This window comes from Iodidimonas nitroreducens (assembly GCA_000710935.1).
Taxonomy (GTDB): Bacteria; Pseudomonadota; Alphaproteobacteria; order Sphingomonadales; family Rhodothalassiaceae; genus Iodidimonas; species Iodidimonas nitroreducens.
In genome coordinates, this window is record BAYV01000006.1 from 57672 (window position 1) to 102777 (window position 45106).

Here is a 45106-nt window from a genome sequence, read left to right on the forward strand (position 1 = left end):
CTCCGCCACACCCATTATGTGCCGGGCAATGCCTATAGCCGTGGCCAACCCGAACATGGGGTTGAACTGGCCGATGATCTGGAACGCCTGTGCGCGCTGCATGATCCCTCCACCATCGCTGCGGTGATCGTGGAACCCGTTGCCGGATCGGCAGGGGTGATCATGCCCCCCAAAGGTTATCTGCAACGCCTGCGCGAGATATGTACGAAACACGGCATTTTGCTGATTTTCGATGAGGTGATCACCGGATTTGGGCGCCTTGGCGCGCCCTTTGCCGTGGATTATTTCGGGGTAGAGCCCGATCTGGTGACCACCGCCAAGGGGTTGACCAATGGCGTGGTGCCGATGGGCGCGGTTTTTGCCAGCAGACAGATATACAACGCCTTCATGACCGGCCCTGAAAATATGATCGAGCTGTTTCACGGTTATACCTATTCCGCCAATCCCATGGCCTGCGCCACCGCGCTTGCCACCCTTGATACCTATGAGGAAGAGGGTCTGTTCACACGGGCCGCGGAATTGGACACTTATTGGGCCGATGCGGTACATTCCCTTAAAGGCGCGCCCTATGTGACCGATCTGCGCAATATGGGGCTGATCGCGGCGATCGAGCTTGAAGGCATCAAGGATGCCCCCACCAAGCGCGCCTTCAATGCCTTTTTGAAAGCTTATGATAAAGGGCTTTTGATCCGCACCACAGGGGATATCATCGCTTTGTCGCCGCCCCTGATCATTGAAAAATCGCAGATCGATTTCGCCTTCGATACCCTGCGCACAGTTCTGAAAGAAATCGAATGACCGATATGAACGCACTCATCCCCCATCTGATCGATGGCGCGCCCTATGGGGCGAAAAGCCCGCGCACCCAGGGCGTAACCAATCCCGCAACGGGCGAGATCACACGTCATGTGGCCATGGCCACGGCTGATGATGTTGATCTGGCGGTGAAAGCAGCGCAAAAAGCCTTTATCGGCTGGTCGGAAACCCCGCCTTCGCGCCGGGCGCAGGTGCTGTTTGCTTTGCGCGATGGCATGATGAAGCGCCGCGACGAGATCGCCCGCACCATCAGCCTTGAACATGGCAAAACCCATGATGATGCGCTGGGCGAAGTGGCCCGCGCTTTGGAGGTGGTAGAATTTGCCTGCGGGATTCCGCATCTTTTGAAGGGCGATTTCAGCCGCCATGTCGCCCGCGATCTGGATGCCAGCTCGGAACGCCAGCCCCTGGGCGTGGTGGCCGGGATCACCCCGTTCAATTTCCCCGCCATGGTGCCCTTGTGGATGATCCCCATGGCGCTTGCCTGCGGCAACAGCTTTATCCTGAAGCCATCGGAACGCGATCCTTCAAGCGCCAATCTGATCCATGAATTGCTCGAAAACGCCGGTTTGCCGCCGGGGGTTTTCAATGTGGTGCATGGCGATAAGGAAGCGGTGGATGCGATCCTTGATCATCCCGGCATTTCGGCCATCAGCTTTGTGGGCTCCACCCCCATTGCCCACTATATCTACAGCCGTGGTTGCAACAATGGAAAGCGGGTGCAGGCATTGGGCGGCGCCAAGAATCACATGGTCATCATGCCCGATGCCGATCTCGATCAGGCTGCCGATGCCCTGATGGGGGCGGGTTTTGGCTCGGCGGGGGAACGCTGTATGGCCATTTCGGTGGCCGTGCCGGTGGGCCGGGGAACTGCCGATCGCCTGGTGGAAAAGCTGGTGCCCCGGGTACAGGCTCTCAAGATCGGCCCCAGCACCGACAAGGACGCGGAAATGGGGCCGCTGATCACCAAAGCCCATCGCGACAAGGTGGCCGATCTCATTGCGAAAGGGGCAGCGGAAGGGGCGAAACTGGTGGTGGATGGCCGGGGATACAGCCTGCAGGGCTATGAAGGCGGCTTCTGGATGGGTGGCACCCTGATGGATCATGTCACCCCGCAAATGACCGTTTATCGCGAAGAAATTTTCGGCCCGGTTCTGAGCGTGGTGCGCGCCGATCATTATGATCAGGCCGTGGCCATGATCAATGCTCATCCATATGGCAATGGCACCGCGATTTTCACCCGCGATGGCGATGCCGCTCGCGATTTCGCCCGCCGCATCGAGGTGGGCATGGTCGGGGTGAATGTCCCCATCCCGGTGCCGGTGGGCTATCACAGCTTCGGCGGCTGGAAACAATCGATCTTTGGCGCCCATGGCATTTATGGCCCGGAAGCGATCCATTTCTACACCCGGCTCAAAACGATTTCGGCACGCTGGCCCACGGGCATTCGGGCGGGTGCGGAATTCACCTTTCCCAGCAATGGCTGATCATTCATCTCATTAAAGGAGCAGGCTTCATGACCACAGTGCGCGGCGGATTGATCCAGATGGGGCTGAAAGCCTCGACCGATAAAGACCCCGAAACCATTCGCAAAGCCATGATCGAAGCGCATATCCCGCTGATCGAGGAAGCGGGCGAAAAGGGCGTGCAGGTTTTGTGCTTTCAGGAAGTATTCACCCAGCCCTATTTCTGCCCGAGCCAGGACAGCAAATGGTATGATGCCGCCGAAGCCATCCCCGATGGCCCCACCACGAAGCTGATGCAGGATTATGCCAAAAAATATCAGATGGTGATCGTGGTCCCGATCTACGAAGCCGATGATGTAACCGGGGTTTATTACAATACGGCGGCCGTGATCGATGCCGATGGCAGCTATCTGGGCAAATATCGCAAAACCCATATTCCGCAGGTGCAGGGCTTTTGGGAAAAATTCTTCTTCAAACCCGGCGCATCGGATTGGCCGGTGTTCCAGACCCGCTATTGCAAGTTGGGCGTTTATATCTGCTATGATCGCCATTTCCCCGAAGGCTGGCGGGCACTGGCGCTGAATGGGGCGGAATATATCGTCAATCCTTCCGCCACCGTGGCCGGATTGTCGGAATATCTGTGGAAGCTGGAACAGCCCGCCTCTGCCGCTGCCAATGGCTGCTATATCGGCGCGATCAATCGCGTGGGCACGGAAGCACCGTGGAATATCGGGGAATTTTACGGCCAAAGCTATTTCGTCAATCCGCGCGGCCAAATCGAAGCCATCGCCAGCCGTGACAAGGATGAACTGATCATCCACGATATGGATATGGACAAGGTGAAAGAGGTGCGCAATCTGTGGCAGTTCTTCCGTGACCGTCGCCCGGAAACCTATTATCCCTTGGTCGCTGAAGAATGAAAACTGACCTTTGAATAAAGCCGGGGGCATGACGCATGCATGATACATCAAAGGCGCCGCATCCACAGGATGGAATACAATCCGGTGATGCCGCCCATAGTCATGATCAGGCCAATGATCAGGGCCATGATCAGGCTTTATGGAATGCCGATCTTGCCCCCACGCCCCTGTCCGAACGCACCTGGGATTGGAAAGCCTTTGCCTCTTTATGGGTGGCGATGGTGGTGTGCGTGCCGGCCTATCTTTTGTCGGGCAGTCTGGTCAGCGAAGGGATGAACTGGTGGCAGGCGGTTCTCACCGTCTTCTTGGGCAATCTGATCGTTTTGATCCCCATGATGCTGGTGGGTCATGCCGGGGCGAAACATGGGGTGCCCTTCCCGGTTTTGCTGCGCTCATCTTTTGGCACCGTGGGGGCGCGGCTGCCTGCCCTGCTGCGCGGGCTTGTGGCCTGCGGCTGGTTTGGGATCAATACATGGGTGGGCGGATCGGCCATTTATGTCATTCTCAATACCCTGAGCGGACAGGCGCTGGTGGGCGCGCCTTTGCCCTTTTTGGGGATCGATCCGGCGCAAAGCCTGTCGTTTCTCGCCTTCTGGGCCTTGCATGTATGGTTTGTTCGCCATGGCACGGAATCGATCCGCTGGCTTGAAATGCTGGCCGCGCCTTTTTTGATCCTCACCTCATTTTCATTATTGATCTGGGCCTGGGTCGAGGTGGGCAGCCTTGGGGCCATGCTGTCCAATGACTCGCAATTTGCCCCCGGCGGCGCGCGCGAGGGGCAATTCTGGCCGGTCTTTTTTGCCAGCCTCACGGCGATGGTGGGCTTCTGGTCAACCATGGCCCTCAATATCCCCGATTTCACCCGTTTTGCCAAAAGCCAGCGCCATCAGATCATCGGTCAGGCTTTGGGCCTGCCCATTCCCATGGCCCTGTTCGCCTTCATTTCGGTGGCCGTCACCTCGGCCACTCTGGTCATTTATGGCGAAGCTATCTGGGATCCGGTGAAGCTGGCAGGGCGCATGGGCGGTTTGGGGGTTGTGGTGGCATTGGGGGCGCTGGTGATCGCCACACTCACCACCAATCTCGCCGCCAATGTGGTGGCCCCTGCCTATGGATTTTCCAATCTGGCACCGGGGCGGATTTCCTTTCGGATGGGGGGCTATATCACCGCCGGGATCGGCATTGCCATGTTCCCATGGAAGCTGATGGAAAGCGCGGGCACCTATCTGTTTACCTGGCTGGTGGGCTATTCGGCCCTGCTCGGCCCCATTGTGGGTATCTTGATCGTTGATTATTTTCTGATCCGCCGCACCGATCTGGTGGTGGATGATCTCTTTTTAAAAAATGGCCGCTATAGCCGTAATGGCGGCTGGAACAAGATTGCCCTTTTGGCGCTGATTTTGGGCGCCCTGCCCTCTTTGCCGGGTTTTCTGCACGCCACCCGCATCCTTAACTCTGTCCCCCCGATTTTTGACAGCATCTACAGCTATGCCTGGTTTGTGGGTGTGGGCGTTGCGGGGGGTGTTTACTGGATTTTTTCGCGAAAAAGCAAAGGAGAAGCATCATGTCGGTCCTGATCAAAGGTGGAACCATCGTCACCGCCGAACACAGCACCAAGGCCGATATTTATTGCGAAGACGGGGTGATCAAGGCCGTCGGCCAAAATATCGAAGCACCATCGGGGGCCACCATTATCGATGCAGGCGGCCAATATGTGATGCCCGGCGGGATTGATCCCCATACCCATATGCAGCTTCCTTTCATGGGCACTGTAGCCTCCGAAGATTTTTACACCGGCACCGCCGCAGGGCTTGCGGGCGGCACCACAATGATCATCGATTTTGTGATCCCCAATCCGCAGCAATCTCTGATGGAAGCCTATCAGCAATGGCGCGGCTGGGCGGAAAAAGCCTGTGCCGATTACAGCTTCCATGTTGCCGTTACATGGTGGGATGAAAGCGTTTCTCGGGATATGGGCCAATTGGTGGAGCAGGAAGGGATCAACAGCTTCAAGCATTTCATGGCCTATAAAAACGCCATCATGGCCACCGATGATATTTTATATCCAAGCTTTTCCCGCGCTTTGGAACTGGGGGCTATCACCACGGTTCACGCTGAAAATGGTGAAATGGTTTATCAACTGCAACAAAAGCTGCTGGCCATGGGCATCACCGGGCCGGAAGGGCATCCCCTCTCCCGCCCGCCCGAGGTGGAGGGCGAAGCGGCGGCGCGGGCCATTCGCTTTGCCAAGGTGGTGGGGGTGCCGCTTTATGTGGTGCATGTCTCGGCCTCTGATGCCCTGGAAGAAATCAGCCGGGCACGGGCTGCGGGCCAGCGGGTTTATGGCGAGGTGCTGGCCGGGCATCTTATGATCGATGACAGTGTTTACCGGCTGAAGGATTGGAACAGCGCCGCCGCCCATGTGATGAGCCCGCCTTTCCGCAGCAAAGAGCATCAAGATGCCCTGTGGCGCGGCCTGCAATCGGGCAATCTGCAAACCACCGCCACCGATCATTGCTGTTTTTGCGCCGACCAGAAAGCCATGGGCCGGGATGACTTCTCGAAAATCCCCAATGGCACGGCCGGGATCGAAGATCGCATGGCCGTTTTATGGACCCATGGCGTGAACAAGGGTCGGCTGACGATGGAGGAATTTGTCGCCGTGACCTCGACCAATGCGGCGAAAATCTTCAATATCTATCCGCGCAAGGGCAGCCTGCAGGTGGGTGCCGATGCCGATATCGTGGTGTGGGACCCCGAAGCCACCAAAACCATTTCCGCCAAAACCCATCATCAGAATATCGATTATAATATCTTCGAAGGGATGGAGGTTAAGGGTCTTCCATCCCACACCATTGCCAATGGCAAGCTGGTGTGGAGCGAGGGCGAATTGCGCACTGAAAAAGGCGCTGGCCGCTATATCAAGCGCCCGTCTCATGCGTCGGTTTTCAAAGCCCTTGATAAGGCATCGGCCCGCGCTACTCCCACCGCTGTCAAGCGCTGAGCCATAACACAAAGAAAAGGTTTGAACATGACCAAAGAAAATGCCTTGTGGACAGCCGCCAAAGCCGCCCGCCATCATGCTCACGCTCCTTATTCTCACTATCATGTGGGGGCGGCTGTTTTAGATGAGGCCGGTGATATTCATGCCGGCTGCAATGTTGAAAATGCCGCCTATCCCGAAGGCATCTGCGCCGAGGCCAATGCCATTGGTTCGATGATCACGGCAGGGCGGAAACAGATCAAAATCATCGCCATCGTGGGCGGCCATGCGGGCGATAGCCTTGAAGACTGCACGCCCTGCGGCGGCTGTCGGCAAAAAATTCTGGAATTTGCCGATGCCGAAACCCAAATCCTGCTGGAAGGGGCCGGGGGCAAGATCAGCCGTTACAAGATGGCCGATCTTTTGCCCCACTCTTTTAGTTTTTAGGGCTGGCCCTCTCCATCCTGGCCTTCTTGTGCGGGTGATGGTGCAGGCTCGCCATTTTGAGACTCATCCGCCCCCGGCAACCGGAAAAGCTGGCCGGGATAAATCAGGTCCGGATCGATGATCTGCTCGGAATTTTCCTGAAAGATCATCGTGAAGCGGGTGCCCCGGCCATAAAGCTTGCGGGCAATGGTCCATAAGGTATTGCCCGGCTGAACCACGACCCGCGATTGCGCCTGTGATGGATCAAGGGCCATGCCTGCTTTGAAGGGCTGCTCCACCCGCAATTGCACTTCGCCTTCGGTTAGCACCTGATCCACCCGGATCACATGATCGCCATCGGCAATGGGCTGGGTTTGGCTTGCCATCCACCGTCCCTCATCACCGGCGCGCACTTCTTCGATCAATTCATTATCGATATAAACCCGCACGGTGCTGCGCGGCAGGGCCCGGCCCGACAAGATCGTTTGCCCTTCGGCACCAAAATCCACCGTATCCACGGCAAGGCTATCCCCCACCTCGCCGGGGGCGGCAAGCCCGGGCTTTTGCATCACCCGGCTTGGGCCATCGCCGGTTTTCGGTGTCAGAACCGCGACCACTCCTTCGCCTTCCCGATCAACAAAGCGCTCAGGCTGGATCGGCTCAGGGATCGATACCACCACCACATCATCCGATGTTCTTACCTCGCCCGTCTCATCAATGGCGCGCAGGGATAATTCAACGGTTCCAGCCGCCAGTGGTTCTTCAAGGATCAAAACCCATTCGCCATTGCGATCCGCCCGCACTTCGGCAATCACCTGATCATCAAGACGCAATTCAACCCGGCTTTCCGGGGCCGCCCGACCCGCCAGAACACCCGTGCCGCCGCGCGAAATGCGCACCACATCAAATGACGGATTGATGGGCGCATCGGCCAAAACATCCGCATTGGATTGGGCCGAAATATCTGAGCCCACGGCCGACGTCTCGGTTTGATCGGACCCCGAAAAATTGAAATAGGCAAGCCCGATGATCGCCGCAAAGGCAAGCACCATCAAGCCCGCCGATAGCCATGGTCGGCTCAGACGGGGATTGTCTTCAGACCAATCATCTGATTTGGGAGATTTGCTCAAAACGTCACTCTTTCAGGATCGTTGATCCATCCTGTTCAATCCGGGAAATCATACTACGGCAAGACGCCTTCTGTCACATCAATGTGCCTTGCTTAAAGACGCAGTTCACCAAAAATCAAAAACAATATTGGTAAAATCATCGCTATGATGTTTTTTTATCCTCAAAAGGAGTGCTTATGGCCAAGATAAAATCGGTCTGTGTCTATTGCGGTTCCCGGGCGGGCGTTCATCAAGATTATGCCCAGCTTGCTGAAGATACAGGGAAAATACTGGCAGAAGCCGGCATCACCCTGGTTTATGGCGGCGGACAGGTGGGCTTGATGGGCCTGATGGCCCGTGCCGCGATGAAAGAGGGCGGATCCGTGGTGGGGATCATCCCCGAACATCTTGATCAGGCCGAAATTGCCCAAACCGGATTGAGCGAACTGCATATCGTAACGGATATGCACAGCCGCAAACGCATGATGTTCGATCGCTCGGATGCGTTCATCGTTTTACCCGGCGGCATGGGAACGCTGGATGAGTTTATCGAAGTGCTCACCTGGTCGCAGCTTGATCTGCACGACAAGCCGATTTTCCTGCTCAATCACAAAGGCTATTGGGAGCCATTGCTGGCTTTGCTGCGCCATGTCACGGCCGAAGGCTTTGCCAATCCATCCAATCTCGATTTATTTATCACCGCGCCCGATCTTGATTATATCCTTGAAGTAATGAAGGAAATGGACGAACCGAGAACCCCTGCCAAGGCCGATCTTTTCTGATTGGCCCCAGCGATCGGGCCCTGATCATCAATCTCCTTTTCTGGTTGGCGAACACCTGCTAGGGTGCGCCCGATTTTCCGGGGAGGGTGTGGGCGCGTGTTTCCAACCATGGTTTATGGGCTGCATGTTCTGCGCCCGAAACTGCCCTCCTGAATAGACCTGAATAAAACAGATCGATAGCAACAAAAGACGAGGACTGAGAATGGCCAAGATTAAAGTCAAAAATCCTATCATCGAGCTCGATGGCGACGAAATGACCCGGATTATCTGGAAATGGATCCGCGAACGGCTCATTCTGCCTTATCTGGATGTTGATCTGCATTATTATGATCTGTCTGTGCAAAAGCGCGATGAAACCGATGATCAGATCACGGTGGATGCCGCCAATGCCATCAAGAAATACGGCGTTGGTGTGAAATGCGCCACCATCACCCCCGATGAAGCCCGGGTCGAAGAATTTGACCTCAAGAAAATGTGGCGCTCGCCCAATGGCACCATCCGCAATATTCTGGGGGGCACCGTTTTCCGTGAGCCGATCATCATCCAGAATGTGCCGCGCCTTGTTCCGGGCTGGACCCAACCGATGGTGATTGGCCGCCATGCCTTTGGCGATCAGTATCGCGCCACCGATTTCCGGGTGCCCGGCCCCGGTCGGCTGACCATGACCTACACCCCCGCCGATGGCGGCGAGCCGGTGGAATATGAAGTGTTTGAATTCCCCTCGGCCGGTGTGGCCATGGGCATGTATAATCTTGATGATTCGATCCGTGATTTCGCCCGGGCCTCGTTCAACTATGGCCTGCAACGCGGTTTCCCGGTCTATCTCAGCACCAAAAACACCATCCTGAAAGCCTATGATGGCCGGTTCAAGGATCTGTTTCAGGAGATCTTTGATGCTGAATTCAAGAGCCAGTTCGATGCCAAGGGCCTGACCTATGAACATCGTTTGATCGATGACATGGTGGCCGCCGCCATGAAATGGTCGGGCGGTTTTGTCTGGGCCTGCAAAAACTATGATGGCGATGTGCAATCCGATACCGTGGCCCAGGGCTTTGGCTCATTGGGGCTGATGACATCGGTGCTGCTCACCCCCGATGGCAATACCGTGGAAGCCGAAGCCGCCCATGGCACCGTTACCCGCCATTATCGCCAGCATCAGGCGGGCAAGGCCACCTCGACCAATCCCATTGCCTCGATCTTTGCCTGGTCGCGGGGCTTGAGCTATCGCGGGAAGATGGATGACACGCCAGCCGTTGAAGACTTTGCCACAGCTCTGGAAGAGATCTGCGTGGAAATCGTGGAACAGGGCTATATGACCAAGGATCTGGCCCTGCTCATCGGCCCCGATCAAAGCTGGCTGACCACCGAGCAATTCTTCGAGAAGATCGACGAAGGCCTGAAATCCAAACTCGCCTGAGGTCGTCTCCACGTCCTTCGGCGTTGCCCCGGCCTCTCTTGACTTTGGTCACCCCGGCCGGACCCCTTTTTTCGTCATCCCGGGCGCAGACCCGGGATCCACCTCGTGAAGGGCTCGCGCGGAAGCAAACAAAGAGTGGACCCCGGCTCGGAGGCCGGGGTGACGATTGTGGAGGTCTGCGCACGGGGTGACGAAAGAAAAACAGCCCGGCTTGACGAAAAAGAAAGCCGGAGTAACCAAAAAAGGCCGCCCCGATAAGGGACGGCCCATTTTTTTGCGATAGACGTAAAATCAGCGCTTGGAGAACTGGAAGCTGCGGCGTGCCTTGGCCCGACCGTATTTCTTGCGTTCCACCATGCGCGCATCCCGGGTCAGGAAACCGGCGGCCTTCAAAGCACCGCGCAATTCCGGCTCATAGCGTTGCAAAGCCTGGGCAATGCCATGCTTCACCGCACCGGCCTGCCCCGAAAGGCCACCGCCTTTAACGGTTGCCACCACATCGAACTGGTTTTTCCGGCCCGAAACATCGAAGGGCTGATTGACCACGAGACGCAGAGTGGGGCGCGCAAAATATTGCGCCTGATCGCGGCCATTCACCGTGATCTTGCCCGAACCCGGCTTCACCCATACGCGGGCAACCGAATCCTTGCGCCGACCGGTGGCATAGGCCCGGCCCTGCGCATCGATTTCCTGCTTGCGTTCAACAACAACATCTGAAGCCGACACATCATCAGTGACAGCGGCCCGGGTCATTTCCTTAAGATCCTGAAGGCTTTGTTTTTCAGTGGCCATGCCCGTTACCTCGCGTTCTTGGGATTCATGCTGGCGAGATCGATCACTTCAGGCTGTTGGGCCTGATGAGGATGATCGGTGCCGGCATAGACTTTGAGATTGCGCATCTGCTGACGGCCCAGCGGACCGCGCGGAATCATGCGTTCAACTGCTTTTTCAACAACCCGCTCGGGAAAGCGCCCTTCCAGAATCTGGCGGGCGGTAGCCTGCTTGATCCCACCGGGATGACCGGTATGGCGATAATAAATCTTCTGATCGCGCTTATTGCCGGTCAGCTTGATCTTATCGGCATTGATGATGATGACATTATCACCACAATCGATATGCGGGGTATAAAGTGGCTTGTGCTTACCGCGGAGGCGCATGGCAACCAAAGATGCAAGACGGCCGAGGACGACCCCTTCCGCATCGATGATCAGCCATTTTTTCTCAACCTCACTCGGCTTGGCCGAATAGGTTTTCATATCCGGTGATCCTTTGTGCTTGGATTGAAATTAAAAAGAAATGCCCCAAAACCCCATGATAAAATTCATGGACATCCGATCCTGAAACACCTCATTCCCTGCGCCATCTATAGCGGCAATCAAAGAAGGTCAAGAAAAAAACGCTTTATTTGGCAGCAGTTTATAATTGTGGTATTTCTATACCGCAATTAAGGCCCATCGCTTTTTCGCACGCTATGCAGATAGCCCACAGCCAATGCCAGAACCACCAGCGCCCCCCCCTGATGGGCAGCCCCCAAAGCCACCGGCACATGATGAAGCAAGGTGAAAATCCCCAGCGCGATCTGCGCACATAAAGCCGCAAATATAAGCCCCGCCAGCATTTTCAGGCGCACGGGCACCCGCCGCCGATAAGTTTTCACCAGCAGGATGATCCCAAAGATAAACAGGGCATAAGCCCCCATGCGATGATCAAATTGCACGGTGGCGCTATTATCGAACAGATTGACCCAAAAGGGGGCCATATCCACCAATTGAGCGGGAACGAATCGGCCATCCATCAAGGGCCAGCTATTGAAAATATAGCCCGCCTTCAATCCCGCCACCAGGCCACCCATGATGATCTGCAAAAAGACAAGGGCGAGCAGCCATTTCGCCAGAGTGCGCAAATGCCCATCGCGATAAGGCCGCCCCCGCGACAACAGATCGAGCGCTGTCCATAAAAGGGCGGAGAAGATCACAAAAGCCAAGGTGAGATGCGCGGTCAGCCGATAATGGCTGACTTCAGGATGATCGATCAGGCCCGATTTCACCATGAACCAGCCAAGAAATCCCTGCGCCCCGCCCAACAGCAAAAGAAACAGCAGCCGCCCCTTATAAGCGCCGGGGACACGGCCCCGGAGCCAGAAAATGGCCAAAGGCAGGGCATAGACCAAGCCGATCAGCCGCCCCAATAAGCGATGGCCATATTCCCACCAGAAAATGCCTTTGAACTGCGCAAGGCTCATTCCGCGATTATTGATCCGATATTCCGGCGAGGCTTTATACTGATCGAAAGCCGCCTGCCATTCCTGTTCGTTGAGGGGCGGCAAAATCCCCGTAACGGGCCGCCAATCGACCATTGAAAGCCCGGATTCCGTCAGCCTTGTGATCCCCCCTACCACCACCATAAGGAAGACCAAGGCCGCAACCCATAAAAGCCAGCGGCCCAAAGCGCGCTCCTGAGCTGAACGACTGCGCAGGCCGCTCCCCGCTTGACCGCTATGTGTTGTAATGCTTTTCATGCCTGCAAGCTAATCCCGCCCCCATCGATACGCAAGGGCGCGTGCATCTCCGCCAGCGGACCTGATGCCGCACCCTTCGTAAAGGCGGGATCATGGGGCTGCATTTTCGGGCGGCTCAATCCGGTTCCTGCGAAATCCCCCGTATAATTCCCTTGCAATGTGCAGATTGGCGCGATCTAATCCACACATCTTTGGGGATATATAACATAAGGCAGCGCCAGACATGAGCAGGCAGCGCAATGCCGAGCTTGATCGCCTTGTCAGAACAGGAAATGCGCGTCTCGTGCGCTCCTTGGTGGGCAAGCTCAATCATCATCAGGATGCGCAGGATACAGCGCAGGATGCCTATGTTCGCTATTTGCGCATGCAAAATCCCGGCCCGATCAGCAATCTGGCCGCCTTCATCGGGAAAAGCGCGCGCAATCTGGCAATTGATAAGCTGCGCACCCGAAAGCGCAAAAGACAGATTGAGCCGCCATCTTTTGACGGTGAGATCAATGATCTGGCCGGGCCGTCTTCAGATGATCCCGAACGCAACCTTGCCGCCAGACAGCAGATCGATGCCATCAGCGAGGCGATCAATGCGCTTCCCCCCCGTTGTCGGCAGGCTTTTATTCTTCACCGCTTTCATGGATTATCTTATGACGCTATCGCTTTGGAATTGCATGTTTCCAAAAGCAGTGTTGAGAAATATATCATCGAAGCCCTGACCGCCTGCCGCAAAAAGATCCTCTGATCAGCCTTCCCGATTGAGGCTGAAGCTTTCTGGTTCGTCATCTTTTATGGACAAATGAAGGCAGCCCCTTAAACCTTGCTCAACCGCATCAAGATGACTGCATCAAAACCATGATAAAACACACGCGCAATAAGGCATTGGATGAGGCAACCCGCTGGTTTGCCCGCTTGCGCGATTCAGATATAAGCGAAATTGAGCAAAAAGCCTTTGCGCAATGGCGGGATGAAAATCTGGCGCACCGCCGTGCCTATGAGGAAATTCAAGCCCTGTGGGCCAGCATGGATGCTTTGGAAGCCATCCCCGAAAGCCAAAAAAATGATCGGGATGCTGAGCACAAGGATGCGCGCCTTGAAGCCCCTGCACCCCAATTCGGCCCGCACCGGGCTTTTCGTTTCCGCCCGCTTGCCGCGGCCATGGTTTTGTTCCTCATCGGTTTTTCCGTTTTTGGCCTAAGCCAGACCGGGGTCATCCCCTGGCCCCAGGATTGGCGTGCAACGCATTATCAGACAGCGGCGGGCGAGCAGCGCACTTTGTTATTGGAAGATGGCACAACGATTTATCTCAATACCCGCAGCCGCATCGCCGTCGATTTCAACCAAAAAGATCGCCATGTGCGGCTAATCCAGGGCGAGGCGCTGTTTGATGTGCGCCCTGATGCGGGCCGGCCCTTTGTAGTGAATGCTGGCGCGGGCACCGTGCGGGTTCTGGGCACCCGCTTCAATATTCATCTGCGCGACGAGGCAACCGAAATTGCGGTGATGGATGGCCATGTGGCGGTCTCGTCGCAAAGCCGCCCATCAACCCCACCCACCCAATTACAAGGCGGCGAAGGGGCGCGCGTTTCGGGCGCCGATGTCAGCGCCAAAAGCCAGATCGATGTGGCCAGCATCACCGCATGGCGAGAGGGACGCCTGATCTATCGCGGCACCCCTTTGGCGCAGGTGGTGAAAGATCTCAATCGTTACATGGTGGATGCCGTACGGATTGGCGATGACACTTTGAACGACATGCGGGTAACGGCGGTGATCCGCATCGAAGACCGCGAGGCCATCCTGAAGGCCCTTGATCTCGCCCTGCCCATCGATCTGATCACCCTGCCCAATGGCACCACGATGCTTTATGAACAAGCCAAGCCAAAAAAAACTTGAGGGGTTTTCTGCCTGAACCGTCTTTGGGATCACAAGCCGCATGAAAAAGCGGCGCAGGTTCCATTTGGGAGATCATCATGGCCCACGTTCTTCGGCAAACACCAAAGCTCCGCACCCTTCTCTTGTCCACCGCGATCACAAGCCTTTCGAGCCTGGGCAGCCTTTCCGCGCTGCCCCTGCTGGCACCGGCCAGCGCGATGGCGGCTGAAGCCCATCATTTCAACATTCCGGCCCAGCCTCTTGATAGCGCCCTCATCGATTTCAGCCTGCAGGCAGGGGTATCGGTTCTGGTCTCTGATGATCTGATCCGCGATCAGCGCTCAAACGAAATCACCGGGCGTTTGGAACAGGATGTCGCCCTTAAAACCCTGCTCAAGGATTCGGGGCTCACATTCGAACGGGTGGATGAAACCACCATTTCGATCAAGGCCATCACCATCGGTGCCGCCGAGGATGATCATCGCCGGCTTTATGCCCAGGCCAATGCAGGCAATGATGCCAATATGCTGCAACGCCCCGATGATCGATCGGCCCAGCCCCGCGTTTTGGAACAAATCTCCGTCACCGCCAGACGCCGGGCTGAAAGCCTGCTCGATGTGCCCATCGCGGTCAGCGCCTTTACCGGCGATGCTTTGGACCGCCTTGGCACCGTCGATATCACCGGCCTCAATCAGCTTGTGCCCAATGTCACCATCGAAGTTTCGCGCGGCACCAATACCACCCTCACCCCGTTCATTCGCGGGGTGGGGCAGCAGGATCCGGTGGCGGGCTTCGAGCAGGGCGTGGGGCTTTATGTGGATGATGTCTATCTCAATCGCCCTCAGGGGGCCGTGCTCGATCTTTATGATATCGAACGGGTCGAGGTTTTGCGCGGGCCGCAAGGCACACTTTATGGCCGCAACACGATTGGCGGGGCCATCAAATATGTCACCAAAAGGATCGCCGATGAGCCGGAATTCAGCGTGCGGGCATCGGGCGGCTCCTTTCGCCAGATCGATTTCGTGGGCACATTTTCCCTGCCCGTGACTGAAACCTTTCGGGTGGGCGGCACCGTGGCCAGCTTTCAGCGCGATGGCTTTGGCGACAATCTCAATCTGGAAGGGCTTGAAAATGGAAGCAAGGATATTCTGGGCGGCCGTCTGAGCGCCGAATGGACCCCGACAAGCGACCTTTATATCCGGCTGGCCGCCGATTGGACCGATGATAATTCCGATCCCCGGCAAGGGGCGCGGCTGACCCCGGGGCTGATATCGGGCGCCCCCGTGCTCGATGATGTGTTCGATACCCGCGCCGGGCTGAATGATCCTGAAGCCAATGTGGTTAATCGCGGTGTATCCGGGCTGATCGAATATACCATCAATGATCGCCTGATGCTGAAAAGCATCACCGCCTATCGGGATAATAAATCCAGCCTGCCTGAAGATTTCGACAGCCTGCCCGCCGCAGATGTCGATGTGGCGCTGATCACCCGCGACGACCAGTTCAGCGAGGAATTGCAACTGCTTTATAATAGCGAGCGATTGAATGGCGTTCTCGGCTTTTTCTATATGGATGCGACCGCATTCAATGCCTTCGATGTGATTTTGGGCACCACCGGCGCTCTGCTTGGCCTGCCCGGGCTCAATGCCTTTACCTTGGGCGATGTGGATACCGAAACCTGGTCGATCTTTGGCGATTTCACTTATGATATCACCACAAACTTGGCGCTCTCTGTGGGTGGGCGCTTTACCAGCGATGAACGCACCGCACGGATCAACCGATCCACTTTTCTGGGCGGACTTTCCCCCCTGCTGGGCGGACCTGAGCGCAACCCCATTGCTACGGCAACCAATTTCAACGGCAGTGAAACCTTCCATGATTTCACCCCCCGGGCCAGCCTGAATTGGAAACCAACCAACGACCACATGCTGTATTTCAGCTTTTCCCAAGGCTTTAAGGGCGGTGGTTTCGATCCCCGGGGTTCAGGGGCGGCAGCACCCGATCTGGATGGCGATGGAATTGCCGGGGCTGCTGATCCCGAAGACGTCAAAGAATTCCTGATGTTCAGCCCGGAAGAGATCACCACTTATGAAATCGGCCATAAAGGCACCATGCTGAATGGACGCCTGAGCAGCTCCATCGCCGCCTTCTGGAGCACCTATGACGATATCCAGATCCCCGGCTCGGTGGGGGTTGATGCCGATAATGATGGGGTTGCCGAAAGCTTTGTGGGCATCACATCCAATGCCGGTGAAGCCCGCATCCGGGGGATCGAGCTTGAATTTGATGCCATTCTGGCCGAAAATCTGATGGCCAGCGGTGATCATCTGAATGCCACGGCGGCGGTTGGCTATATTGATGCCGAATTTCAGGAATTCATCAATGCTTTCGGCCAGGATATTGCCGATCAGGCCACATTCCAAAATACCCCGGAATGGACCGCCAATGTGCGCCTTGATTACAGCCGACCGCTCAAGCTTTTCGGCGCATCGGGCAGCTTGTCGTTCCTGCCTGTTGCCTCTTATCGCTCCACCACCAATCAATTCGAGGTTTCAAGCAACCAACTTGATCAGGAAGGCTATGTGCTGTTTGATATGAGCATTGTCTGGACATCGGATGATGATCGCTGGCAAGTGGGCGTGCATGGCAAGAACCTGACCGACAAGGAATATATTGTTTCGGGCTTTGATTTCGTCAACGATGAAACCCTGGCGCCGGAATTGGGATTGGAAGGCACCCTCACCGCCTTTTTCGGCAATCCCCGGACCTTCACGGGTACAGTCCGCATGAAATTTTAACCAAAAAAACAAGGGGATGAGACCATGTGGCCGCTTCGCCAGTTCAAAAATGCTCAAGGCTTAAGGATCGCCTATCGCGATCAGCCCGAAAACATCGGCAAACCGGCGATTTTATGCCTGCATGGTCTCACCCGCAATTCTTTGGATTTCAGCGATCTGGCCGATCATCTGGGTGCAGATTTCCGGGTTCTGGCCATGGATGTGCGGGGCCGTGGGCGATCCGACCGCGATCCCGATCCGCAAAATTATCACCCCGGCAGCTATGTCGAAGATACCCTGATGCTGCTTGATGATGCGGGCCTTGATGAGGTGATCCTGATCGGCACCTCGATGGGGGGGCTGATGAGCATGATCATGGGGGCGCAGATCAAAGATCGCATCAAGGCCATCATCATCAATGATATCGGCCCGGAAATCGACCCCAAGGGGCTCGACCGCATTCGCGGCTATGTGGGGGCCAGTGCCCCTGCCGGAAGCTGGGCCAAAAACTGGGATGAAGCCCGGGCAAAGATGCAGGCGATCAATGGCGATGCCCTGCCCGGCCTTGATGAGGCGGCCTGGGATCGCTTCACCCGCAATCTGTGTGTTGAAACGGATACTGGGATCATCCCCGATTATGACCCTGCGATTGCCAATGCCATGCAAAGCGGCGAGGCCGTGCCGCCCGATTTATGGCCCTTATGGCAGGGGCTGGATGGCATTCCCATTCTGATCCTTCGCGGCAGCCATTCCGATATTCTGGCGCCCGAGGTGATGGAAAACATGTGCCGCAGCCAGCAAAATTGCCGGGGCGTCACCATCCCGGATCGCGGCCATGCCCCCCTGCTCGATGAACCCGCAGCTTTGGCTGCCATCGATGAATTCCTCGCAGCCTTTCGCGCGGGCTAGAGCGATTTCGAGCGGAGTGGAATCACGACGCGGCCAGGAAATCGCGGTCAACCAAATATTTAGAGCATTTGATCCGATCCCCTTTAATCGGAAAATGCTCTAAGGCTACCCCAAAAACCATCAGATCAAATGGGCCAGCCCACGGCCTTTTTCATCCATGCGCACATCAATCTCCAAGCCAATGGCATCCTCCCCCATCAGGGCATCAAGGGCCGCCTGATCGTCCCCGGCCATATTGGCCAGAAAGCGCCCGCCCGATGGCAGGCGGCCAAATAAAACCCCCTGTTCGGGCCCTTTGCGGGAAAAGCGGACGGTGGCCGCCTCGATCCGGCCCCGGCCTTGGGGTTCGATGATCAGGGGGGGTGCCGCAATGGCATCAATTTCGGCCTGAAGATCGGGGCGATCGCGCTTTTGCCATGGGGTTTGGGGGGGTGCTGCGCTATAAACCCCCATACTGTGTTTGGTCAGATACCAGCCATTGGCAGTGACCAGCCCAAAGCCCCGATCCCGGCCCCGCAGGCGGGCCACCATTTCGGCAATGGCAAACAACGAATAGGCATTGCCCGCCCCGCCAAAATAGGGCAACCCGCCGGTGATGCTTAAGCCACGGGGATCATCATGGGCCAGCCCCAAGGCATCGGCGGCGATTTCAACCGCCACCGGAAAGCAACTGTAAAGATCGATGAAATCGAGATCATCCACCCCAATCCCGGCCTGATCCATGGCGGCGTGGGCCGCCCGGGGGATCGCCTCAGAGCGATGAAATGAGGGGCGTTCGCTCATCAACCAGGCATCATCAAGATCGGCAGCCCCGGCAAGAAACACCCATTGATCGGGGGGCACACCACAGGCCCGGGCTTCATGAACCGAGGTGAGCACAAGGGCGGCAGCCTGATCAACAAAGAGATTGGCATTCATGAATTTGGTATAGGGCCAGGCGATCATGCGATTATCGTCGCTCGCCTCCATGATGGTTTCGGGGCGATGATGGATCGGGGTGGCGGCATGGGGATTGGCTGCCGCCACCGCGCTCATCCGTGAAAAAAGATCGGCAATATGGGCACGATGGCGCGACATGGGCCGCTGATAATGATGGGCCAACGCCGTTTCAAACAGGGGATAGCAATCGGATGGATTGCCCAGACCATGGCGCAGTTCATGGGCCGATATGCCGGGGCGGGGATCGCCGGGGGTGATCAGCGGGCCATCATGATCTTCCGACCAATCAAGGCGCTGCCCCGCCTTTGTGGCAAGGCTGGCAGTGCGGATCGCCTCGCCCCCCACCAAAAGCGCCATGCGCGACCGTCCGGCGCGGATGTCTTCGGCCAAGAGGCTCAGCATCATCTGCGGGCTGTTGCCCCCCAGATGGGGATAAAAACAGCGGGCGGGGCTCGCTCCGATCCGCCGGGCAATGGCCAGCGGATAATGCGAACAGCCCCCATGGGGCGAGGCAAATTGCGGCGCGGAATCGGCAAAGCTGCGGATCACGGCAAGGCTATCGATCTTCTGCGTGATCTTCAGCTTACGCTGAGTATCCCCCGCCCCGCCGCCTGCATCGATCAGAGCTTTTTGGGCCGCATGGGCCAGCAGATCCTGCGGCGAAAGCAAAGCATCGGGGGCAGCATCACGCACAGTGTGCTGGGCACAGCTGATCAGGATCGGTGTTGATGGATCAAGCATGGTTTCTCCCCTTTAAGGCGCATCAGGCTTTATCATCGCGGCAATCACGTCTCGTTGAAAGCCCTCTCAGGCACAGCCTGCCGCTTGGCACAGGGGGGAAAACAATGTTAAATAGTCTCATCTGAAAAATAATCATCACCTGCACCGCAGGATCGGCGGCTGGATCGCGTATCAGGTCTCAATGCCGGTCCAAATGATTGCCATAAATTATTTTTGGTCGTTTTCATCGTCGGCTGCGTAAGTGTTTTCGTAAACTGATCAACTGCATTGGGCTGACTTATGACACGTTTCGCTTCCGTGTTTCTGACACTGATCTCGCTTGCCATTCTGGGGGGTGGGGCTTTTTTGATGTTTTATGAACAAACCCCTGCTGATGGGCGGGGCTTTGGGGATCGCGCCGTGGCGGTGGGGGTGGCAACGGTTTCCACCCATCCCTTTGCTGATCGTATCGAGGCGATTGGCACCACACAGGCCAATGAATCCGTGGTGATCAATGCCCGGGTGGCCGATACCGTGGAAAGCGTCAACTTCAATGATGGGGATATCGTCGAGGAAGGCGATATTCTGGTCACCCTCAATCGCTCTGAACAGGAAGCGCTGTTGGCGGTGTCGCAATCCACCTTGAATGAAGCCCGCCAGCAATTGGATCGCACGCGCGATCTGGTGGAACGCGGCAATGCTTCGCGGGCGGTTCTTGATGAACGGGTGAGGATCGTGGAAACTGCGAAAGCCCAGGTGGATGCTGCTCAATCCCGTATTGCTGATCGGATCGTGCGCGCCCCCTTTGATGGCATTTTGGGGCTCCGCCAGGTCAGCCCCGGCACCTATCTCACATCGGGCACCCCCATCACCACATTGGATGATGTGACCCCGATCAAGCTGGATTTCGCTGTTCCCGAACGCTTTTTGGCCAGCTTGAAAGCCGGCCAGACCGTGGTGGCCCGGGCCGCCGCATTCCCCGATGAAGATTTCGCCGGCAAGGTGATCACCGTTAATTCCCGCGTGGATCCGGTCACCCGCGCAGTTACCGTTCGGGCGGAGATCCCCAATGAAGACAAACGCCTGCGCCCCGGCATGATGATGACCATCGATGTCATCAGCCGCGAGCGCGAAACTCTGGCCGTGCCCGAAGGGGCGGTGGTGCCCTTTGGGCAGGATCAGTTTGTTTATGTGATCAATAATGAAAATATCGCCGAACGCCGAGAGATCAAAATTGGCCTGCGGCGGCCCGGTGTGGTCGAAGTTTTGTCCGGGGTCAAAGCCGGCGAGAAGGTGGTGGTTTCGGGCACCATGCGGCTGCGGCCGGGGATGCCCGTGAAAATCAACGAAACCGCCTCGCCCGCAAGTCGCCCACAGGCCTGAGGAATATCAACCATGCTGCTCTCTGACATGTCCGTCAAACGGCCCGTTTTTGCTGCTGTCATCAGCCTTTTGCTGGTGGCGTTCGGGATCATCAGCTTCACCCTTTTGCCGGTGAGAGAATTGCCCGACATCGATCCGCCCATTGTCAGCATTGATACCGATTATATCGGGGCCTCGGCGGCGGTTGTGGAAACCCGGATCACCCAGATCATCGAGGATCGGATTGCCGGGATCGAGGGCATCAAATCCATCAGTTCCTCGAGCCGCGACGGAAGTTCGCGCATCACCATCGAATTCACCCTCGATCGTGATATCGATGCGGCCGCCAATGATGTACGGGATCGGGTCAGCCGGGTTGTGGATAATCTGCCTGATGAAGCTGATCCCCCTGAAATCTCGAAGGTGGATAGCGATACCGATGCCATCATGTGGTATTCGCTGTCCAGCCCGGTGATGGATGTGATGCAGCTCACCGATTATGCCGAACGTAATATCGTTGATCGGCTTTCGGTGGCAACCGGTGTGGCCAATGTCCGGGTGGGCGGCGATCAAAGCCCATCCATGCGGATCTATCTAGATCCCGCTGCCATGGCGGCGCGCAATCTCACGACCGTTGATGTTGAACAGGCGCTTTTGACAGAAAATGTGGAATTGCCTGCCGGGCGCATCGAATCCACAGATCGGAATCTCACTGTGCGGGTGGAGCGGGGCTATCAAACCGCCGCCGATTTCGCCAATCTCGTTTTGGGTGTGGGCGATGATGGCCATCTCATCCGTTTGGGTGAAATCGCCCGGGTGGAACGCGCCCCCGAAGATGAACAGCGCTTTTATCGTGGCAATGGCCTGCCCCGCGTGGGGCTGGGCATAATTCGCCAATCCACCGCCAATACGCTGGAAGTGGCCAATGCCGTGCGTGCCGAGGCCCAGCGCATCAGCGAGACCCTGCCCGAAGGCATGAGTCTGGATGAAAGCTTTGATGGATCGATCTTCATCGCCGAAGCCATCAACGAAGTCTACATGACCCTGGGCATCGCCATGGTTCTGGTGGTTTTGGTGCTCTATGCCTTTTTGGGATCCATGCGCACGGTTCTGGTGCCTGCGGTCACCGTGCCTGTGTGCATCGTATCGGCCTTCACGGTGATGAGCATTTTAGGGGTCAGCCTTAATCTGCTTACGCTTTTGGCGCTGGTTCTGGCCATTGGCCTTGTGGTTGATGATGCCATTGTGGTTTTGGAAAATATCTATCGCCGCATCGAAGAAGGCGAACCGCGCCTGCTTGCCGCCTATAATGGAGCCCGCCAGGTGGGCTTTGCGGTGATTGCCACCACATTGGTGCTGATCGGTGTGTTTGTGCCGATTGCCTTTCTCGAAGGCAATGTGGGGCGACTGTTTTCTGAATTGGGCATCACCCTGGCCACCACAGTTGCCTTCTCAAGCCTTGTGGCCCTTACCCTGACCCCCATGATGTGCTCGCGGCTTTTACGCCGCGCCGGCTCGAAAAACTGGGCCACAGCCAGGATTGACGATGGCTTTCAAAAAGGCCGCAGCGCTTATGCCCGCGCTCTGGATTATTGTTTTGCCCATAAATTTATCATCTTGTTGTTGTTTCTCTCGGTCAGCGCCTCGATCTTTGGCCTGATGCGGGCGATACCCACCGAATTGGCCCCGCGCGAAGACCGGGGCGCATTTTTCATCATTGCCCGCGGACCGGAAGGCGCCGGCTTTGAATATATGCGCGAACAGATGAAAGAGGTTGAAGACCGGGCGATGTATCTGGTCAATGAAACCAAGGAAGCCCGGGTCATCATCGTGCGTGCCGATGGCGATAATACCGGCTTTTCCATCGTCGTGCTCGAACCCTGGTCCAATCGCAATCGCTCGGCTGATGAAATCATCGAAGAATTGCGCGGCAAGCTTGCCAGCATGACCGGGGTGAGCGTGTTCATCAATATGCGTCAGGGCATTTCCGCCACCGGCGGACGTGATCCGGTCAATTTCGTTGTTGGCGGCAATACCTATGAGGATCTGGCGCAATACCGCAACATTCTTGAAGAAGAAGCTGCCAAGCTGCCCCTGATCGGGGTGGATACGGATTATCGCGAAACCCAGCCGCAATTACGGGTCTCGATCGATCGCAATCGCGCCGCCGATCTGGGGGTTTCCGTCGCCACCGTGGGTCGCACTCTTGAAACCATGCTGGGCGGACGCCGGATCACCACCTTCATCGAACGCGGTGAGGAATATGATGTGATCTTGCGGGCCGATGATGCCGACCGCAGGCAGCCCTCGGATCTGACCAATATCTATGTGCGGTCGGATACGTCCGGCGAATTGATCCCCCTTTCTTCGGTGATCAAGATCGAAGAACAGGCGGCCAGCGCCACCCTCAATCGCTATAATCGTGTGCGGGCGCTGACCCTGACCGCGCAATTGGCAGATGGTTATTCTCTTGATCAGGCCTTGAGCGATCTTGAAAATATTGTGCGGACCAATATGCCCGATGTTTCCTCCATCGATTATAAGGGCGAAAGTCGCGAATTGAAGGAAGCGGGCAGCGCTGTTTTCTTCACATTTGCCATGGCCTTTCTGGTGGTTTTCCTGATCCTCGCTGCCCAGTTCGAAAGCTTTATCCATCCCTTTGTGATCATGCTTACCGTGCCTTTGGCTGCGGCAGGGGGGCTTTTGGGGCTGTATCTGGCAGGGTCTTCCCTCAATATTTATAGCCAGATCGGGCTTGTGATGCTGATCGGCCTGGCCGCCAAAAATGGTATTCTGATCGTTGAATTTGCCAATCAGCTTCGGGATGAAGGCAAAGAGGTGCGCGAAGCGATCATTGAAGCCTCGATGATCCGCTTGCGGCCCATTCTGATGACCAGCATTTCCACGGTGATGGGCGCTGTGCCCCTGATCATTGCCACCGGCCCGGGATCGGCGAGCCGCCTGACTATTGGCGTCGTGATCTTTTCCGGGGTGGCTTTATCAACCATCCTCACCTTGTTCATGGTTCCGGTGTTTTATGACATGCTGGCAAAATATACCCGCTCGCCGGGTTATGAGGCGGCCCGCCTGCAAAAACAGCAGGCGGAACGCGAACGCCAAGCTGCCGGTTCAGATGGGGGCTTAAGTGGTGCGGCCGGTTCCCCTGCGGAATAAGCTCGAAAGACCTTTCATCACAGCCAGACTATGGGGCGGGGATCATTCCCGCCCTTCTTTTTTAAAGTGACGTTCATAGCCTTTAAGCGCCCCTTATGATCAGATTGCTTTGCAACAAAGGATGATCAGCGTGAGCCAATTTCGGATCGCCAGCTATAATGTGCATAGCTGCATCGGCACGGATCGTCATTTTGCGCCGGAACGCATCGTTGATGCCCTGCGCGAAATCGATGCCGATATCGTTGCCCTGCAGGAATTGGGCTGGCATCATCGGGGGCGGCGCAATTTCGATCAATTCGCCTTCATCCGCGAGATGACCGGCTATCATATCATCGAAGGGCCAACCAAATCCCATGCGCGTGCCCATTATGGCAATGCCATCCTGATGCGCGAACCGGCGCATGCCTATCGCACCCTTGATCTATCCTGGCCCCTGCATATTCCGCGCGGTTGTGTGATTGCGCAAACCCGCTTTGGCGCAGAACCGCTGATCATCATCAATGTGCATCTGGGGCTCACCCCATGGGATCGGGCGCGGCAATTAAAGCGTTTGATCGCGGAAATCCACGACCATGGCGATCAGAACATCATCATGATGGGGGATTTCAATAGCTGGAAACCGGCAGGGGCGATGTTTCGCCCCCTATCCCAGCTTTTGCCGCACTATACCGCGCTGCCCACATTCCACAGCCGGGCCCCGCGCGTGCCCCTTGATCGCATCTATCTTTCGCCAAAGCTCGCCTTTCAATCGGCCGAAGTCTGGCGCACGCCAGCCACAGCCAAAGCATCCGATCATCTGCCGGTGGTTGCCGATATTACATGGCGACCTTTAATATGATCGAGCAGGATCGCGAACAGCCTCAGCCGCGCATGGCCATGGCGCCGGATGTATCGGTCACTTCAAGGCCAACCTCTTCCAAAGCCTTGATCAAACGCTCCCCATGCAGGCGATCCTTGGTTTCCACCACCAGTTCGATTTCGGTATATTTGACCGGTGCCGTGGCAAATTGCCTTTGGTGATACACTTCCACGATATTCGCCCCGATGCGGCCAACGATGGCCGTTACCCGCGCCAAGGCGCCGGGCAGATCAAGGGTCGTGACCTTCAGCCGGGAAATGCGCCCATCCCGCACCATGCCGCGCATCACGCAAAAAGAAAGGGTGCGCGGATCGATATTCCCCCCGCATAAAGGCAGGCCCACCTTTTTACCGCGAAACAGATCGGGAAATTGCAAAACCGCCGCCAAGCCCGCAGCCCCTGCCCCTTCAACCACCACTTTTTCGATCTCCATCAGGGCATCAATGGCATCTTCGATCATCGATTCCTTGACGATCAGAATATCATCCACCAAAGCCCGCACCACTTCGCGAGTCAAAAGCCCCGGCATTTTCACCGCGATCCCTTCGGCAATCGTCACCTTGGTGGGCCTGATTTCACGCCCTTCCAAAGCCGCTTTCATCGCCGGATAGGCTTCGGTTTGCACCCCGATGATTTTGATTTTGGGATTGATATGGCGGGCGGCCACGGCAATGCCCGAAATCAGGCCCCCGCCACCAATCGGCACCACCAAAACATCAAGATCAGGAAAACTTGCCAGAAATTCAAGCGCCAAAGTGCCCTGCCCCGCCATCACCAAAGGATCATCGAAGGGGTGAATGAAAACGGCGCCTGTCTCGGCCTCGAATATGCGGGCAGCATCAGAAGATTCGCTCAAAGTTTCGCCGCTCAAAACAACGGTCGCCCCCAGCCTTTCGGTATTGCGCACCTTGGTGAAGGGGGTGCCTTCGGGCATGAAGATGGTGGTCGGAATATTCAGCCTGTTGGCATGATAGGCTACACCCTGAGCATGATTGCCCGCCGACATCGCCACCACGCCGCGCTTGCGTTCTTCATCGGATAAAGCCGACAGACGATTGAGCGCCCCGCGCTCCTTGAAAGAGGCGGTGAACTGGAAAATCTCGAATTTGAGAACGATCTCCGCCCCGGTCAGCGCCGAAAGCGTTTCAGAACGGGCTGCAGGCGTATTCAAAACCGCATCCTTGATGACACGGGCCGCCGCCTCGATATCAGAAAAGCTGATGGGCAAAGCTGGCTGAGTTTGATCTTTCATGGGGCCTTGTACCTGAAATCATCGTTAAACGGGGGGGCACAGTCCTGTACTCCAACTCTGTGCCCCAACCCTGTGCCATAGTCCCGGCCCTAAAGTCTAGGGCGAGGACTGTGGGTTCAGCAGAAACGATCAATCATTGAGCGTTGGGATAAAGAAATCGGCACCGGCACGCACCCCTTTCGGCCAGCGACTGGTGACCGTTTTGATCTTGGTATAGAAATGCACCCCGGCCGTGCCATGCTGATTGGTATCGCCAAATGACGATTGTTTCCATCCCCCGAATGTGTGAAAGGCCACCGGCACCGGGATCGGCACATTGATGCCCACCATGCCCACCTCCACACGATCAGCATAATCCCGCGCGGCATCCCCATCGCGGGTGAAAATGGATGTTCCGTTTCCGTAAGGATGCTGTGTGGGCAGGGACATGGCATCTTCAAAATTGGGGCTGCGCATGATCTGCAAAACCGGGCCGAAAATTTCATCCCGATAGCTTTGCATGGTCGGTGTCACCTGATCAAACAGGCTGGCCCCCATGAAAAAGCCCTTTTCATAGCCTTGAATGCCGCAGCGATAATCGCGGCCATCAACCAGCAATTTCGCCCCTTCACGCACCCCCATATCGATATAGCTTTTCACTTTGGCATGATGTTCGGCGGTGACCAATGGCCCCATTTCCATCTCGGGATCAAGGGATGGACCGATCTTCAATTCGCCAATACGGGGAATCAGCCGTTCGATGATCGCATCAGCCACCTGATCGCCCACCGCCACGGCCACCGGATTGGCCATGCAGCGTTCACCCGCCGAGCCATAGGCCGATCCGATGAGGCTATCCACCACCAGATCAATATCGGCATCGGGCATCACGATCATATGGTTTTTGGCGCCGCCCATGGCCTGCACCCTTTTCCCCGCAGCGGCCCCGCGCGCATAAACATATTGGGCAATGGGGGTACTGCCCACAAAGCTCACCGCCTTGATCCCGGCATGATCGAGCAGGCCATCCACCGCCCCCTTATCGCCATGCAAAACATTCAAAACCCCCGGAGGCGCCCCGGCTTCCAACATCAATTCGGCCAAACGCAAAGGTACCGAGGGATCTTTTTCCGATGGCTTCAAAACCACCGTATTGCCGCACGCAATGGCCATGCCGAACATCCACATGGGGATCATGGCCGGGAAATTGAAAGGTGTGATGCAGGCTACCGCGCCCAGGGGCTTGCGCATGGAATAAACATCGATCCCATCCGACACCGCATTGGAATATTCCCCTTTCATGAAATGGGGAATACCGCAGGCAAATTCGATCACCTCCAGCCCGCGCTGCACATCGCCGCGCGCATCTTCAAAAACCTTGCCATGTTCTGACGATAAAAGCCGCGCCAGATTATCCTTATCGGCGGTGGCCAATTCCAGAAATTTGAACAGGATGCGGGCCCGTCGCACTACCGATGTACGCGACCAATTAGGAAAGGCATCGACAGCGGCCTTCACGGCTTCATTGATTTCAGCGCTATCCGCCAGCGGTGTTTTGCCCTGCACCTCGCCGGTAGAAGGATTAAACACATCATGAAAGGCACCCGATGTGCCTGGACGATGTTTGCCATTGATGAAATGGGTGTGGTTAACGGTCATGATCAGTCCCCAATAATTCTGGTTTTTTATCCTTGAGCCATTTCCGCCCAAGGGTGCTTTTCAAGGATGCCACGACTGGGCTATCACTTGAAGCGAAGAAATCTCGTCTCGCCCGATCTTGATGCAAAGGATCAAACAACATGGCTGCATTTTCCGGTCGTTTCCCCGCCACCCGCCTGCGCCGCACCCGCGCCACCCAATGGTCGCGGCGGCTTGTGGCCGAAACACGGCTCGGCCCAAATGATCTGATCTGGCCGGTTTTCATCACCGCAGGCGATGCCGATCAGCCGATTGAAAGCATGCCCGATGTCAGCCGCTTTTGTTTGGCCAGCATCGCCGATCAGGCCAGAATGGCTGCCGATCTGGGAATCCCGGTGATTGCCCTGTTCCCCAATACCCCCACCGCATTGCGCAGCGATGATGGCGGCGAGGCGCTGAACCCCAAAAATCTGGTGTGCCAAGCCATTCGCAGCATCAAGAAAGCCGTGCCAGAGATCGGCATCATGGCGGATGTGGCCCTTGATCCCTATACCAGCCATGGTCAGGATGGATTGGTGGATCGCCATGGCACGGTCATGAATGATGCCACCATCGATGTTCTGATCCGGCAGGCCGTGGTGCAGGCAAACGCGGGCTGCGATATCATCGCCCCATCCGATATGATGGATGGCCGGGTGGAAGCCATTCGGGCAGCCCTTGATCAGGCCGGCCATCAATCGGTGCAGATCATGGCCTATGGCGCAAAATACGCCTCGGCTTATTATGGGCCCTTTCGCGATGCTGTTGGTTCGGGCGGCTTATTGAAAGGCGACAAGAAAACCTATCAGATGGATCCGGCCAATAGCGATGAAGCCTTGCGCGAGGTGGCGCTCGATATCGCCGAAGGGGCCGATAGCGTGATCATCAAGCCGGGGATGCCCTATCTTGATATCATCAGCCGGGTGCGGCAATCCTTCAATATCCCGATCTTCGCCTATCAGGTTTCAGGGGAATATGCCATGCTCCAAGCCGCAGCCAGAGCCGGGGCCCTTGATCTTGATGCCGCCATGCTCGAAGCCCTGCTTGCCTTCCGCCGCGCCGGGGCCGATGGCATTATCAGCTATTTTGCCCCCCGGGCCGCACGCCTGCTGAATGGGTCCTCAGCCTAGCTGATAAAAGGTGAGGCCAGATAGCCAAGAGGTTCTGACCCTCGGGGGTTGGTCCCGGCATTTTATGCGCCGGTGCCCCAGATTGGACAAAAACAAGACATATTTTCATGCTTCTATATCTATGGTTTCAAGTGCAGTTAATTATTTATTAACCTTTTAATCAAACTGCACATGGCCTTTGTTTGTGGAAATTCAAATAAAGAACACCATATATACATGAATATCAGTAGAAGCGTGAATGCGTTCAGACCTGCGGGGTGCGAAAGGACAAGTATCGACATGCTTTCCAATCGGCGCACTGTGAGCACGGCTGAGCAGATTCGCAGCCCCGAATTGCAAAGGCTGTTCGCTTATTGGAACAGCGTGCGCGGGGGCCGCTTTGCGCCGGCCCGCAAAGATATCAACCCCAAGGATATCCGCGATATTTTGGGCCATCTGTTGTTGGTGGATGTGGCTGCGGGACGCAAGGATCTGCGCATCCGGTTGATGGGCACCCGCCTTGTGAATTGTTTTGATCGGGATCTGACCGGCCAGATGATCGCCCATCATCAAGACCCCCTATTGCATCTGCTGGAAAGCTATTGCCATCCGGTTTTAAACGAACGCGCCCCGGTTTTGTTTGGGCCGATCCAGTGCCATATGGATCAGGTCGATATTTTTATCCATGAAACTCTGGCTCTGCCCCTGTCTCCTGATCAATCGCGCATCAATATGCTGCTCATGGGTATGTCTTGCCAGCCCCGAAGCAATATCGGCCCCTTGGCCGCCTAAAACAGCAAATCCTTGGCACGGCCCCCATGGCGTCTTAAAGTCAATGCCACATCATAGTGGAAACGCATAGAGGGGGATCGCATGGCCATTAAAGACAAGCCCGTTAATAAACAAACCGGCAAAGCACAACCGGAAGACACCATATCCCATAGCCGCCGCACGCTTTTGCTGGGGGGAGCGGCCATCGGCCTTGCCGGTGCCAGTGTTGGGGCGAGCGCCGTGATGGCGCGGGAAGCCGGCCCCGGCGCCGGCAAAAACACCCCGCCCCTTGATCAGGGGGTGGTGGCCCAATGCGAAAAAATGCTCGATCTGGCCTTCGATGATGATGAACGCGCCCAGATTCTGGCCACCCTTGATGATCAGCTCGAAGGCATCCGGGCCTTGCGCGGGGTGGCTTTCGATAATGCCGATGCCCCGGCTCTGGTTTTTGATCCGCGCCTTCCCGGCAGCCAATTTGCCCCCCAATCGGGCGGTGTGACCCATGCCATCGCCCGCAATGCCGCTGCTCCGGGCAGTGCCGAGGATGTGGCCTATGCCCCGGTGACGCTGTTGTCACGCTGGATCGAAAGCGGCGAGATCACATCGCGCGAGATCACCGAAATCTATCTGGAACGGATCGCCCGCTATCGCCCGATGCTGGAAAATTTCGTGACTGTAACCGATGATCTGGCCCTGGAACAGGCCACCCGCGCCGATCAGTTGCTGGCCGATGGCCAAAGACGGGGGCCTTTGCACGGCATCCCTTATGGCCTGAAGGATATCATTGATACCAAAAATATTCCCACCACATGGGGGGCCACCCCCTTTGCCGACCGTGTGGCCAAAAACGATGCCACCATTGTTAAAATGCTGGAAAATGCCGGGGCGGTTCTGCTGGGAAAAACCACCAATGGCGCCATTGCTTATGGCGATATCTGGTTTGGCGGGGTCACCCGCAATCCGTGGAACCCGCGTGAAGGATCGTCGGGCTCATCGGCGGGATCGGCTTCGGCCACGGCGGCGGGTTTATGCGGCTTTTCCATCGGCACTGAAACTTTGGGCTCCATTGTCAGCCCATCGGCGCGCTGCGGCACCACCGGCCTGCGCCCCACCTTTGGCCGGGTGCCGCGCACCGGTGCCATGGCCTTGTGCTGGTCCCTTGATAAGCTTGGCCCGATCTGTCGCACTGCTGCCGATACGGCGCTGGTGCTTGAAGCCATCAATGGCCCCGATCAGGGAGACCCTTCGGCTCTTCAGCATGGTTTTCAATGGGATGCGGCGGCCAAGGTGGATGGCTTTCGGGTGGGCTATGATCCGGCATGGTTTCAAAATGGCCATGATATCGACCGCAAAGTGCTGGATGTGGCCCGCAGCCTGCCGGTAGAGATGGTTGAAATCGCCCTGCCCGATTGGCCCTATCAAACCCTGCTGCCTCAGCTTGAAGCCGAAGCCGCTGCCGCTTTTCAGGAACTGACCTTAGGCAACCGCGATGATGAACTGGTTTGGCAGGCCGATGAAGCCTGGCCCAATAGCTGGCGGCGGGCGCATTTCTTATCGGCGGTCGATCTTATTCAGGTGGATCGGTTCCGGCGGCGGGTGATGGCCATGATGGCCGAACGCTTTGCTGATCTGGATGTGATTTTAAGCCCCAATTTCGCCGGCGGGCTGTTGATCATCACCAATTATACCGGCCATCCGTGCCTCACTATGCGCGCAGGCTTTACTGATATGCCCACGCGCACGGCCTTTGGTTTGCCAAAGCCTGATAATCCCGAAATCGTCTCGGTTCCCCATAATATCACCCTTTGGGGGCCGCTGTTTGAAGAACGGAAGCTTCTCACCATGGGGGCGGCTCTTGAACAAAAGCTGGGGGTTTCCGAGGCCCGCCCGCCCCTTGATCAATGGCGGCATAAGCTGGGCAAATAAAGGAAACAGCACCCTCCCGGTCATCCATTCCCTTAGGAATATTAAGGAAATGCTCATCAAAGTTGCGTATGATCACAAAATCGTGCGGATCCAGTGCTGAGCTTGAATGACCGGGATGAAAGCCCTTCGTGAACCAGATCGAGACAGACCACAATAGCGTCTCCCGTTTGCTGGCGCCTTTGCTCCTGATCCTTTTATGTGTTGGGATCGTTTTCGCGTTCAGTTGGCAATTGGAACGCGAAGCCGCCAAAAGCCGCCATCAACAGGAACGCATCACGAGCCTCAATCGTCTGAGCGCGATCTCTGCCGGATTGGAAGGGGCGCTGCTCCGCGATATGGCCCTGTCGAAAGCTCTGGCTGTCGAACTGTCTACCCATCCCGATATCACGACCGAAAATTATGGGCGCTTTGTGGATGCTCTTTTGAGCGGAACCACCGCCATCACCCATCTTTCCGCCGCCAAAGATATGCAGATCATCTCGGTTTATCCGCTGGCGGGAAATGAAATCACTTTGGGGATGGATTATCGCGATATCCCCGAACAATTCAGCAGCATAGAAAAAGCCTTGAAAGCCTCCGCCCCGGTGCTGACCGGCCCGGTGACACTGGTTCAGGGCGGAGGGGAGCGGTTCATCATCCGCATGCCCATACCCGGTGCCCTGCCGCAGGAGGGGCGGTTTTTATCATCGGTGATCGATCATCAGAAACTTTATGCGCAGGCGGGCCTTGATCGCGCCGATCAGCCCCTTGATGTGGCGATCCTTGCCTCGGGCGAGGATATGAGCAATGCGCTTTTTTATGGAAATTCCGACATCCTTGATCAAGCACCGGTTCTGACCCGGGTAGAATTGCCCGCCGGATTATGGCAATTGGCGGCGATCCCCAAAGGCGGCTGGCAGCAAAGCGGGATGAAAATGGCCGATCTCATCCCATTGCCGCTGCTGACTTTCGCCGCCGGTTTGATGATCTTTTATGTGCGCGACCGGCGTTTAACCGAAAAGGCTCTGGCCCGGCGCGCCCTGCAGCAATCGGCACAGCGCTTTCGCCGATTATTTGAAAATGCCAGCGATGGTATTTTGATCCTTGATGATGCCAACGGTAAAATTCTCGATGCCAATCCCAAAGCTTCGGACATTTTAAAAAGTCCGCTCAGCGCCCTTCAGAACCGTTCTTTTGAAGATTTCATCGATCCATCGCGCGGGGCTCTCCATGATCTGGAACCGATAAGGCTTGAAGCAACAGACGGTGATCCCGATCATCGGATGGTGATTGGCCTGCTGCCCGCCGATGGCCATGCCATCACCGGAGAAATCAGCACCGGCTGGATGGAGCAGGATGAAAAATCCCTGCGGATCGTTCATCTTCGCGATATATCGGGGCGCATGCATTATGAAGCGGAATTGCGAAAAGCCCGCATGATCGCGGAAACCGCCAATGAGCTGAAATCCCGTTTTCTGGCCAATTTCAGCCATGAAATCCGCACACCCCTGAATGCCATCGTCGGTTTTTCAGAAATCATCAGACGCGGGCTTTTCGGCGAAATCAAGCCGGCGCGCTATGCCGGCTATATCGATGATATTCACCATAGCGGCGAACATCTTCTGGTGGTGATCAATGATATTCTCGATCTTTCAAGGATCGAAGCCGGGGAAATGCCCATCACCCCCGATTGGGTTGCCATCCATAGCCTGTTTGAAGAATGCAACAGCATCACCATCCAATTGGCCCGTGACAAAGGCATCGTTTTAAGCATCATGCCCCCGGATGTGCCTTTATCCCTTTATGCTGATCGCGCGCGCCTGCGCCAGATTTTGCTCAATCTGATCGGTAATGCCATCAAATTCACTTTGCCGGGCGGTTCGGTTTTCGTTTATTGCGAAGAACGCAGCGATGGTGCCTATGCGCTTTGTGTAAAGGATAATGGCATCGGCATGAGCCCGGATCATCTGGCCGATGCCCTGCGACCCTTTGGCCAAATTGCATCGAAAAAATCAGTGGATCAATCCGGCTCCGGGCTCGGGCTCACCTTATCCAAGGCTTTGTGTGATCTGCAATCCATCAGACTTGATATAAAATCCAAGCCCAATGAAGGCACGCGCATCAGCCTCACCATCCCTGCCCGGCTGATGCGCCTTGAATAAGGGTGCATCCGTTCAAACACGGTGCTAAAAACGCCAGTTCAGGCTGGCTTCGATCTGGGCATCGAAATCATTGCGCCCGGGGGTATTGGCGCGATCATCCATGATCCGCATTTCCAGCCGCCCAAAACCCCGGCCAAAACCGCCCTCGGCCCCTATCTCAACCAGATTGATCACCTCGCGATTGGCGCTTACCTCATTGCGCGGGCCATCAAATGCATTGATCTTCGCCCGGCGATAGCGCAGCCAATAGCTGCGATCATGGCGATCCACAAAGCTGGTTTCCAGCGTGTATAATTGGCTATCGGTGCTGAGATTATGACCAATGGTGCGATCAAGAAATTCAAAGCCATCGGTGAAGATAAAATTGCTGAAGGTCACATTGGGCCGCACATCCCGCCCCAGACCGAAAATATTTCCAGCAATGGTATCGCTGGCTTCAACCCGCAGCCGCCATTGAAGCTGCTGACCTTCCCAATAGCCGCCAAGGGTGGCCCCCAAAAGCAGACTGTATTTATCAACGATGGGCTGGTTTTCATCTTCGGCAATGGTTTCGGCATAAAGCCCATAGCTGAAATCACCGATCACATCGCTATAGCGAATATCCGCCCCCGCAATCTGATTTCCCGGCTCATCGGGCGTGCCGGTATTATCGAGATCACCAAAGCCAATCAGGGCATCCACCCAATTTGAAAAGCCGCAATCCCGCCCGCTGCCGCAGGTTTGGATGGCGCGATTAAAGCCGATATCCAACCGATCAAAGGGCTGAAAAGTAACCCGGATATGGGCCATCATGATATTGTTGAAATCGGTGCGGGTGGCACCACTATCCAATTGGCCCAAGGTGAAATTGACATTCCAATTGCCCAGCCAGCTTAGCCATTTGGTATCAAAAGGTTTGGGATCGAGACGCTGGAAACCGATGCGGGGGAAAGGTCGGGCATTATTGGATAAAATCATCCCGCCATCCCAGCCGCCACCCCACCATTGATCCAGGGTTCCGGCATAAGCCACCCAATTGCCAAAGGCCTGGGCGAAATAGCTGTTATCAAAGCTGACATCGCTTCCCGGTTGGCCATCGCGGCCGCCAATGCTGAGCTTGGCATAGCTTGATCCCCAATGCTTTTCCAAAGAAACACTGGCCTCGGCATTTTCCCGCACGCCGCCATCAAAGCCGCGCACCAGCTTTTCGCGGCTGGTGGCCCCCACATGGGTTTCAATCCCCAAAGAGCGATAATCCGATGTGGTGGGCACTTTCGCCCGCACCCGGGCCAAGGCCGCTTCCACATGAAAGGGAAAGCTGCGATCCGGCATGGAAGCCAGGCTGCGGGTGACCTGCGCCCAAGGCAAAGGCCACATGGTGATCGGCCCATCGATGAGGCCATAGGCCGCCAGCAATTCAATATCACCACGCATCCGGGCATCGCCCGCCTCGATCCAGGGTTCGGCCCGTGCTGTGGAAAAAAGAGCCAGAACAGCGATCATGGCCGACAACAGCACCCCAAAAGACCTGATTTCGCGCATGGATCGTCTTTCCGCAATCTGTGATGGGATCGCTTCTTAACATATCCGCGCCTAAACGACAGAGAAAACAGCATCAGAACGAGGATCAGAGCCTTTTAGAAGCCACCGCCCCAGCCAATTTCAAGACGCAAACCAAGGGCTATGGCATCGCGCCGACTTTCGATCATTCCCGGATTTCTGATGAGTTGCAGATCGGGTTGCACCACAATTCCGGGGATGATTTCCGCCCGCCATGTCAGCTCGATATTGACCTCGCGCGCCGATTTTTCAGCCAAAATATTGGAAAAGCCATCGCCTGGCAAAGCTATGGCCACGGCGGCCCCCAGCTGATCATGATCACGCCTGGCAAAAAGCCCGGTATAAGCCAGCCCCGCCCCCACAAAACCCGAAGCATCATTAAAGCGTCCATCAGCAGCCCCGGCGCGTATCCAGGCCGAAAGCCCCTGCGCGGAATCCGCCGCCTCGCGATAAAGCTGGCGCTCGATCAAACCATAGCTGCCGCTATCGCCATCGGCCATCAAACCCGTCTCGATGACCTCAAAATCATCAGTGAACAACCAATGGCCCGCCAACATCCGCGTCCGATCATCAGGCCGATATTCGATCTCACCCACCAGTAAGATGCCTTCGCCCGCACCAAATCTGATGGCCTGACGTTTTGGCCGATCCGAATTATTGGGAACCCCATCGAGCACGGCAGCACGGATCAGCCAATTTTCGGCAGGCTGATATTGCAAACGAAAGGCTAATGATGTGGACGGAAAAATCGATGGGCCATTTTCTCCGGCCTGAGAAAAATCAGGACCAATCCCATGGGAACTGTTGATGAATAAGCCGCCAGTTTCGGTGACATCAAATTCCGTATTGAGATCATAAAGCCCGGCCTTGAGCGACAAGGCTCCATCAGCCAGACTTTGTTCATACCATGCTTCAAAAAGGCGAAAAACGCTGCCGCTATCGATATTCGAGACGACCTGAAAATCACCGACCCGTTTATCGCTAAAACTCGATTGATTGGTGTGAAGGCCGTATAAAAATAGCATTCCTCCGTCCCAGCCCACAGCTTTTTCCATATCCGCTGTAAGCATCAGATCGACATTATGCAAATAGCTGACACCCTTATTCAGCCCCCCACGCGCCAAAGACCAGATTTCACCTGTGTAAACTGTCTCCAATAAAAATGCAGGTTCAGATTTCGCCTCTTCTTCGGCCAAAGCCATCCCGAAAGGCACAAAAAAAGCGGCCATGGCTGACCAAAAGAGCACTTTATTCTGGTTCATCATCGGATTTCTTGCGCGATCAGGACATCACATGCTTCAGGAATTGATCAACATCTCTGCGCAAACGCCCGGCTTCGGAAACCAAAGATTCCGCCGCCCCGAGCACCTCGCGCGCCTGCGATCCGGTTTCCCCTGCAACCCGGCTGACCTCCAAAATATCATTGCGCACTTCGGCCGTGCCCGCTGCTGCCTGCTGCGTGCTTTTTGAAATATCGGCGGTGGCTGCACTTTGTTGATCGACCGCTTCGGATATGGCACCCGAAATATCATTGACATCACCGATGGCTTTGGTCACCTCAGCAATCAAGCCGACCGCTTCTTTTGAAACATCCTGGATCGATGTGATTTGAGTGGAAATTTCTTCCGTTGCCTTGGCGGTTTGGGCGGCCAGATTTTTTACCTCGCTGGCCACAACGGCAAAGCCTTTGCCGGCTTCACCAGCGCGGGCGGCTTCAATGGTGGCATTCAGCGCCAAAAGATTGGTTTGTTCGGCAATATCATTGATCAGATGGATAACCTTGCCGATTTTTTCCGCCGTATCGGCCAGATGCGCAATCCGCCCATTGGCATTATCAGATTTCCGCGCGCTTTCGCTGGCAAGACGCGACGATTCCCTTACCCGCTCGACAATCGTGTTGATTGAATAGCTCAATTCTTCGGCGGCGGCGGCAACAACGGTCACATTCGAACTCGCGGTCTCGGTAGCCCGATCTGCCGACGTGACGGATTGATTAACGGCTTCGGCATTATTGAGCATATTGGCGGCCGCAGAGCGCACCTGTTCAGATGAACTGGCTACCTGCTCGGCAACCAGCTTCACCGTGTTTTCAAATTCCCGCGCTAAGGCTTGCAGTGTTTCACGCTGGCGAGCGCGCGCATCAGCCTCTAGGCGTGCCTGTTCCTCACGTTTTTGATCATCCTCAAGGCGTTTCTCGCGTTCGCGTTTAACCTCCTGCGCCTGGCGTTCCTGATCTGCGCGCATTTGGGCTTCCCGGCTTTCAGCCTGTTCGGCCAGAACGATTTGATATTGCGATAAAGCCCGCGCCATTGCCCCCACTTCATCGCCGCGGGATTGATAGGGTATCGCGCTATCCGCAGCCCCCGACATGATCGCGGTCAAGGTTCTGCCAATCACCGCAATGGGCCTGGCGATGGTCATCATCAAGAATATCGCCGCCAGAATGGCAATGAGGATACCAATAGCGGAAACCAGTTGCGACTGGGTCTTGAAGGATGCTGCATCAGCCTGTGCTGCAGACACAACCGCCAAAAGATCGGCAATCTTGTCATTCGCCAAAGTATTGCCCTCTTCAAGCAGGACTTCGACCGCCTCATTAAGGCTGATGGCTGTGGCATCGAACTGGCCCATCACCGCGTTCCCTGCCGATGTGCCTTCATCAATATAAAGACGCGCCATGGTCTGGCCCATCTGATAATAGGGCGGGAAGCGTTCGCTCACATCATCGAGGCGATCCTGCAAGCTAATAAGCCCCAAGCTTTTGGCCGTGGTCTTCGCCGTCTCTACTGCCTTGGCAAAGGCCGCTGCATTCTGGGCGGCCTCATCAAAGCCGCTATCAAGCCCATCTTGCCCGCGCGTTGCTGAAATATCGGTCAGAAACTGCTGAACCTGAATAACGGATTGCCGAATATCGGCCAATGCGCGGATCAAGGGCACGACGCCGGTGCCGACCTCCTCAGACCCATTGCCAATGATTTTCATTTCATCGGATTGCTTATCCAGCATCCAGCCAGCCATCAGGCCAAGCACGATGATGACAACAGCCAACGGCAGAAAGATCAAAGCCAACTTTCCGCCCAGATTCAGCTTTAATAATTGCATTATACCACCCTGTATAAAATCGGACCGCACGTCCTTAGCAGCGCGCAATGGAAGGAAATAAAATGAAGCCCTATAATCGATTTAGGGCGTAATTAATTAATTATTGGCTAAAATTTCACTTATAAATTGAGTTCTCATTTTAGTTGCAAAATTTTTCTCTACCCTGATCCCTCAATCATGGCGCAAAGCCTCGACCGGGGTGAGGCGCGATGCCCGGATGGCAGGATAGGCCCCGGCCAGAACACCAACCGCAACAGACGTGACAAGCGAAATGACAAGGATCGGAAAATCGACAGAAAAAGGCCATTCGAGAGCATTAGAAACCAAAATGGCAAAAAGGCTGCCGAAAACGATCCCCAACACGCCGCCAATCAGGCAGAGCAAGGCGGCTTCCACGACAAACTGATTGCGAATATCAACCGGCCGCGCCCCCAAAGCCATCCGCAGGCCAATCTCGCGGGTGCGTTCGCTGACCGAGACCAGCATGATATTGGTGATCCCGATACTGCCCACAAGCAGGCTGATCGAGGCAATGGCAACCAGCCCAAGCTGGATCGCCGTGATGATCGACAAGGATTGCGCCACGAATTCTTTGGTTGATGTGAGGGTGAAGGGATCGATATCATTCTCCCCCACCCGATATTTTTCCCGCAAAAGACTTAGGATCGCTTCTTCGCCTTTTTCAATGGCGGCCTCTTGCCCAAACTGAATGAAGGCAAGATCAATTGCATCATGGGCACGGGCGCCCGCAGCGCGCATCCGCTGCATCGCCGTTGACAAAGGAATAAGGGCGGTATCATCGGGATCAGATGACAGGCTTTTGCCCTTGCCCGCTAAAAGGCCGACGATTTCAAAGGGAACCCCATTAACCCGAACCGATCTGCCCACAGGATCATCCGATCCGAACAAGCGGCGCGCCACGGTGGCTCCCACCACGATGGACCGGGCTTTCAGCCTTTGATCGGCATCAGACAAGAGCCTGCCCCGGGCCACCTCGGCTTTGGTGATCGCAAAATAATCATCGGTGATGCCAACCACATTCGTACGGCTATTGGCATTGCCCGCAACCAACGAGGAATAAACCATAATTTGTGGTGCGGCATGGAGAATGCCGGGGAGTTTTGTGGCGATCTGATCCACATCACGCACCGTGAGGCGACCTGCGGCACCGCCTGCGGGATTGCCATCAGGCGCTGCCGACAAGATCACCATATTGCTGCCCATCATATTGACCGATTGCTCGATCTTCCATTTCGCGCCTTCCCCGATGGTGGCGATCAGGATCATCGAGGACACACCCACAATCACGCCAAGGGTTGTCAATGTGGAACGTAAAACCTGCAATTGAATGGCGATATAGGCGATCGATATATTCATCGCCAGATGGGGAGCGGAGAAAACCTCGCCCAATCGCGCCAGAAATTCCAGCACACTGCGATTGAAATCAGCTCTGCTCATGCACATGATCCGATATGATCTGCCCATCTTTGACAAAGATCTGCCGATGCGCCGTGGCAGCAACGGCATCATCATGGGTGACGATAATGATGGTCATCCCCTCGTCATTCAGATCGGTCAGCAGGGCCATCAGGGCGCTTGCTGTTTGGCTATCCAAGGCGCCTGTGGGCTCATCGGCGATGATCAGCGATGGCTTATTGACCAGCGACCGGGCCACCGCCACCCTTTGCTGCTGTCCGCCCGATAATTGCGCGGGGCGGTGGGCTGCACGATCTGCCAATCCCACACGATCCAGCACCGCCATGGCCTGTTGCCGCCGCTCCAAAAGCGGCACACGCGCATAAAGCAGGGGCAATTCAACATTTTCCAAGGCCGTCATCCCCGCAAGCAGATTGAATTGCTGAAAGATGAACCCAAGGCGGGCATTTCTGAATTGCGCAAGCTCCGCCGCCGACATGGTCGACATTTCGCGCCCATTAATCATGATCCGCCCATCGCTGGGGCGATCAAGCCCGCCAATCAGGCCGAGCAAGGTGGATTTGCCCGAGCCGGATGCCCCCTTGATGGCGATGAACTCGCCCGCATGGATTGAAAAACTAACCCCCCGCACTGCATGAATATCCTGATCGCCCACCCTGAAAATCTTGTGCAGATCCTCCACCTTTAAAAGCGGAGCTCTATCAGGGGGCTGTTGGTGGCTTTCAATATTCATATCCTGCACCTCATCGAGGCAATCTCATTTCTGCCCAAGAAAGCCAATGGCAATGCGATCCCCCGGCCTGATGTCAGAGTCCAGAATTTCGGTAAACTGATCCCCCCGCAGGCCGGTTTTAACCGTGATCGGGGTCAATTCTTCAGCCGAAGTCCCCCGCTGCACCCACAAGATATTGCCGCCATCGCCCTTGCCTTTCCGGATCTGATCGCGCATGGCAGATGATCGCTTGATCCGCTCGGCTTCTTCTGGATTGACGAACCGCACGGCAATCTTTCCGCCATCCTCATCTTTCGCAGGCATGGGATCAAAATTGAGGGCACGATTGGGCACCCGAAGCACATCATCCCGGCTTTTGGCAGTGATGCTGACCATCGCCGTCATCCCCGGATAAAGCCGATCATCCATCTCGCTCACATCAATGATAACCGGATAGGTGGTAATGCCATCATTCACCACCGGCGACCGCCGGACCATTTTAACCCGACCTGTAAAACTGATATCGGGGTAGGCATCCACCGTAAAACTGACGGGTTGATCCGCGGCAACGCCGCCGATATCGGCCTCATCGATCCGCGCTTCGAGCACCAAAGCTTCAGCATCCGATGCGATTTCAAACAAAAGGGGCGTTTGAAAGCCGGATGTCAATGTCTGGCCCGGCTCAACAGCCCGATTGATCACCGAGCCATCAACCGGCGAAATGATGATCGTGCGTTTCAGATCAACCTTGGCGCGCGCCAAAGAAGCCTCGGCACTGCGAATATTTGCGGCCGCGATCTTCAGGCTCGATTCCGCGCGCAAAACGGCCGCTTCGGCCTGGGTCTTGCGCATTCTGGCTTCATCCAGCGTTTGATTGGAGGCATATCCGCCCCCCTGAAGCTGCATGCTGCGTTGAAGCCCCTGCTCGGCATTCAAAAGCTCGGCTTTCGCTGTGATCAGATCTGCTTCCGCCTGCAATCGCTCGGCTTCAGAGCGTTCGCGTTGGGCTTCCAAAGAGCCGATCTGCGCTTCAACATCGGAAGGATCGATAACGGCAAGACGCTGCCCCAGCTTGACCCGATCATTGAAATCGACAGTCACCTCAAGCAATTTGCCCGAAACTTCCGCACCAACCGATACCATCAAACCCGGCTTTAAGGTTCCCGACGTGGCAATGCTCGCCGAAACAGCGCCTGTGGTCACAAAATCATATTCATATCTGGGCGCATCGCTGGAACACAGATAAAAATAAAGGGCAACAGGAACCAGAATAACCAATGCAACGATTATTTTTCTTTTGGTTATTTTCATCACAGGCCCTGCACCTTTTCCGCAAAGATTGGCTGATCACGCCAGCATCTGACCCATTTGCTTTATATGAAACTGAAAGAACAGAAATGCCCTGCCCTATCGCAGCAGGGTGGCTTTCCCCATCACCACATCCATCGGCAATCCGCTGGCAGACATAACCGTTTTGCCTGAGATGGGGCCATCAAGGCTTTGACGAACAAGGCTGGAAATAACCGTTCCCCCTTGCTCTGCCGATCCAAGCCGAACCACAAGAACATTGTTTTCCAGATGACATTGCACCGTGACATAATTCATGCCTTCCGCCACATCTTTGGCCGTGCAGCGGGTTAAATTGTCATCCGAGAATTCAAAATCCATCTCATAAATCATTTTATCTTCATCGACAGGGGCAGTGGGATCGCTCGATGCAGACGGCATCACAGAGACCGTTAAACCTGCTGTCGAGGCATATTCGCTGCGCGCCGCCTCGCTGGTATCGATTTCCATCGTCCATTGCCCGGCCACATCGGCCGCACCAATGGGCAGCCCAGCAACATCGCCTGATGAAGCCCCTCCGCCATCGCAAGCCGCCAAACCAAATACAAGGCAAGATGCCAACAGACATTTGCCATAAAAACGGTGCATTATAGGCAACTGAACATTCCTTATTATAAGAATTTAAAATATTTTTACGCACTGTACGCGAAATCGTCAATCGCTAAAAAATTCTCCGCAACTTCATGAATTGCTAAATTTCAACTAAAAAGTGTTATTTTTATTAAATAATCAACTACGTCATTCCGGCCCCCGAGCCGGAATCCATCTCGTAAAGCGATGAGGATGGGAAAGAGTGGCCCCCGGGTCTCCGCCCGGGATGACGATTATGGCAAGGCCGAGATGACGTTCAATGTTGGGCCGGGAGGACTGTGGGGATGGGCTCCGGATTCCCTTTGCCTCCACTCGGCTTAATCCACATCAACGCAAGCCGCCATCAGCCTTTCGGCATAAGCCTCGATAGCAGCGAGCCAGGCTTCAGGATGCGCGAGCAGCGCCATCGCCCGGGGCTGATTTAAAGTGCCCTTTTCCACCACATACCAATTCCTTGGATTAGGGGTTTTTCGCACCTCGCCGCCAATGATCCCGGCGATCATCTCCAGATAATCATGGGCAAGATCGATACGGCCCAAACTATCAGCATACCAGTTAACATTGTGGGAGACCCATTCCCCCTTTTCATTGATCCCGCCAAGGGCATAGAGATCATCCCCCGGCCCGCGCACACGCAGTTGCAGCGATTTCGAGGCCGATTCCAGTGTCACAGCCTGATCGGCAGCACGATCAAGAAATGCCTGAAGGGCCGCAGGCAAACCGGGCTCGGCCTTTTCAAGGATTTCCAGCATACGATCCTGAGAAATCAAGGTGCGCCGACCCGAAGCGCGCAGGTCTTGTGTTGCCTGCGGTGCCTCCATAGCCACTCGGCCATCAATGATCCTGACAATGCCGCGCTCGATATTCACCGTGCGGGCCAGAATGCGCGGCTGGATATAGAACCCATCCTCTGCCCCGTGGAAAATCGGCATTTCAATTATGCCCAGGGTAAAATGAAACCCCGCGTGTTTTTGTAAGTAACCCGAAAGACTTTCCACGCCTTCGCGCACCCCATCGCCCACGATCAGCAGCAACATCCTGCCCAGCCGCAAATTACGGGAAATGGCGTCGGCAAAATCGGCTTCACCGATAGCCGTCTCCCCATCGATCAGATCATAAAGAGAGGAAAGCGGCGGTGAACCCTCTGGCATCACGGCTTTCAGGACCGCTTTTTGCAGATCCTCATAATCCCATGCCGCCATGGCGTGGGCATAATCGATGATCTGGGCAACGACTTCCCGGCGCGCCTGCGGATTTCGCCACAGCTTGCATTCAGCAATGATCAGATCGCCGCCTTCCGTAACGAACAGATTATCGGCATAGCCTGCGGGCGTTGGCAGTTCGAGGCAAACCGGAACGATGCGGGCAAAGCCGGGTTCGATCTCCTGCACCGGTAAAATCTGAGGAAAGCGGAAAATCAGCTTTTGCAGCCATGCTTCATCAGGCCGAATATCGCCCCGATCCAATGCCACGGGCTCAAGGGCGCGGGCGGTGCCGGTCTCATCAAGCCGGTCAATGTAGATCGGGCGGGCATATTGCCGCCCCGCCCGCAAATTGTCTCCACCTCTCATCAGTCACCCCCATAATCCAACGCATCCGCTTCATGATGGACGGATAAGAAGGAGATGGCTATGGACTTATAATAGCGACCGCCCCAGCATGGGCATTGGCGGCACAAAACCCGCCATGAAATGGCTCCCAAAGCGGGCGCGAGGCGATAAAATGGCCGTATAAGTTTTAGCATGCTCCCCGTTAAAAATGGGGGGATTACCGGGGCAAGACGCAGCGGTTGAAATGCATAGCCAAGACTATTCCTCCGGTGTCTTCGTGTCCAAGAGCTCACTTTGGAGCGGCCTGTCAGGGGTGAGTGACTGCTTAAGCGCACTGAAGAGGGTTGCCTCGCCAGCGGTTCCTGGCTTGAACACATCTGTGTTAAAGTCTTGATCACTGAGTCGCACCCGATCAATGTAGGCTCTAAACTCGGATTTTTCAGGTACGCGCATCCACTCTGAACCGCCCCGGGATTGCCGGAGGCTCCAACTTTTGAGTAGAAGGAGCCCTTATGAGCAAGACCACAAACAAGTTTTCACCAGAGATTCGCGCCCGTGCTACCCGCATGGTGCTGGATCACAGACAGGATTATCCATCGCGCTGGGCTGCGGTGGTGTCCATTTCAGAAAAGATCGGCTGTTCACCGCCGACACTGCATGAATGGGTAAAGCGTGCAGAGGTCGACAGTGGTCAGCGCGCCGGTGTTCCAACGGAGATGGCCGACAAGTTGAAAGCCTTGGAACGTGAGAACCGGGAGCTTCGTCAAGCCAACGAGATACTTCGTAAGGCATCAGCATATTTTGCTCAGGCGGAGCTCGACCGCCCGTTTCGCAAATGATCGCGTTTATCGATGATAACCGTGAAGACTATGGGGTCGAGCCGATTTGCAAAGTTCTGCCAATTGCCCCGTCGACCTATCACAGTCATCTCGC

General features: G+C 55.8%; 34 protein-coding genes, 1 pseudogene and 1 other annotated feature (1 of these 36 running past the window's edge). Of the genes and pseudogenes, 20 read left to right on the forward strand and 15 right to left on the reverse strand.

Features of this window, described 5'->3' with window-relative positions; all coding sequences use genetic code 11:
* The 6 genes in view from aptA to cdd are tightly spaced (at most 35 nt apart) and all read left to right on the forward strand, a layout consistent with a single transcriptional unit that may run on beyond the window.
* A protein-coding gene (aptA, locus tag AQ1_RS02165; RefSeq protein ID WP_042083626.1) for an omega-aminotransferase AptA crosses the window boundary here: on the forward strand, positions 1-798 show its 3' portion. 537 nt of this gene lie to the left of the window's left edge; the window shows 798 of its 1335 coding nt (coding positions 538-1335); the start codon falls outside the window, past its left edge; the stop codon is at positions 796-798.
* 5 nt (positions 799-803) lie between these two features.
* Positions 804-2303 (forward strand): CoA-acylating methylmalonate-semialdehyde dehydrogenase, encoded by a 1500-nt coding sequence (locus tag AQ1_RS02170; RefSeq protein ID WP_042083725.1) that lies wholly within the window; start codon positions 804-806, stop codon positions 2301-2303.
* A gap of 29 nt (positions 2304-2332) precedes the next feature.
* Positions 2333-3202 (forward strand): nitrilase-related carbon-nitrogen hydrolase, encoded by an 870-nt coding sequence (locus tag AQ1_RS02175; protein ID WP_042083629.1) that lies wholly within the window; start codon positions 2333-2335, stop codon positions 3200-3202.
* 35 nt (positions 3203-3237) lie between these two features.
* The gene (locus AQ1_RS02180; RefSeq protein ID WP_081837010.1) at positions 3238-4779 is read left to right on the forward strand and encodes an NCS1 family nucleobase:cation symporter-1; all 1542 of its coding nucleotides are present in this window, start codon (positions 3238-3240) and stop codon (positions 4777-4779) included.
* Complete coding sequence (hydA, locus tag AQ1_RS02185) at positions 4767-6206, forward strand: dihydropyrimidinase (protein ID WP_042083632.1); 1440 nt, start codon at positions 4767-4769, stop codon at positions 6204-6206. Before AQ1_RS02180 ends, hydA begins: the two co-directional genes overlap by 13 nt.
* A 27-nt stretch (positions 6207-6233) precedes the next feature.
* Entirely contained in the window at positions 6234-6632 is a 399-nt protein-coding gene (cdd, locus tag AQ1_RS02190) for a cytidine deaminase (protein ID WP_042083635.1), read from the forward strand.
* Here cdd and AQ1_RS02195 read toward each other — a convergent pair.
* A complete protein-coding gene (locus AQ1_RS02195) occupies positions 6629-7741 on the reverse strand; it encodes a LysM peptidoglycan-binding domain-containing protein (protein WP_052370785.1) in 1113 nt (370 codons plus the stop codon). The two genes, cdd and AQ1_RS02195, sit on opposite strands and share 4 nt — an antisense overlap.
* A gap of 176 nt (positions 7742-7917) precedes the next feature.
* Between AQ1_RS02195 and AQ1_RS02200 the strand changes: the two genes are divergently transcribed.
* Both AQ1_RS02200 and AQ1_RS02205 read left to right on the forward strand, forming a co-directional pair.
* Positions 7918-8502, forward strand: a complete 585-nt coding sequence (locus AQ1_RS02200; protein ID WP_042083638.1) for an LOG family protein — start codon at positions 7918-7920, stop codon at positions 8500-8502.
* Between the two features lie 202 nt (positions 8503-8704).
* Positions 8705-9919, forward strand: coding sequence for an NADP-dependent isocitrate dehydrogenase (locus AQ1_RS02205; RefSeq protein ID WP_042083640.1), 1215 nt, complete (start codon positions 8705-8707; stop codon positions 9917-9919).
* Between the two features lie 291 nt (positions 9920-10210).
* Here AQ1_RS02205 and rpsI read toward each other — a convergent pair whose 3' ends face one another.
* From rpsI to AQ1_RS02220, 3 genes are all read right to left on the reverse strand, one after another.
* Positions 10211-10672: a 30S ribosomal protein S9 gene (gene rpsI, locus AQ1_RS02210; protein ID WP_313981237.1), complete on the reverse strand. Its 462-nt coding sequence runs from the start codon at positions 10670-10672 to the stop codon at positions 10211-10213.
* 44 nt (positions 10673-10716) lie between these two features.
* A complete protein-coding gene (gene rplM, locus AQ1_RS02215) occupies positions 10717-11175 on the reverse strand; it encodes a 50S ribosomal protein L13 (RefSeq protein WP_042083644.1) in 459 nt (152 codons plus the stop codon).
* A gap of 188 nt (positions 11176-11363) precedes the next feature.
* Positions 11364-12437 carry a COX15/CtaA family protein gene (locus AQ1_RS02220; RefSeq protein ID WP_081837011.1) on the reverse strand — a complete coding sequence of 358 codons (1074 nt, stop codon included), beginning with the start codon at positions 12435-12437 and terminating at the stop codon, positions 11364-11366.
* Positions 12438-12660: 223 nt separating this feature from the next.
* On the opposite strand from AQ1_RS02220, the gene AQ1_RS02225 reads away from it, so the two are divergent.
* The 4 genes from AQ1_RS02225 to AQ1_RS02240 all read left to right on the forward strand — a co-directional run bounded on the left by AQ1_RS02225 (position 12661) and on the right by AQ1_RS02240 (position 17986).
* Complete coding sequence (locus tag AQ1_RS02225; RefSeq protein WP_042083648.1) at positions 12661-13173, forward strand: RNA polymerase sigma factor; 513 nt, start codon at positions 12661-12663, stop codon at positions 13171-13173.
* 110 nt (positions 13174-13283) lie between these two features.
* Positions 13284-14321, forward strand: a complete 1038-nt coding sequence (locus AQ1_RS02230) for a FecR family protein (protein ID WP_042083650.1) — start codon at positions 13284-13286, stop codon at positions 14319-14321.
* Positions 14322-14398: 77 nt separating this feature from the next.
* The gene (locus tag AQ1_RS02235) at positions 14399-17098 is read left to right on the forward strand and encodes a TonB-dependent receptor (protein WP_052370787.1); all 2700 of its coding nucleotides are present in this window, start codon (positions 14399-14401) and stop codon (positions 17096-17098) included.
* 24 nt (positions 17099-17122) lie between these two features.
* The gene (locus AQ1_RS02240; RefSeq protein WP_042083653.1) at positions 17123-17986 is read left to right on the forward strand and encodes an alpha/beta fold hydrolase; all 864 of its coding nucleotides are present in this window, start codon (positions 17123-17125) and stop codon (positions 17984-17986) included.
* Positions 17987-18106: 120 nt separating this feature from the next.
* Here AQ1_RS02240 and AQ1_RS02245 read toward each other — a convergent pair whose 3' ends face one another.
* On the reverse strand, positions 18107-19666 hold the full coding sequence (locus AQ1_RS02245; protein WP_042083656.1) for an acetyl-CoA acetyltransferase: 1560 nt from the start codon (positions 19664-19666) through the stop codon (positions 18107-18109).
* Positions 19667-19945: 279 nt separating this feature from the next.
* On the opposite strand from AQ1_RS02245, the gene AQ1_RS02250 reads away from it, so the two are divergent.
* The 3 genes from AQ1_RS02250 (at position 19946) to AQ1_RS02260 (ending at position 25019) form a co-directional block, all read left to right on the forward strand.
* Complete coding sequence (locus AQ1_RS02250; RefSeq protein ID WP_052370789.1) at positions 19946-21028, forward strand: efflux RND transporter periplasmic adaptor subunit; 1083 nt, start codon at positions 19946-19948, stop codon at positions 21026-21028.
* 12 nt (positions 21029-21040) lie between these two features.
* Complete coding sequence (locus tag AQ1_RS02255) at positions 21041-24181, forward strand: efflux RND transporter permease subunit (protein ID WP_042083658.1); 3141 nt, start codon at positions 21041-21043, stop codon at positions 24179-24181.
* Between the two features lie 130 nt (positions 24182-24311).
* On the forward strand, positions 24312-25019 hold the full coding sequence (locus AQ1_RS02260) for an endonuclease/exonuclease/phosphatase family protein (RefSeq protein ID WP_161760386.1): 708 nt from the start codon (positions 24312-24314) through the stop codon (positions 25017-25019).
* Between the two features lie 22 nt (positions 25020-25041).
* Here AQ1_RS02260 and AQ1_RS02265 read toward each other — a convergent pair whose 3' ends face one another.
* Together AQ1_RS02265 and AQ1_RS02270 are read right to left on the reverse strand one after the other, a co-directional pair.
* Complete coding sequence (locus tag AQ1_RS02265; RefSeq protein ID WP_042083662.1) at positions 25042-26292, reverse strand: threonine ammonia-lyase; 1251 nt, start codon at positions 26290-26292, stop codon at positions 25042-25044.
* A gap of 129 nt (positions 26293-26421) precedes the next feature.
* On the reverse strand, positions 26422-27930 hold the full coding sequence (locus AQ1_RS02270; RefSeq protein ID WP_150007159.1) for a CoA-acylating methylmalonate-semialdehyde dehydrogenase: 1509 nt from the start codon (positions 27928-27930) through the stop codon (positions 26422-26424).
* A 140-nt stretch (positions 27931-28070) separates the two neighbouring features.
* Between AQ1_RS02270 and hemB the strand changes: the two genes are divergently transcribed.
* From hemB to AQ1_RS02290, 4 genes are all read left to right on the forward strand, one after another.
* On the forward strand, positions 28071-29078 hold the full coding sequence (hemB, locus tag AQ1_RS02275) for a porphobilinogen synthase (protein WP_042083664.1): 1008 nt from the start codon (positions 28071-28073) through the stop codon (positions 29076-29078).
* Between the two features lie 279 nt (positions 29079-29357).
* Entirely contained in the window at positions 29358-29849 is a 492-nt protein-coding gene (locus tag AQ1_RS14360; protein WP_052370792.1) for a PAS domain-containing protein, read from the forward strand.
* Positions 29850-29930: 81 nt separating this feature from the next.
* Positions 29931-31754 (forward strand): amidase, encoded by a 1824-nt coding sequence (locus tag AQ1_RS02285; RefSeq protein WP_081837013.1) that lies wholly within the window; start codon positions 29931-29933, stop codon positions 31752-31754.
* Positions 31755-31882: 128 nt separating this feature from the next.
* Positions 31883-33895, forward strand: a complete 2013-nt coding sequence (locus AQ1_RS02290) for a sensor histidine kinase (RefSeq protein ID WP_042083666.1) — start codon at positions 31883-31885, stop codon at positions 33893-33895.
* A 24-nt stretch (positions 33896-33919) separates the two neighbouring features.
* On the opposite strand, the gene AQ1_RS14365 is transcribed toward AQ1_RS02290, so the two are convergent.
* From AQ1_RS14365 to AQ1_RS14370, 8 genes are all read right to left on the reverse strand, one after another.
* The gene (locus AQ1_RS14365) at positions 33920-35416 is read right to left on the reverse strand and encodes a capsule assembly Wzi family protein (protein WP_052370794.1); all 1497 of its coding nucleotides are present in this window, start codon (positions 35414-35416) and stop codon (positions 33920-33922) included.
* Between the two features lie 95 nt (positions 35417-35511).
* Positions 35512-36699, reverse strand: coding sequence for a carbohydrate porin (locus tag AQ1_RS02300; RefSeq protein ID WP_081837014.1), 1188 nt, complete (start codon positions 36697-36699; stop codon positions 35512-35514).
* Positions 36700-36715: 16 nt separating this feature from the next.
* The gene (locus AQ1_RS02305; RefSeq protein ID WP_052370796.1) at positions 36716-38536 is read right to left on the reverse strand and encodes a methyl-accepting chemotaxis protein; all 1821 of its coding nucleotides are present in this window, start codon (positions 38534-38536) and stop codon (positions 36716-36718) included.
* A 171-nt stretch (positions 38537-38707) separates the two neighbouring features.
* Complete coding sequence (locus AQ1_RS02310; RefSeq protein WP_052370798.1) at positions 38708-39994, reverse strand: ABC transporter permease; 1287 nt, start codon at positions 39992-39994, stop codon at positions 38708-38710.
* Positions 39981-40706, reverse strand: a complete 726-nt coding sequence (locus tag AQ1_RS02315) for an ABC transporter ATP-binding protein (protein WP_042083673.1) — start codon at positions 40704-40706, stop codon at positions 39981-39983. The genes AQ1_RS02310 and AQ1_RS02315 overlap by 14 nt, the downstream gene beginning before the upstream one ends.
* Before the next feature lie 24 nt (positions 40707-40730).
* The gene (locus AQ1_RS02320; RefSeq protein ID WP_042083674.1) at positions 40731-41996 is read right to left on the reverse strand and encodes an efflux RND transporter periplasmic adaptor subunit; all 1266 of its coding nucleotides are present in this window, start codon (positions 41994-41996) and stop codon (positions 40731-40733) included.
* A 96-nt stretch (positions 41997-42092) separates the two neighbouring features.
* Complete coding sequence (locus tag AQ1_RS02325; protein WP_150007153.1) at positions 42093-42593, reverse strand: hypothetical protein; 501 nt, start codon at positions 42591-42593, stop codon at positions 42093-42095.
* A gap of 347 nt (positions 42594-42940) precedes the next feature.
* Positions 42941-44194 (reverse strand): hypothetical protein, encoded by a 1254-nt coding sequence (locus AQ1_RS14370; RefSeq protein ID WP_152550375.1) that lies wholly within the window; start codon positions 44192-44194, stop codon positions 42941-42943.
* Between the two features lie 491 nt (positions 44195-44685).
* Between AQ1_RS14370 and AQ1_RS02340 the strand changes: the two are divergent.
* Positions 44686-45106, forward strand: a pseudogene (locus AQ1_RS02340) (transposase); the annotation flags it as partial.
* Positions 44967-45083 (forward strand) — a sequence feature (AL1L pseudoknot). It overlaps the preceding pseudogene by 117 nt.

What these genes read in the sequence shown, in the direction of transcription:
- AQ1_RS02320 (WP_042083674.1), bottom strand. Translation starts at nt 41,996, where the DNA reads ATGAAAATAACCAAAAGAAAAATAATCGTTGCATTGGTTATTCTGGTT.
- AQ1_RS02300 (WP_081837014.1), bottom strand. Translation starts at nt 36,699, where the DNA reads ATGATGAACCAGAATAAAGTGCTCTTTTGGTCAGCCATGGCCGCTTTT.
- rplM (WP_042083644.1), bottom strand. Translation starts at nt 11,175, where the DNA reads ATGAAAACCTATTCGGCCAAGCCGAGTGAGGTTGAGAAAAAATGGCTG.
- AQ1_RS02245 (WP_042083656.1), bottom strand. Translation starts at nt 19,666, where the DNA reads ATGCTTGATCCATCAACACCGATCCTGATCAGCTGTGCCCAGCACACT.
- AQ1_RS02170 (WP_042083725.1), top strand. Translation starts at nt 804, where the DNA reads ATGAACGCACTCATCCCCCATCTGATCGATGGCGCGCCCTATGGGGCG.
- AQ1_RS02200 (WP_042083638.1), top strand. Translation starts at nt 7,918, where the DNA reads ATGGCCAAGATAAAATCGGTCTGTGTCTATTGCGGTTCCCGGGCGGGC.
- AQ1_RS02240 (WP_042083653.1), top strand. Translation starts at nt 17,123, where the DNA reads ATGTGGCCGCTTCGCCAGTTCAAAAATGCTCAAGGCTTAAGGATCGCC.
- hemB (WP_042083664.1), top strand. Translation starts at nt 28,071, where the DNA reads ATGGCTGCATTTTCCGGTCGTTTCCCCGCCACCCGCCTGCGCCGCACC.
- AQ1_RS02265 (WP_042083662.1), bottom strand. Translation starts at nt 26,292, where the DNA reads ATGAAAGATCAAACTCAGCCAGCTTTGCCCATCAGCTTTTCTGATATC.
- AQ1_RS02220 (WP_081837011.1), bottom strand. Translation starts at nt 12,437, where the DNA reads ATGAAAAGCATTACAACACATAGCGGTCAAGCGGGGAGCGGCCTGCGC.
- AQ1_RS02225 (WP_042083648.1), top strand. Translation starts at nt 12,661, where the DNA reads ATGAGCAGGCAGCGCAATGCCGAGCTTGATCGCCTTGTCAGAACAGGA.
- AQ1_RS02255 (WP_042083658.1), top strand. Translation starts at nt 21,041, where the DNA reads ATGCTGCTCTCTGACATGTCCGTCAAACGGCCCGTTTTTGCTGCTGTC.
- hydA (WP_042083632.1), top strand. Translation starts at nt 4,767, where the DNA reads ATGTCGGTCCTGATCAAAGGTGGAACCATCGTCACCGCCGAACACAGC.
- AQ1_RS02305 (WP_052370796.1), bottom strand. Translation starts at nt 38,536, where the DNA reads ATGCAATTATTAAAGCTGAATCTGGGCGGAAAGTTGGCTTTGATCTTT.
- AQ1_RS02310 (WP_052370798.1), bottom strand. Translation starts at nt 39,994, where the DNA reads ATGAGCAGAGCTGATTTCAATCGCAGTGTGCTGGAATTTCTGGCGCGA.
- AQ1_RS02230 (WP_042083650.1), top strand. Translation starts at nt 13,284, where the DNA reads ATGATAAAACACACGCGCAATAAGGCATTGGATGAGGCAACCCGCTGG.
- AQ1_RS14370 (WP_152550375.1), bottom strand. Translation starts at nt 44,194, where the DNA reads ATGAGAGGTGGAGACAATTTGCGGGCGGGGCGGCAATATGCCCGCCCG.
- cdd (WP_042083635.1), top strand. Translation starts at nt 6,234, where the DNA reads ATGACCAAAGAAAATGCCTTGTGGACAGCCGCCAAAGCCGCCCGCCAT.
- AQ1_RS14360 (WP_052370792.1), top strand. Translation starts at nt 29,358, where the DNA reads ATGCTTTCCAATCGGCGCACTGTGAGCACGGCTGAGCAGATTCGCAGC.
- rpsI (WP_313981237.1), bottom strand. Translation starts at nt 10,672, where the DNA reads ATGACCCGGGCCGCTGTCACTGATGATGTGTCGGCTTCAGATGTTGTT.
- AQ1_RS02285 (WP_081837013.1), top strand. Translation starts at nt 29,931, where the DNA reads ATGGCCATTAAAGACAAGCCCGTTAATAAACAAACCGGCAAAGCACAA.
- AQ1_RS02235 (WP_052370787.1), top strand. Translation starts at nt 14,399, where the DNA reads ATGGCCCACGTTCTTCGGCAAACACCAAAGCTCCGCACCCTTCTCTTG.
- AQ1_RS02205 (WP_042083640.1), top strand. Translation starts at nt 8,705, where the DNA reads ATGGCCAAGATTAAAGTCAAAAATCCTATCATCGAGCTCGATGGCGAC.
- AQ1_RS02250 (WP_052370789.1), top strand. Translation starts at nt 19,946, where the DNA reads ATGACACGTTTCGCTTCCGTGTTTCTGACACTGATCTCGCTTGCCATT.
- AQ1_RS14365 (WP_052370794.1), bottom strand. Translation starts at nt 35,416, where the DNA reads ATGCGCGAAATCAGGTCTTTTGGGGTGCTGTTGTCGGCCATGATCGCT.
- AQ1_RS02270 (WP_150007159.1), bottom strand. Translation starts at nt 27,930, where the DNA reads ATGACCGTTAACCACACCCATTTCATCAATGGCAAACATCGTCCAGGC.
- AQ1_RS02315 (WP_042083673.1), bottom strand. Translation starts at nt 40,706, where the DNA reads ATGAATATTGAAAGCCACCAACAGCCCCCTGATAGAGCTCCGCTTTTA.
- AQ1_RS02175 (WP_042083629.1), top strand. Translation starts at nt 2,333, where the DNA reads ATGACCACAGTGCGCGGCGGATTGATCCAGATGGGGCTGAAAGCCTCG.
- AQ1_RS02180 (WP_081837010.1), top strand. Translation starts at nt 3,238, where the DNA reads ATGCATGATACATCAAAGGCGCCGCATCCACAGGATGGAATACAATCC.